This is a genomic window from Rhizobium hidalgonense (assembly GCF_005862185.2).
In the GTDB taxonomy this organism is placed as follows: domain Bacteria; phylum Pseudomonadota; class Alphaproteobacteria; order Rhizobiales; family Rhizobiaceae; genus Rhizobium; species Rhizobium hidalgonense.
This window is the reverse complement of record NZ_CP054027.1, coordinates 2471529-2528699: the sequence shown is the minus strand read 5'-3', so window position 1 is coordinate 2528699 and position 57171 is coordinate 2471529. Positions and strand designations below refer to the sequence as shown.

Genomic DNA, 57171 nt, shown 5'->3' with positions numbered 1-57171 from the left:
GCGGATCTGAGATCGCTGCTGCTGAAGGCCTTGCCGGCGCCTGACGGAGCCCTGGTCGTGCCATTCCCGCGTTTTGCACGCGCCTTGCACGTCTATGCCGACTACGAGGCTTCGTTGCCGGAGCGCGACCTGTCTTCGGAAACCATCGACGGCATCGGGCTCGCCGGTCCGACGAAGTGGATCCGCTCGCTGACGGGCTCGCTGAAGCTGCTTCGCTGACGCATGTCGCCAAGGTCTGCCGCGGCGTTAGACCGGCCCGTCCCTGCCAAAGCTTGCAAAAGGCCTCGATTTGCCGTTTCATCGGGCGATAACGATAACCATCCGATGCTCTTCCTTAAAGGATCCGCCTTTGTCCCTGCCGATGCCCCGCGGCTTCGAGAAGCCTTATGCCGCCTTCCTGTTCGATATGGATGGCACCATCCTCAATTCGATCCGTGCTGCCGAGCGTGTATGGAGCGACTGGGCAAAGCGTCAGGGGCTCGATGTCGCCGCCTTTTTGCCGAAGATGCATGGATCGCGCGGCGTCGACACGATCGCCCGCCTGAACCTGCCAGGCGTTGACCCCGAACATGAGGCCAGGCTGGTGACCGAGGCCGAAATCGCCGATGTTGGCGATGTCGTGGCCATTCCGGGTGCCGCGGCATTCCTGAGTGCGCTGCCGCCGGATCGCTGGGCGATCGTCACATCTTCGCCACTGCGCCTTGCCCATCGGCGGCTGGACGCGGCAGGTCTGCCGCTGCCGAAATTCATGGTGACGGCGGAGGATGTGAAGGTCGGAAAACCCGATCCGCAATGTTATATCCTGGGCGCCGAACGCCTCGGCGTCAGCACACGGGATTGCCTGGTGTTCGAGGATGTCGCAGCCGGTATCATCGCCGGCGAGGCGGCGGGCGCCGATGTCATGGTCGTGACCGCAACCCATCACCAGAAGATGGACACGCCGCATCCGACCCTCTCGTCCTATGACGAGATCTCGGTCCGCATCTCAGCCGACCATAAGATGTTTATCGTCCCCAAAGCGGCCTGACACCGCCCGATCCCCGCTGAGTGCTCACTCCGCGGCTGCAGCGAGACAGCGATCGATGATCCTGCCGATTTCGCCGCGGCAGGAGCCGCAATTGGTTCCGGCGCTCAGTTCCTTGCCGACCGCCTCGACGCTGTGGCATCCGCCGAGTACCGCGGCAGCGATCTGATTGACCCCGACGCTGAAGCAGGAGCAGACGGTGGCGCCCGGATCCGGTCTGCCGGCGCCGGGACGGCCAGCGACCAGCGCAAAGCGTTTTCTCAAATCGCCGTGGGCGGTGGCGAGCTGCGAAATTGCCCAGTTGCGCGCGACGGCGACCGGTTCGCGGGCGAGGAACAGTGCGGCCAGCAGGGTCTCGCCGTCGAAGAAGGCGAGCCTGAGGTCGCCGGATTGCCGGTCGGCATAACCCAGCGGCTCGATGCCATCAGGAATGGCGAAAACAGCGCGGCACCAGGCCGTCCAGTCTTCGACCGCCTCGGTGAAGGCGAGCTCCAGCCGCCAGCCGCCATCGGCTTTCGCCAGCGCCCAATAGGCCGCGTCAGGTGTGGCCGGTTTTGTCGCCGAGACGGCGAAGCCGTAATGCGTGGCGCGGAAGGGGCGAATGGCGACGGCAACGTTCTTCGAGGCGGGCTGACCGGAAAAGGGGTCGGTGATCGGCGCGACCACGGCATCGATCCGCGCTTTGGCCGCGAACTGGTCGTTCCAGTGCATCGGCGCGAAGATGCCGCCACGCGCCTGGCGATCGGTCACCAGCGCCCGGACGATCGCCTTGCCGTAGGGGCTGTCGATCTCGACGAGACCAGCGCTCGATATGCCGGTCTCGATCGCATCGCGCGGATGGATCTCCGCAAAGGGTTCGGCGATATGGGCGGAAAGCCGGGCGCTCTTTCCCGTCCTCGTCATCGTGTGCCACTGGTCGCGGATGCGCCCGGTATTCAGCGTGAAGGGGAAGTCGGCATTGGTGCGGTCCGTTTCGGGCGGTGCCACTGCGACGAAGCGCGCCTTGCCATCGCCATGGTAGAAACCGCCATCGGCGAAGAAGCGGGTGACGCCGGGTTCGGTCCCTGCCGCCTGCGGCCACTGAAAGGGCGACAGCGCGTCATAGGTGTCACCGGTCAAGCCGGCGCGGGCGCCGATGTCGAAATCGCGGCTGCCGTTATTTTCGAAGGCGGAAAGGGCGGCATGTTCGGAGAAGATCTCCGCCGGCGTGTCGAAATCGAAAGCGGCGGCAAAGCCCATGCGGCGTCCGACCTCCGCAAGCTGCCACCAGTCGGCCCTCGCGTCGCCGGGGAGCCCGAGAAACGGCCGCTGTCTGGAAATGCGCCGTTCGGAATTGGTGACGGTGCCGTCCTTTTCGCCCCAGCCGAGCGAGGGCAGAAGCACCTCGGCGTGCCGGGCCGTATCCGTTTCTCTCAGGATGTCGGAGACGACGACGAAAGGACAGGCGGCGATCGCACTTTCGACGCTGTCGGCATCCGGCATCGAGACGACGGGATTGGTGGCCATGATCCAGAGCGCCTTGATGCGGCCGTCGGCCACGGCGCGGAACATGTCCACCGCCTTCAGACCAGGTTTTGCGGCGATGACGGGCGATTCCCAGAAACGCTGCACGCGATCCCGGTCTTGCGGGTTCTCGATCGCCATATGGGCGGCGAGCATATTGGCAAGACCACCGACCTCGCGCCCGCCCATGGCGTTCGGCTGGCCGGTCAGCGAGAACGGCCCCATGCCCGGGCGGCCAATACGGCCGGTCGCCAGATGACAGTTGAGGATGGCATTGACCTTGTCGGTGCCGGAGGAGGACTGGTTGACGCCCTGGCTGTAGCAGGTCACGACTTTCTCAGTCGTCTCGAACAGCCGGAAGAATTCCCGGATCTGCATGGCCGGCAGGCCGGTCCGTTCCAGCAGATCGTTGATGTCAAGCGCTGCGGCGGCCGCAAAGGCGCCGGCGAAACCTTCGGTGTGGGAGGCGATATAATTCTGGTCGATCGCCGGGCTGGTCGCCAGATGGGCAAGCAGTCCCATGAACAGCGCCACGTCGCCGTCCGGGCGGATTGCCAGATGCAGGTCGGCGATGTCGCATGTCACCGTCCGGCGCGGATCGATGACCACGATCCGCATGTTCGGCCGCGCCGCCTTTGCGGTGGCCAGCCGCTGGTAGATGACGGGATGACACCAAGCGAGGTTGGAGCCTGTCAGCACCACGAGGTCGGCGAGTTCGATATCCTCATAGGTCCCCGGCACAGTATCGGCGCCGAAGGCGCGGCGATGCCCGGCGACCGACGAAGACATGCAGAGCCTTGAATTGGTGTCGATATTGGCCGAGCCGATGAAGCCCTTCATCAGCTTGTTGGCGACATAATAATCCTCGGTCAGCAACTGGCCGGAGACGTAGAAGGCAACGGAATCAGGCCCGTGTTCGGCGATCGTTTCGGAAAAACGCCGGGCGACCAGGTCGAGCGCCTCGTCCCAGCCGCTGCGTTGACCGGCGATCTCGGGGTAAAGCAGCCGGCCATCGAGATCGATGGTTTCGGCAAGCGCCGACCCCTTCGAGCAGAGCCGGCCGAAATTCGACGGATGCTCGGGGTCGCCCTTGACGCTGACGGCGCCTGCCTCGTCGACGGTCGCGATGACGCCGCAGCCGACGCCGCAATAGGGGCAGGTGGTCTTGACCTCAGCCGCCATTATTCAGCCGCCATCAAGAGGCTTTCCAGGGCGATGAACAGGGCGCCGTTCTCGTTGCGGACCGGTATGGTCCGCACCTCGCCCTGGTCGGCACCGAGCGCCTTGCCGGTTTCGAGAGAGATCACCCAATTGTGCAGCGGGCAGGTGACGGCCTTGGCATGCACGATGCCCTGTGAGAGCGGGCCGCCCTTGTGCGGGCAGTGATCCTCGATGGCGAAAACTTCGTTTTCGGCCGTGCGGAAGACGGCGATCTTGCCCTGCGGCGTCTTCACGCAACGTGCACCGCGCAAGGGGATTTCGGAGATGTCACCGATTGAGATCCAGTTCATGTCCATCTCCTTATTCGGCTGCCTGCGGATAGCCGATCGTCGCCATCGGCTTGAACTCATGCTTGTCCTTGCCGGAGACACGCTCCGACCAGGGATCGACCTGGGCAAATTTCTGGCTGAAGACGAAACGCTCGTAATAGGCTGTGCGCTTTTCGGCATCACCCATGATCTGGCGGCGGATTTCGTCCAGACCGACGCGCTTGGCCCATTTGTAGATGCGCTCGAGGTAGCGGGCCTGCTCGCGGTACATTTGCGTCAGCGCCACGATATGCTCCAGCGCCTCGTCCTCGGTCTTAACGAGGCCGAGCACCTCGGTGCCCTTGATATCGAGACCGGCCGCACCGGCGAAATGGATCTCGAAACCGGAATCCACGCAGATCACGCCGATATCCTTGCAGGTTGCTTCCGCACAATTGCGCGGGCAGCCGGAAACGGCCAGTTTCAGCTTGGCCGGCGTCCAGGAGCCCCACATGAATTTCTCGATGCGGATGCCGAGACCGGTGGAATCCTGGGTGCCGAAGCGGCACCAGTCCGAACCGACGCAGGTCTTCACCGTGCGCAGGCCCTTGGCATAGGCCTGGCCGGAGACGAAGCCGGCCTTGCCGAGATCGGCCCAGACGGCGGGCAGGTCTTCCTTCTCGATGCCGAGCAGGTCGATGCGCTGGCCGCCGGTCACCTTGACCATCGGGATTTCGAACTTATCGACGACATCGGCGATGGCGCGCAGCTCGTTAGAATTGGTGACGCCGCCCCACATGCGCGGCACGACGGAATAGGTGCCGTCCTTCTGGATATTGGCGTGGACACGCTCATTGATGAAGCGCGACTGGTAGTCGTCGGCATATTCGTCCGGCCAGTCGCAGACCAGGTAATAGTTGAGCGCCGGCCGACACTTGGCGCAGCCGCAGGAGGTTTTCCACTCGAGCTCCTGCATGACGGCAGGAATGCTCTTCAGACCCTTGGCCTTGATCAGCCGGCGAACGTCGTCATGGCCGAGTTCGGTGCAGGTGCACATCGGCTGTACGGCAGCCGGATTGTAGCCGTCGCCGAGCGTCAATGCCATGAGTTGTTCGACGAGGCCGGTGCAGGAGCCGCACGAGGCGGATGCCTTGGTATGGGCACGCACGTCGTCGAGTGACGTCAGCCCTTTGCCAGTGATCGTCGAGGTGATTTTGCCCTTGCATACGCCGTTGCAGCCACAGATCTCCGCGTCATCCGGCAAGGCTGCAACGGCCGCCATAGGGTCCAGCGGCGACCCTCCTTGATAGGCCTGTCCGAAGATCAGCGTCTCGCGCATCTCCGAGATATCGGTCGCTTTTTTCTTCAGGTCATTGAACCAGGCGCCATCGGCAGTCTCGCCGTAAAGCACGGTGCCGATGATCTTGTTGTCCTTCAGGACGAGACGCTTGTAGACGCCGGCACTGGCATCGCGCAGCACGATCTCCTCGCGATCGTCGCCATCGGCGAAATCGCCGAGCGAATAGAGTTCGATACCGGTGACCTTGAGCTTGGTCGGCGTGTCGGCGTGCACGAAAGCCGGTGAGCGATCATCGCTAAGATGTGCCGCGGCGATCCGGGCCATTTCATAGAGCGGGGCGACGAGGCCGTAGACCATGCCGCCCACCTCGGCGCATTCGCCGAGCGCAAAGATGTCGCCGTCCGAGGTCTGCATACCGGCATCGACGACGATGCCACGATTGACCGCCAAGCCGGCATCCTTGGCCAGGCCGACACTCGGACGAATCCCGACGGCCATGACGACCAGCGTGGCCGGGATGATCCGGCCGTCGTCGAGCTCAATGCCCTCAACCTTGCCGTTGCCGATAATCGCCTTGGTATTGGCCTTGCAGATGACCTTGATGCCGCGTTCCTCGACCGCCTTCTGCAGCAGATAGCCGGCGGCGGGATCGAGCTGGCGCTCCATCAGCGTCGGCATGACGTGCAGGACGGTGACGTCCATCCCGCGCTGGGCAAGACCGGCCGCCGCTTCAAGGCCTAGCAGGCCGCCCCCGATGACGACGGCCTTTTCGCGCGACTGGGCGGCGAGCAGCATCGCCTGCACGTCGTCGAGATCGCGATAGGTGATGACGCCAGGCAGATCCTTGCCGGGAACCGGGATGATGAAGGGCACCGAACCGGTGGCGATCACCAGCTTGTCGTAGCTTTCGGTGACGCCGTGGTCTGACGTGACGGTCTTGGCTACGCGATCGATGTTGACGATCTTGTGGCCCTTGTAGAGCATGATGCCATGCTTGATATACCAGCCGTCACCGTGAATGATGATCTGCTCGTAGTCCTTTTCTCCGGAGAGAACCGGCGACAGCATGATGCGGTCGTAATTGACGCGCGGCTCGGCATTGAAGATCGTGACTTCGTAGCGTCCGGGAGCCCGTTCGAGGAGGTGCTCCAGCATGCGCCCGGGCGCCATGCCATTGCCGATGATGACGAGTTTTTCTGTCATGTTTCCAGGTCCTTAGATCAGGTGGCAGCCACGGGCGCGGAGTGCCCACGGCGCGACAATTGCTTGACGGACAGGTGCATCCAGACGAGCGAGATCGCGACGATTGCGAAGAGCAGCAGGAAGCAGCTGGACCAAAGGCCCGTCATGTCCTTGAGGAGGCCGAAGGCGATCGGCAGGATGAAGCCGCCAAGACCGCCCATCATGCCGACGATGCCGCCGACGGCCCCGACGTTTTCGGGGTAATAGGCCGGAATGTGCTTGTAGACGGCGGCCTTGCCGAGGCTCATGAAGAAGCCGAGCACAAAGATGACGGCGATGAAGATCACGGGTGTGATGGTCGCAGACGGCATCGAAAGGATCAGGGTGGCGACGGCCGACACGGCAAACATCGCATACATGACGCTGCGTGCACCCTTCTTGTCCGACAGAACGCCGCCAAAGGCCCGGAAGATGCTGCCCGGGATGGAGTAGGCGGCTGCGACCATGCCGGCTGTTTCCAGGTTGAAGCCGTAGACGCCGACCAGATAACGCGGCAGCCACAAGGACAGGGCGACGAAGCCGCCGAAGGCAAAGAAATAGTAGAGCGAGAAGCGCCAGACCTGAACGTTCTGCAGCGGCGCGAATTCCTGAGCCAAACTCTTGGAGGCGGTGCCGCGCTCGCGGCGAAGGCGGAAGGCCGGATCATCAGTGGTGGTGAACCAGAAGACGATCGCCATCAGCGCGAGACAGACGGCCCAGATCTCGGCAACCGCCTGCCAGCCCCAGGCGAGCAACACGAAGGGAGCGGCAAATTTGGTCACCGCCGCGCCGACATTGCCGGCCCCGAAGATGCCGAGCGCCGTTCCCTGCTTTTCCGCCGGGAAGAAAGGCGAGACATAGGCGACGCCGACCGCGAAGGAGCCGCCGGCAAGCCCGACGCCGAGGCCGGCGACCAGCATCTGCGTATAAGTCTGGGCGTAGGAGAGCAGGAAGGTCGCTATCGCGGCGGCAAGCATGGTGAGCGTGTAGACGAGACGACCACCATAACGCCCCGTCCAGATGCCGAGGACGATGCGCACGAGCGAGCCAGTGAGGACCGGGGTGCCGATCAGCAGTCCGAACTCGGCCTCATTGAGGTTGAGCTCTTGCTTGATGCGGATGCCGATGATCGCAAAGATCGTCCAGACGGCGAAACAGAGGGTAAAGGCGACCGTAGAGATCCACAGTGCTTTGGCGGGTTCGCCGGCGGACATAGGCTGCGTTTTCTCGGTGACAGACATGGCTTCTCCGTGGCGCGACAAGGTCGTGCCGATCCATCGCTGGGGGTTAAAAACGAAAAGCCGCTGGTCAGGATGCGCATGCACGAGGCGCGCGAAATATCCTGATCAGCGGCTTTGCTGGTGGCGCCCGCCGTTGGACGCCGAATTCATGGTCTTCTGCGAGCGCTTATTGCGCCCTCATACTGCGCTGATCGCCATTGATCTGTGCGGTAATAGCCCTGCAAGCTGTGTGCCAGTTTTGCATCTTTGTTTTAAGTGATTGAGTATAAATGGAATTTTCAATATTTGACCATCTGCATGTTTTTGCGGCTGCCAGAAAACGTGCAAATCTTTTGTGCGTTGCGGCGATGGCGGGCATCGAACTTTGCTGGCCTTTTGTGCAGGCTGGCACGGATCAGGTCTCATCGCCATGGGAAGCGAAAGGCAGGGCGCTTTTGACGGCAAAGCTCGCGACATAGTCCGGCAGTTCCGTCGGATCAAAGACGTGGCCATCCATGAAGCGGTCGCCCTCGTCATGGCCTTCGATGCGGATATCGGCGTCATCGGGTGCGTTGATGTCGCCGAGAGCCGTGCGATAGAGATCCGGGCGGTACGCGGAGGCGGCCGCCCGCGCCTTGTTGAGGCTGGCCTCGGCCTGTGCCCAGCGGATCATCTGGCTGTAAATCCACAGGGCATGGCTCGGCCTCGGATAGTTTGCGAAGCCGGAATGAAACTGGAAATAATCGGCGATGATGCGCCGGTTTCCTTTGGCATCGAGGTTGAATTCGCCGGCGAGAACACGGCGAATAATGCCGACGGGGGCAGCGATGTAGCGCGGATCGGCGAGGGCCGCCGCCAGCGCGTCGTGATTATCCGGCCGGTCACACCAGCGGGCTGCTGCGTCGAGCGCCACGATCAGCCTGGAAACGGTCTCCGGATGGCTTTCGGCCCAGTCCGGCCGCATGCCGATCACCTTTTCTGGGGCCGAGGGCCAGATGTCCTGTTTGGTGGCGACGATGCGGCCAAGACCGCGCTCCGAGGCGACCATGTTCCACGGCGCGCCGACGCAGAAACCGTCGATGGCGCCGGCCGCCAGCGCGTCCGAGGTTAGCGGCGGCGGCACGACGACGAGTTTGACATCCTTGTCGGGGTTGATGCCGCCGGCCGCCAGCCAGTAGCGGAATTCGTAATTATGCGAAGAGAAGGGATAGGTGACCCCGAAGGTCGGCAGCGGCTCGCCGCGCGCCTTCATTGCCGCGATGGTTTTTGAAAGGGCATGGGCGTTATCCAACGCGCTTGCCGTTTCCGGCAATCCGGCCTCATCGCGCATCCGTTCGAAGAGCCGCGTCGACAGGGTGATCGCATTGCCGCCGCGCCCAAGGGAAAACGCCGTGATCGTCGGCGAAGGATTGGAGCCGAGACCGAGCATGGAGGCGACCGGCATCGGCGACAGCATATGGGCGATATCGAATTGGCGGAACGCCAGGCGGTCGCGCACATTCGCCCAGGAGACATCCCTGACGAGATCGAGCGTCAGGCCTTGCTTCTCAGCGAAGCCGAATTCGGCCGCCGCAATCAGCACCGATGCATCGACGAGCGGAATGAAACCGGCCCGCAACACTTTCGGCCCTTCATTGTTGACGCGTGCGGGCGAGGGCAGCCCGCCGCTGGAACTGGCGGTGTTCGTCATCATATCCACTCCGGTTTCCTCCGGAAATTCGCCAGGGCGGCCATTACATCAAAAGTCCCGCAGCGGTGACAACGCTCTGGGCGATTTCCGACATCTTCTTCTTTTCGTTCATCGCCGTCTGACGCAGCAAGGCAAAGGCCTCTTCCTCGGACAGACCGCGCATCTTCATCAATATGCCCTTGGCACGCTCGATGAGCTTGCGTTCTTCGAGCGCCGAGCGGGCATCCGCAAGCTCCCGCCGCAGTCGGTTGAAGGCATTGAAGCGGCTGACGGCCATGTCGAGGATCGGTTTGACGCGTTCCTTCTTCAATCCATCGACAATATAGGCGGAGACGCCGGCATCGACCGCGGCCTCGATCGAAGCAGTGTCGGAGCGGTCGACGAACATGGCGATCGGCCGGCTGACCGTACGCGTCAGCTGGAACAGATGCTCCATCATGTCGCGGTTGGGGTTTTCGATATCGATGATGATCACGTCGGGCATCAGTGTTTCGATGGTCCGCGCGATGCCGTTGACCTCATGCACCACGGTGACGCGCGCATGCCCTGCCTCGCGCAGCCCTTCTTCGATGATGGAGGCGCGAATGGCATTTTCGTCGATGACCAGAATCGTCAGATCGAGATGCGTCATTGCTATATTCATGACGCACTGCAGCAATTTTGGCAAGCACGTCCGCCTGAAAAGTGTGCACAAATAGATGTGCACAAAAATTGGTCGATCTGCCGCTTTCGAGCGCAGTGTGGCCGCACGCATTCTAAGTTCATCAAAGGCTGGCGTCGATACCGTTGTCTTTTCCGGCATGCGGCTGCTTGAGGAAGTCTTTCGTTTCGGCGAAAAGGTCTGCCGCGGCTTGAGGTCGGCAGGAAGTCGCCAAGGGCGTGGGACGATATCCGGCTGATGTTTTTCGACCGGGATCTTGTGACCGTCAAGAGCGGTGATCCTCTGAGCAGAAGGTAAATTAGTGGCGGCCAGTGAATTTCATCCGATCGACCAGGCTACTCCGGGGTTGGCAACGCGCGCACTGCGGGCGATCGAAACCATCCTCGGCGTTGCGGTGGCTGTCGTTCTCGCGGTGCTGCTCTTCACGGTGCTCGTCACTGTCTGCCTGCGCTATTTCTTCGGCACCGGCTTCATCGGCGCCGAGGATCTCGGCATCTGGCTGCATGTCGCCCTGATCGCGCTCGGTGCGCCGCTCAGTCTCAACAGTGCGCTTGCCATGCGCCTCGACGTTTTCGTCAGGATGCTGCCGGAAAAGCTGCAGAAGGTGACGCGGATCGGTGCCGATGTCTTCACCGTGCTTTCGGCGCTGATCCTCGCCTTCGGTGGCAGCGAGATCATGACGATGCTCGGCGGCATCTCGCCGACGCTCGGTCTGCCGGAATGGATCCGCTTCGGCTTTCTCGGCGCCGGCGGCGCACTGATCCTCGTGGTGCTGCTTCTGCAGCGCATCGCCGAAGGCAAGATCCTGGCGGTTGCTCTTTCCCTGACCCTCGGCGTCGCGCTCTATGCGGGCATCCCGCATATCTCGTTTGATCTCGACTGGCCGCCGAGCATTTTCCTTGGGCTGATTGCGGCGTTGGGCCTCTTGCTCGCCGCACCGTTGCCGCATGCCTTTCTTGCTGCTGCCTATGTTGCCATCGCCTTCGGCAGCAGTCTGCCGGAGCCGGCGATCGTCTCCTCCACAGTCACCGGCATATCGAAATTCCTGCTGCTCGCCATTCCGTTCTTTCTGCTTGCCGGCGGCCTGCTGACGGCTTCCGGCGTCGCCAATCAGCTCGTGCGCTTCGCCGCCGCCATGGTCGGCCATCGCCGGGCCGGGCTGGCGCAGACCACGCTTTTGACCAGCGTCCTCTTTTCCGGCGCCTCCGGCTCCTCGGTTGCCAATGCTGCCTTCGGCGCCTCGACCTTCCAGCCCGAACTGGTCAAACACGGCTATCCGCCGGCGCAGGCGGCGGCAATCATCGCCGCGACGTCGGTTCTCGACAACATCATCCCGCCATCGATCGCCTTTCTCATCCTTGCCTCGGCGACCAATCTTTCCGTCGGCGCGCTGCTGGTCGGCGGCTTCTTCGCCGGCGGGCTGATGGCCATATGTCTGGCGGTCGCCATCCATCTGACCGTACGAGAGCAGGTGCCCTTGGCGCGCGCAAGCGCAAAACAGCGTGGGCAATCGGCGGTGCAGGCGATCCCGGCTTTCGGGCTCGGTGTCATCGTCGTCGTCGGCATTCGCATCGGCATCGTCACGACGACGGAGGCGGCAGCACTCGCCGCTTTTTACACACTGCTGCTCGGCATCGGCGCGCGGCTGGGCATCCTCTCGCTCTATGCCACCTTCCGCCAGGCGGCGGTCGAGGCGGCGGCAATCGGCCTGCTTATCGGCACGGCCGGTCCCTTCGCCTTCCTGCTCGCCGTCGACGACGTGTCCAGTCTGATCGCGCATCTGACAACGACGCTTGGCGGCAGCGCGCTTGCCGTCATCCTTCTGTCGAACGTCATTCTGTTCGCCGTCGGTCTCGTTCTCGATATCGGCGCCGCGATCCTGCTTTTCGGCCCGATCCTGCTGCCGGCAGCGGTTGCCGCCGGCATCGATCCCATCCAGTTCGGCGTGATCATCGTCGTCAACCTGATGATCCACGGACTGACGCCGCCGCTCGGCATGCTGATCTTCGTCGTCAGCGGCGTCACGCGCATTCCTGCCTCGGAACTCTTTCGGGCCGTCGTTCCCTATCTTCTCGCTCTCCTGGTTTCGCTCGCAATTCTTTGCGCATGGGCCATCATCTTCTAACGAACAGGACAACCTCGTGGATTATTTCAGCCGCCGCAATTTCCTGAAGACCGCCGCCCTCGCCGGAACGGCGCTTGCAGCGCCCGCCTTCGTCCGCACGGCCGCCGCCCGTACGACGACGATCACGATCGCCTCGCTGCTTGGGGACAACAAGCCGGAGACGAAGATCTGGGTGAAGATCGGCGAACTGGTCGAAGCGAAGCTCCCCGGCCAGTTCAGGTTCAATATCGTCAGGAATGGTGCGCTCGGCGGCGAGAAGGAAGTAGCCGAGGGCGTACGCCTCGGCTCTATCCAGGCCAGCCTCTCCACAGTCTCGTCGCTCTCCGGCTGGGCGCCCGAGCTGCAGCTCCTCGACCTGCCCTTCCTCTTCCGCGATGCCGACCACGTGCGCAGGACTGTCAGCGGCGATGTCGGCGCCGATCTCAAGCAGAAGCTGCAGGCGCAGAATTTCGTCGTCGGCGATTACATCAATTACGGCGCCCGCCATCTGCTGACCAAGGAACCGGTGACGCGGCCGGAGCAGCTCAAGGGCAAGCGCATCCGTGTCATCCAGAGCCCGCTGCACACCAAGCTCTGGAGCGCATTCGGCACGACGCCGATCGGCATTCCGATCACCGAGACCTACAATGCGCTCGCAACCGGCGTTGCCGACGCGATGGACCTGACCAAATCGGCTTATGCCGGCTTCAAGCTTTATGAGGTCGTGCCCGATATGACCGAGACCGGCCACATCTGGGCATCCGGCGTCATCTATTATGCCTCGACCTTCTGGGCCGGCCTGAATGACGAGCAGAAGGCGGTGTTCCAGCAGGCCTCCAGTCAAGGGGCTGCCTACTTCAACCAGCTGATCGTCGACGACGAGGCGAAGTCCGTCGAGACGGCGCTTAGCCATGGCGGCAAGCTCCTGAAGCCGGAAGCCTTCGAGGAATGGCAGAAGGGCGCGCAAGCCGTCTGGGCTGATTTCGCGCCGGTTGTCGGCGGCATCGACAGGATCAAAACCGTTCAGGCGGCCTGAGCGAGGGGCGGGCCATTGCTCCTGCAGCTTTTGACGGGACGATGGAAAACCATCGGTCTATTCATCGCGAGCATTAGCCGGAAAAATAATGCGGCAGCAGGCCGGAAATCGAAAGAGCATGCCTTCGGTTATCGTGGTATATGACTTACTTAAAATCCTGGGATGGGACGTTTTTTTCCTTCGGCCGGCGCGATCCTGACGACCGCAATCCAGCGGCCGCATCGGCCGACGGATCCCATGGCCTCGATTTGAGACGAATAAGATTTAACACAAGGCTTTGGAGGGCCGACCATGAGCTTACGCATCAACGATATTGCCCCCGATTTTACCGCCGACACCACGCAGGGGCCGATCAGCTTCCATGATTGGATCGGCAACGGCTGGGCGGTGCTGTTCTCGCATCCGAAGAATTTCACGCCTGTCTGCACGACCGAACTCGGCGCCATGGCTGGCCTGGCCGGGGACTTTTCCAAGCGCGGCGCCAAGATCATCGGCATCTCTGTCGATCCGGTGGAAAGCCATGCCAAGTGGAAGAACGACATTAAGACCGCCACCGGCTTCGACGTCGAATACCCGCTGATCGGCGACAAGGACCTGAAGGTCGCCAAGCTCTATGACATGCTGCCGGCCGGCGCCGGCGAAAGCTCGGAAGGCCGCACGCCCGCCGACAACGCCACGGTGCGTTCGGTTTTCATCATCGGTCCCGACAAGAAGATCAAGCTGATCCTCACATATCCGATGACGACGGGCCGGAATTTCAACGAGATCCTGCGCGCCATCGATTCCATCCAGCTGACCGCCAAGCACCAGGTGGCGACACCGGCAAACTGGAACCAGGGCGAGGATGTCATCATCACCGCCGCGGTTTCCAACGAAGACGCGATCACACGTTTCGGCTCCTTCGATACGGTTCTGCCCTATCTCCGCAAGACCAAGCAGCCGACGGCCTGATTCTCTGCCTTCAACCCGCTCCTGAAGCCGCCGCGGCCCGTGGCCCGGCGGCTTTTTCACGCCGTCATTGCGGAATGGGCAAGCTTCGCGGCTTGATCGATGCTATCTAAGATCAGCGTCGCGATGGAAGTCGAACCTGCCGAGATCCGATGATAGGGCGAAAGCGTCAGTCCGACATGGGCAAGAGATCGGCGAAGGCCCTGCTTTCGCTGTGTTTTCTGTTTTCCGTCATAGAGACGCCGAAGGCCCAGCCGGAAGAAAGCGCTTCCGAGCCGGCCTGTCTCTATTCCGGGCCTTCAGCCTTGGGAACTGATGAGACGCTCTGCATCCGCAAGGACAGTTTCAATCGCGATCTCTGCGTCGCAATCGAGCATTTCGCCAGCGCCAATCAACTGCCGCCGGATTATTTCGCCCGTCTGATCTGGCGCGAGAGCACCTTTCGTCCCGATGCCGTCAGCTTCAAAGGCGCGCAAGGGATTGCGCAGTTCATGCCCGGAACGGCGAAACTGCGCGGCCTCGAAGACAGCTATCAGGTGCTGGAAGCGCTCAGGAAATCGGCGCAGTATCTCGACGAATTGCGCGATCGTTTCGGCAATCTCGGCCTTGCCGCCGCTGCCTATAATGCCGGCGAAAACGGCCTTGCCTCTTACCTAGCGTCAGGAAGATTACCTCACGAGACGCGCGGCTACGTCATGGCGATCACCGCTCATACGGTCGAGGAGTGGAAGGATAATCCGCCGGAAGATGCGGCAGCCCCGCTCGACAAGGACAAGCCCTTTCTCGATGGCTGTGTGGCGCTTGCCGAAAGGCGGACATTGAAGGAAGCTCCCTGGCGTCCGGAGGGTGACTGGGCGCCCTGGGGCGTCCAGCTTGCCGCCAACGCAAATGTCGCGGTGGCCCGGCGCATGTTTGTCGATGCGGTGCAGGATCTGCCAGCACCTCTGAATGCGGAGCAGCCGCTGATCCTGCGCCAGCGTGATCGCAGCTTCGGCTTTCGCCCGCGTTATGCCGCCCGCATCGGCCGGCAGACACGTGTGGAAGCCGACAACCTCTGCAGCCAGATCCGCAAACATGGCGGCACCTGCCTTGTCTTCAGGAACAGATAGGGCGCGGTCCGGCCCGCCTGGATCACGAAAAGTCACTTGCAGGATCGCGACACGGCGCAGCATAGTCGGCGCGATCACGCCAAAGGGAGGAACGACAATGCGGATTTTGGTCATCGGGGCGACGGGCCATGTCGGCACCTATCTCGTCCCTCGTCTGGTGGAGGCGGGTCACGACGTCGTCACCATCAGCCGCGGCACAGCAAAGCCTTATTCGGCCAATCACGCATGGGCTTCCGTTGACCAGCGGCAGATGGATCGGGCCGAAATGGAGCGGACCGGCGAATTCGGCCCGGTCGTGCGCGGAGTGAAAGCCGATATTGTCATCGACATGATCTGCTTCACGTTGGCGAGTGCCGAACACCTGGTGACGGCGCTGGCCGGGCATGTCGGTCATTTCCTGCACACCGGCACGATCTGGACCCATGGCTACTCCACGATTGTGCCGACCCTTGAAGAGGCGCCGAAGTCTCCCTTCGGTGACTACGGTATCCAGAAGGCGGCGATCGAAACCTATCTGCTGCAGCAGGCAAGGTTACGCGGCTTTCCGGCGACCATTATCCATCCCGGCCATATCGTCGGCCCCGGATGGGCGCCGCTCAATCCGGCCGGCAATTTCAACCCGCAGGTCTTTTCGACCCTTGCCCGCGGAGACGCCCTGGTCCTGCCCAATTTCGGCCTGGAGACGGTGCATCACGTCCATGCCGATGACGTGGCGGCGATGTTCATGGGGGCGATCGCCAGCTGGAATGCGTCGACCGGCGAAAGTTTCCACGCGGTTTCGGAGCAGGCGCTGACGCTTCGCGGTTTTGCCGAAGCCATGTCGCACTGGTTCGGGAAGGAGCCGAAGCTCAGCTTTGCCCCCTTCGACGCCTGGGCCGAAAGCCAGACGGCCGAAGACGCAGAGGCGACATGGGAGCATATCGCCCGCAGCCCGAATTGCTCGATCGCCAAAGCCCGACGCCTGCTCGGTTACACCCCGAGATACACCTCGCTGCAGGCAGTGCAGGAGGCTGTGGGCTGGCTGATCGGGCAGGGGCGGATCAAGATCTGAACCGCCAACACCTAACGGATCAGGATTGCCCTGAAATCATTGACGTTGGTGCCGGTCGGGCCGGTTTCGAAGAGATCGCCGACGGCTGCAAAGCCAGAATAGCTGTCATTGCCGTCGAGCAGCCGGCGCGGATCTAGCCCGGCGGCACGCAAGCGCTTGACTGTGCCGCCATCGGCAAAGGCGCCGGCATTATCCTCCGAGCCGTCGATCCCGTCCGTGTCGGCGGCAAGGAGATGGATGCCCTCCTGTCCGTCGATCGCAAGCGCCATGGCGAGCGCGAATTCGCCGTTGCGTCCGCCCTTGCCGCCCTTGGCTCGCAGTGTCACCGTCGTCTCGCCGCCGGAAAGGATGACCACCGGCTTGGAAAACGGCCTGTTCCGGCCGAGCACCTCGCGGGCGATCGCCGCATGCACCTGCGCCACGTCGCGCGATTCTCCCTCGATCGCATCCGAAAGGATAGCGGGCTCGATCCCCTGCGATTTCGCCAGGACGGCCGCTGCTTCCAGCGACACGCCGGCGGAGGCGATGACGTGATGCGCGTGGCGTAAAAAGACCGCATCGTCCGGCTGCGGCGCATCGGCCTTCGGCGAGTGCAGATGGTCGAGGGCTGCCTGCGGCAGCTGCAATCCATATTGCTTGACGATGTCAAGCGCATCGTGCCGCGTTGAACTATCCGGCACTGTCGGCCCCGAGGCGACATGGGCGGGATTGTCGCCGGGAATGTCGGAGACGATCAGGCTGACGACTCTTGCTCTGGTGGCTGCCGCAAGTCTCCCGCCTTTGATGGTCGAGAGATGCTTGCGCACGACGTTCATCGCCGAGATCGGCGCGCCCGAAGCCAGCAGCATTTCGTTGAGGGCAATCTCGTCTTCGAGGGTCAGCCCCTCCGGCGGCGCGGGCAGCAGCGCCGAGCCGCCGCCGCAGATCAGGGCGATCACCAGATCGTCTTCCGTCAGTCCATTCACCGTCTCCATCAGCCGTCTTGCCGCGGCAAGTCCTGCCGCATCCGGGACCGGATGGGCGGCCTCGATGATCTCGATGTCGCGCGTCTCGCAGCCATAGCCGTAGCGTGTGACCACCAGACCCTCGAGCGGTCCGTCCCAGACGCTTTCGAGCGTTCGCGCCATCTGCGCAGCACCCTTGCCGGCGCCGATCACCACGGTCCTTCCCTTCGGCCTGTCAGGCAGGTTCGCCCTGATGCCGGTCAGCGGATCGGCGGCGCGAACCGCCGCGTCGAACAGGCTTTTCAGGAAATCGCGGGGAGTTGATATCGTCATCGGTGTCTCTGCCTGGAGTGTCGATCGTGATGTGAACTGTCGGCGTATCGGCGGGCCGGCGTCAAGGTCGAAGGCGACACGGCGTGACGGCTTCGGTTGCAAATTCTGATTCGTGGAAAGAACGGGTACGACGGATAGAAAGCATTAACCATAGTCCCGTAGACAACGAACAGGATCAAAGGAACCTCCGTTCGATGGCTACTGAAATGACCTGCCGCCCCGCCGCCCTGAGTGAAGGCGTGGTGATTGCTTTTCCTTCCGGAACCGGAACCGCCAATATCGAGCGCTGCGCCCGTGAACTCGGCCGGCGACATGGCGCTGATGCGATAGAATTCTGGAGAGCGGAATGCCGCAGGATTGCCGATCAGCTTCTGGCAGCCGGGATGCCGGAGAGCGACGTCGGCGAGCGGGTGCTGCAGTTTCAGCAGGATGTCCAGATCGAACTCGTCCTCAGCCATCAAAACGGGCCGCTGCCCAAGTCTCGGAACCGATAACGGCAATTTTCGACAATTACCGCAGCAGCCCGGCCGACCGGAGGGCGTCTTCAATGACCTGCTGAATGCCGCCGCGGTCGCTGCCGGTAGTGGATGTAGCCGCGGTGTTTTGCGCAGCAGAGAGGTCTGCCTTGCGTCGTTTTTCAAACGAGGGAACCAGACCCCAGGACCTGGCAATTTCGACGGTCGAGGAAATTCCGACGTCGAGCATGAAGGGGCCGCTTGCCCCGTAGCCGGTGCCGACATCGAGCGGCGTGCCGTGGTCCATGCCGGCAATCGTATAGAGCTCGATCACCTCGACCCCATGGGCATCTGTCCAGACCCTCCGCTGGTGTCGTCCGATATTTTCCACGCGCGACGGTAGTGCGTCGATGCCGTGGACGTTTCTCCATTGCTCGACGATTGCATTCGCATTGGATGGCACGACGGTTCTGTCCGCGCTTCCCTGCCAGAGCGATAATGTCGGCCACGGGCCTCGGTGGCCTGAGGCGTTTCTCAAGCGCAGTTCCAGTTCTCGAGCGGTCGGGCCGCCATGACCGCGCATTCGGTCGAAGGCCTCGGGAATGGTCGCAGCACTTGCATAGGGCAGGCCGGCAATGATGGCGCCGCCCGCAAAAACCTCCGGGTAGGTGGCAAGCATCGCGGCGGTCATCGCGCCACCGGCCGAAAGCCCGGTCACGAAAACGCGCCTGCTGTCGATACTGTGTTCCGCAACGACCTTTGCGATCATCTGCCGAATGGAAAAGACCTCGCCGTGATCCCGGCGTATATCCTCCGGGTTAAACCAGTTGAAGCAGAGATTTTGATTGTTTGACCTCCGCTGCTCGGGAAACAGCAGCGCGAAACCATAATCTTCGGCCAAGCCAGACCAACCCGCCCCGATATCATAGCCGGCGGCAGTCTGCGTGCAGCCGTGCAGGACGACGACTAGGGCCATGTTTCTTGCGCGCTTCGACGGCAGGTAGATATAACCTCCCAAAGCACCCGGGTTCGTACCAAATGCGGCCAGAGCGACCAGATCGGGATTGTCCTGCATGGGGCGGGGGCGAAACGTTCCTCGCAGCGCAGCAAGGCGTGCGAGTGTGTCTGACATAGATCTCATGAAAGTCTCCGCCAATCAGCTGCCGGGATGGCGGTGATGCATGACTAAACGCGTCAGTCGGCGGAAAGTTGCTGCGCTGCACAATATTTTCTGAGTAGCCGGATTTTCCGAGTGCGTGGGCAGCTCGGCAGCCCGAGGAACTTCGGCCCGGAAATGACGTTGAAGTTGGCGATCGACAGCATGATGCTGCGATCCAGCGAGGCTTTTCAGATGTCGAACAAACCCAACTTCTTCTCTTCTTTTGCAACCGCCGTCGCCGATTTTTCGGGAAAGCCGTTCACCTTTGTCGCGGCTTTGACGCTCGTGCTTGGCTGGGCGGTTTCCGGCCCTTTTTTCGGCTATTCTGAAACCTGGCAACTGGTGATCAACACAACCACGACCATCATTACCTTCCTGATGGTATTTGTGTTGCAGAATAGCCAGAACCGTGACGGCAAAGCAGTCCAGGCCAAGCTTGACGAACTCATCCTGACGAGCCAGGCCGCCAACAAGTTCGTCGGCATCGAAAAGCTGGAGGAGGGTGAACTCAGAGAAATGAGCAAGACACTTGCCGCGCAGGCCGAATGCGTCGAGGAAAAAGCGGATGAGAAATCTGCGGCACAGGCAACCTCCACCTGATGCATATCGCCTCGATGCGACGCGCTTCAGTTCATCGTCTCTGAGATCTGGTCTTGGTGTTGCTGGCGCATTTCCTCAATGGCCTCAGCCTCTTTCTTCTCGGCCGCAATCCAGTGATTTCCGGCCTTGCTTGATCGGATCAGTTCATCGAGCTTGGTTTGGAGCGCCATCATGTCCCGATTTTGGGAGTGCTGCACCAGCAATAAAATGAAAAATACGATGAGTGTCCCGACCATATTGGTCAGCAGAAACCATTGCCGTGGGTAAGAAAGGTGCAGGCCGACTGCCGCCCACAAGACCGCGAATATGATGAGCGTTACAGGTACCGCGCGATGCCCTGCCCACAAGACGGCCAAGTCGGAAATCTGTCGAAAACGCCAGCGCATACGGCTCTCCCCAGCGCACAACACTGAAGATGGAGCAGATCGAAGCCGTTTCCATCACCCTCATCCAATAAAATGCGTGCCGCGAACAGGATAAAACCCGCGTTTCCGCGGGTTTTATATGACGACGGCCGTATCTCATGGCGACAAGAGATCAATTCAGTTTGACCGACGGTTCCCGGCCCCAGACACGCAGTTTGCCGAGCGCCTTGATGAAGGCGGCGACATCCCCAGCCGCGCCAAGCGCAATCACGCCCTCGTCCAGTGAATCTGCAATTCCGGCCCTCTGCATGAGTGGCAGCGCGGTTTTCACATAGCCGATGAACTTGCAGTGCACGAAGGCATCCGACACGAAATCATGGGCCGTTGCCTCCTTCAGCAGATCGCTGGCTCCCTCTGACGAGGGCAGCAACGCGACGGCGTCGTAGAGCACCGAGGGCCCGCCGTCGATCATCTGATGCGCCTCGATCCAATTGCCGTCCGAAAGTGTCACGCCGCCGATCTTCGGGGCGATCACTTCGAAGGTTGCCTTCTGTTCGGTGATCTCGGCAAGCAGCGCCTTGAAGACGGCGGCGTCGCTGCCATCGGTGACAAGAATACCGAGCTTGCGTCCTTCGAACCGCTGCGGACCCCGCTCGATAATGCTGAGCGCCGGCGACGGCTCGAGATCCTGGCGCGTCGGCATGGCGGCATCGGCGGGCTTCGGCATCGATTTGAAGCCGAGTGCGTGGCCGACCTTGCTGGCCAAAGTCTCATCGATGTTCAGGAGATGCGAGACCATGCGCTCGCGAATGACCGGCGTCTCGACCTTGCTCAGTTCGAAGGTCAGCGCCGCGGTGATATGGCGTTGCTCCGGCGGAGTCTGGCTGATGAAGAACTGCCTGGCCTGGCTGTAATGATCGGCAAAGCTTTCCGGCCGCAACCGGACCTTGGCACCCTGCTCCTCGGCCGGGAAGTGACGATAGCCCTGAACCGGCGACTCTCGCGGTCCCTGATTCCACGAATTCGGTTGGTAATTGACCCGCCCGACGGGATTGCGCATCGCCATGTGGCCATCCTGCTGGAAATTGTGGAAGGGACATTTCGGCGCGTTGATCGGCAGGTGTGTGAAATTCGGGCCGCCCAGACGTTTCAGTTGCGTGTCGAGATAGGAGAAGTTCCGTCCCTGCAACAGCGGGTCGTTGCTGAAATCGATGCCGGGCGGGACATTCTGCGTCATGAAGGCGACCTGCTCGGTCTCGGCGAAAAAGTTTTCGGGCATGCGGTTGAGCACAAGCCGGCCGACCGGTTTGACCGGCAGAATCTCTTCCGGAATGATCTTCGTCGGATCGAGGACGTCGAAATCGAACGTGTCGGCGAAGTCCTGATCGAAAAGCTGAACACAAAGTTCCCATTCCGGAAAGTTGCCTGACTGGATCGATTGCCAGAGGTCGCGGCGATGGAAATCCGGATCCGCACCGTTGATCTTGACCGCCTCGTTCCAGGCGACGGATTGCAGGCCGAGCTTCGGTTTCCAGTGGAATTTGACGAAGGTCGATTCATCGGCCGCGTTCACGAAGCGGAAGGTGTGAACGCCAAACCCCTCCATGAAACGGAAGGAGCGTGGGATGGCACGGTCCGACATGACCCACATGATCATATGCATGCTTTCCGGCGTGAGGGAGATGAAGTCCCAGAAATTATCATGCGCCGACTGCGCCTGCGGAAATTGCCTGTCGGGCTCCGGCTTCACGGAATGGACGACGTCGGGAAACTTGATCGCGTCCTGAATGAAGAAAACGGGAATGTTATTGCCGACCAGATCCCAATTCCCCTGCTGCGTGTAGAGCTTCACCGCGAAGCCGCGGACATCGCGCGCCAGATCGAAGGACCCCTTGCTGCCGGCGACCGTCGAAAACCGCACGAAGGCCGGTGTCTTTTCGCCGGGCCGCTGGAAAAGATCGGCCCGGGTATAGGCGGCCAGCGATTCATATGTTTCGAAATAGCCATGGGCGCCGTAACCGCGCGCATGCACGACCCGCTCGGGGATGCGCTCGTGATCGAAATGAAAGATCTTTTCGCGAAAATGGAAGTCGTCGATGAGGGCGGGGCCGCGGGCGCCGAGACGGAGCGTATTCTGATCGTCGGAGACCGGGCCGCCTTGTGCTGTGGTCAGCACCGGCATGCCGTCTTCGGCAAACTGATGCAGCTCACCGCCTGCACCGCGGTGCATTTTCTGATCATGAATCGTTGCGTCGTCCGAGGGCGAGGTCTTCGTCGTCTTGGCCATTGATTTTCTCCGGAAAGCGTTTGACCTAACCGAAGCTCAAAAATGGCGACATGTTCCGCCCGCGGCAAAATAAACAGCGGCGTCGCGACGGGTTGCGCGTGATAACGACATCAAATCAGATGCATAAAAGAGGGCGCGGGGTCTTTCGACCCCGCGCCCGATGATTTCCGCCGGTTGTCAGAGCCGCGTAACGAGGAGATCTTCCTCTTCGTCGCGTTGCGATCCGCCAAACGCTGCAGCGGCAGAGGCGATGAAAGCCCCGATCAGAAGTGACAAGGAGCCGAGCAAGGCCGTGGTCGACGCCGCCTTGCGTGCCTCATCGGCAGCTTTCTGGGTGGCAACCTTGGCATCGTCGATGCGCTTCAGCACCGTGTCGACGCGAGTGCGCGCATCGGCTTCTGAAAGACCGGTTCGAGCAGAAACGATGGTGGCAAGATAGGCCTTGTCATCATCGGGAATCTGGCCTTGGGCGGCGCCGTTGAGGAGGATGCGTGATACCTCCGATGTTGCTGCGGCATCATTGGATGTCGCCGCCGCGCGAGCCTGATCAGGGCGCAATAATGCGTCGGTAAAGTAGGAAGTGGAGAGGTCCGCCGGCGAGGTTGCCGACGATGCTGCTGCCGTACCGGCGGCCGTGGCCGCCGACCCCACGGCTTGTGCACCTGCGCCGGCCAGCGAGGTCAGCGACGATGCAAGAAACCCGGCGACGAAGACGGTCGCCAGAGCCCAACTTAAGAAACCATGCGCCGTATCACGGAAGAAAACTTCATCCGTGTGAACGGCCGCCCATTTCGTCCGCAGCCGGCCGGTAATATAGCCGCCGAGCGCTGAGGAAAGCCATTGCACGAGAACCAGCCAGATTGCCGCCGTCACGCCGAGTGTGCCGAGCGAACTGCTTTGCCCCGACCAGGGGGAGACCATTGTCAGCCCGAGCCCGGATCCGAGAAGCAGAAGGATCAGGGTTACGCCGATGGCAGCGGCAGCACCGCCGAAGATCGGGCCCCACGTCATGGCCGATTTGGAGGATTCGACCGGAGTGGCAACCTCTCCGGAACCTATCATTGAAACCGACATGATCTGTTCCTATCGCATAAACAGAGCAAGAAGGATGATGATAGGCAGTGGAACACCGAGCAGCCAAAGTAGAATACCGCGACCCATGAGAGACCTCCTGTCAGGGTTGACCTTACGTTGTTGATGCCACTCAACTTTTTACTGCGCCGATTGTTCCCGGCCGGTTTGGAACTGGCAGGAAGAATTTCCCAACGCCCTCCGGTAGCGGTGTAAGTCAATCTCTCGGCAGCTTACCAAGCAACAAGAGATTGTCGGATCGGTTGCCGCATTCTCGTCATTTGAGGCGTCCGGCCAGTCTGGCGAGAGACAGGTCTAGGCCGCAGCGCCGGGCAATGCCCCGGCGCTCGAGAAGTGACTGGTAACCGCAGACGCCACAGCGGGCGTGGACGACGAACCATTGCGGCAAGGTTGCGAGCGTCTGCTTTTCCTCGACGGCAAAGCCCTCAGGGGGCGCGAGCTCGATACTGCGGCGATGTTTCATGTTCGTTGGGCAGTCGGCCGCGATCCCGCTGTCATGCTGCCGATTGTCTGCCCTTCTGCGAGGGCAAGCTGAAGTCGCAAATGACGGCAATCCAGCAGCAACGTCGTGATGGCGGCACGGACGTCGCCATCGTGGTAGGCGACAACTGCGTCGACGTCTTCCTTCAGCGCTTCTTCTGCCAGTTTCTCGGCGATTTGCGGACGCACGGCCTTGATCTCTTTCGGAGTTATCAGATGCAAGTTCTCAGATTGGCGGCAGTATTGCCGATGTTCTTATTATGTTCCGGTCAGATCCCGAGTCAAGAGCGGGGGATAGTCCGCGCAGCTCATTCCGGGCCCTGTGTGAACGGGCGATTGGACGACCCACCCAAAACGGGCGAAGTGCGGCGAGGAGGGGCGATGGCGCAGATATCGACGGAAATATTGCGCGTTCGCCGCTGACGCCAGCCGAGGAGAATACATATATGTTTCCACATGGGGTGCTCTGGACGGAGATGAATTGCCGGAAATTTCTCCTGCCATTTCTCTTTTGGCAGAAGGCACCGATCATTTTGCCTACGGCCTGAATTGGAGAAGTATCGATGAACGGATTACGGGCATTTCTAGCTGCCGGAGTGATCACGCTTGCCGCCATAGCCTCGGCCTGCTCGACCGCGCCGAATTCATACGGTTCGGCATCGGGATATCAGCCGGGAGATTCGATGAACCCAGCTTGTGCGGATGGATTTCGCCCTGGCGACGGCCGTTCGTGCAGCTACTAGGGCGGTCGGCTCAGCCCGCTACGGCTTCATCGGGCCAACCGCGGCGCCATACCGAGAGCCATCGCTGATGCTATCCGGTACGCGTGCTCCAATGATTAAGACAGAACGGCCACGTGATCTCGTGGCAGCGACGTGACGTCAATCTGCCGCCCGACCCCATTCTTAAGTTAATGGCGGTCGCGTTCTGCGGCAGTCTGTATACCATCAAACCGGCAACGCAAAGCTGGCCGCGCGAGACAAGAACATGCGGCTTGGCAACATCCGCCGCTATCTGTCGGGATCTGACCAATTCCGGTGCGAGGAGCGGTGGCCGCCTTCGATGAGGTTTTCTTGGAGTTGAAGCAATGAGGTCGGCGCGATTGTGTTCACGCCGACCCTCCCCAACCATCATCTGCATGGCCCAGTTTACCCGTGGTCGCCAGCGGCGCTTTCGTGCAGGAAGTTTATGCCGCTTGCGGCACCCGGCACCCCTCGCAGATAGCCGGTGGCGGCCGGCTGTGCCGCCGGTGGGTGCTTGCCTTGGCGCCTGCAGGCAGCATGAACACCGATGGCCGGCGCGGTCACCACCTGCGCCAACAGCAGCAGCGCGCCGGACGGTCTTCCTTCAATCGCGCAGCCGTTCATCGGAGGTTAATGCTTATTAACCCAGAATCGCGGCTTGAAAGGATGTGCCGATGAAGATGCTTTTTTCCTCGCTTGCAGCCATGGTCTTGTCTGCATCTTTCGCCCTGCCGCTAAACGCCACGCCAATCGTCGTGCCGAAAGCCATGGCGATGCACGCCGCCGACGTCGAGCAGGTCAAACACCGTCGCCACGGTAATGGACATGCGTATGGCCACTGGAAGAAAAGCCGATACGCTTACCGCGACTGCCGGTACTACGGCTCGTGCTACCGTCCTCGGCAGTATGGCTATCGCGACTATTACGGCTATCGCGACGATTACCCCTATCGTCGTCGGTCAGGTGTGACCGTGTACTTCGATTTTTAGTCGGCAGTTCACTTGAAGCAGTCGGCTTGACCTCACCACGCCACCACAGCAGCCCGTCGATCGACCAACCCGGCGGACGTTTTGTTTCCGGCGCCTGAACAAAGAAAAAGGTCGGGGCGAATGCTCGCGCCGACCCTTCTTTGATTGCATCCGCACGGTGCCAGTACATCCGTGGTCACCAGCAAAAGCTATCCGGTAGATTGAATTTATGCGCCTCGTGAATTTTCGCAAGGATTAGGGAGTGCTGATTTAGGGCTAGGCGAGGGGGGCGCCAACCTCTTTGTCGCCTGCCCGGCCGGCGGCGTTTCCGTTTCTCGCCATCGTAGTAAAGAGGGCACTCACCATAAATTGCCAATTCGAGAGGAGGCTGCGGCGGTTCCTGATCGCCGGGTTCATGTCTGTAGAGGTGCGCGCCGTCAATCCAGTCTTGACCGATGCGACAAGCTTCTGAGCAAGATTGATCGCAGGCTTCTGGATTTCGCCGGAGCTCAGCTGATGAGCTGACGGGAAGATCGACCGGAATAAACCCTCCACAGCAAAGAACGCGGATCTCATGGGCATCCAAAAGGGGGAGAAAAGCGGGGAAGTAAGTGCCTGCTCCGGACGTCTCAACGAAACAGGCAATTAACTTGAAAAATGGCTCCCCGGGCCGGATTCGAACCGGCGACCTGTCGATTAACAGTCGAATGCTCTACCGCTGAGCTACCAGGGATCACTGCTTGGCGCGGTGTGAGTGGGCTAATACAAATGCTTTCCCGATTTGCCAAGCGGTTTTTTCAAAAAAATGAAATGAACTTGTATTTGGGATGCCTGCGCCCATCTCTGGGGAATGACGAACGGGAATGATTACGGCGAGGCGAGGGGCGGCGACAAGCCCGGGAAGCGGGCAAAGCGCTTCGGCATCGATCATGCGAGCGGCAGGCTATTGCTCGGCTCCTTCAGCATCGGCTTGCCGCGCTCGCGCATCGCGCGGATGGGAATCGGCGTCGCCCTCATTCTTTGTGGGTTTCTGGGGTTCCTGCCGATCCTGGGCTTCTGGATGCTGCCGCTCGGCTTCCTCGTGCTTTCGCACGATCTGCCGGTCGCACGCCGGCTTCGGCGGCGGCTGGCAGTCTGGTGGCACAGGCGGCGGAAACCGGCCGACTGACGACCACCCCGGGGGGCATGGAACGGCGGAGCGCTTTTCGCATTCGTGGTTTATGGAATGTAAAACGCCGAAAACGCGTCCAATGGGCCAGGTGAGGAAATGAAGGCATTTTTTGTAATCGCCCTGTCCACGGCGACGATCTTCTCCGGCGTTTTCCCCGCTGAGGCTCAGGTCGATAGCCGGGGATTTGACGCGCGCGGCATTTGCCGTCGTTCGGAAGGCTGCGTGGTCGATCACGGCCAGGGTGGCAGCTATAAAGGTCCTCGCAACTATCGCAATTTCAACGGCCGGAACGAGCGCGATGGCGACAACGACCGCGGCCGGGACGATCGCCGCTTTCGCAACCAGAACAGAAGCGACAATTTCGAGGCTGCATCCAGCCGCATTGCCGCGCTGCAATTCAGCCGGCATCGGCCTAATTCGATCTGAGTTCGCTTTCCTCGAAAGTGCCGCCATGATCCGGATCAAGGCTGGTGGCCAACAACAGGCTGCAGGCGGCCAGGATGAGGACGAGCTTCATCGCGTAGGACACGGAAACCGCATATCTGCGGCCCGGTGATACGCGGGAGGGCGCAATATAATAGTTGTAGTAGAAGTGCGGATCGGTCGTTTCCAGCAGGTTCTGGTAGACGTGCGGTGGAATGTCCGCATGTTTGACGGTTGGAGAACCCGGGAATTTTACATGAAGATCCCGGCTCTCGGCATCATATGCGGCACGCGCGTGCTTCGATTTGAGGGCAGCCCAATCCATTGCAGCTCCTATCACCCTCCCGGAGCAATATGAGGCCCGCGGGGCGATCGTCAAGCTAACGATTTGTTTCAAATGCGATCAGGGCGGGCAGCGGGGCATCGCTACGGTCATGGAATTTCCAGCCTGTGACGTGCGCTAGAAAACGGTCCTTTCGGCAACTGCGGAATAGCGTTTTTCGGAAATGCCCTCTTGCGATTTCCTTACGATCATTCTAAACGCTCGCCACGGCTCAGATAACGAGCCCGTGAGGCCTCGTGGCGGAGTGGTGACGCAGAGGACTGCAAATCCTTGTACCCCGGTTCAATTCCGGGCGAGGCCTCCAACATCTTCCCACATGACATAACTCGGCTGAAATGCACCCAGGCGGCGACGCCCGCATTGGCGCCTGAGGCGCAGTGCCACCCGCGCCGCGTACCGTCGCATGTCGTGACGTCCGTCGGCATGGGATTGCCACAGACTCTATGCGGAGACGATGTTTGAGCGCGTTCGCGCGCCCTTATCACTTCAAGGTCGTTTCGCCGTCCAGCAGCCCGCAGCAGAAGATGCCGATGAGCGCTGCAAGGATGAAGAAGTCGAACAGCGTCAAATACTCCAAAATCGCAGACATGGCCTGCTCCTCCTATTTCCTCCGTTGAAAACAATAACATGAAGGGGCAGGGGATTCCACGTTGCGTTGCAGCGCCTCATTGCCTCTGTGGCGCGGAAGAAGCGTTTGTCGGATTCTTTTCGCCGGCGGCTGCCAAGCCTTGAAAGCATCGGTGGCGGGGATTAAGAGACGAGGGACAGGAACCGCTTTCAAGAGCGAGAGGACATGATGGATTTCGAAGCAGCGCGCGCAAAGATGGTCGACACCCAGGTTCGCACGACGGACGTTACGTCGCATTCCGTGCTGACGGCGTTTCTCACGGTGCCGCGTGAGGCATTCGTGCCGGAGAAGGCGAAGCTGCTGGCCTATATCGACAACGACGTCGAGATATCGGCTGCCGCACCCGGAAAGCCGGCACGCTTCCTGATGGAGGCATCGCCGCTCGCCAAGCTGCTGCAGCTGGCCGCGATCACCAAGGATGATTTCGTTCTCGAAGTCGGCTGCGGCACCGGTTACACATCGGCGCTGCTGTCGATCATTGCCGGCTCGGTCATCGCCCTCGAATGCGACGAGGCGCTGGCCGCCGAGGCGAAGACGCAGCTCGCCGGCTACGCCAAGGTCGAGGTGGTCACCGGGCCGCTCGAAAAGGGCTACGCTGCCGGCGCTCCCTATGATCTGATTTTCGTCAATGGCGCAGTCGAGGAGGTTCCGACAGCTCTTCTCGGTCAATTGCGTGATGGCGGCCGTCTTGTGACGGTCGAAGGTTACGGCAATGCCGCCCGCGCCAAAGTGTTCGCCGCCGAGCGCGGCGCCGTTTCGGAAAACGTCTTCTTCAACGCTTCGGTCAAGCCGCTGCCGGGTTTCGCCAAGGTGCGCGAGTTCGTTTTCTGATCTGATTTTGTCGATGCGTTTAGCAATGGGCGCCATCGGCGCCCATTTTTTTATCGGGGCCGCGTGAGCGCCTTCACAAACATGATTTATCCTGACGCCGCCATGTCGAAAACACCAGGTAACAAAACTGTGCATGGCCGCACTCAATTGATTCGCGATGATTTTTTTCATGGCTGGGGTATTCTAAGGTCGTGGTGATTCGGATGAACGCTCCACATCGTCCGGTCGTTGTTTTTGGATAACGGGGATAGAAATGGCTCAGCCAAGTGTAGCGCGTGAACCGTCCATGGAAGAAATTCTGGCCTCCATCCGCCAGATCATCGAAAGCAATGAGCCCGGCGCCGGCAAGGCGATTTCCGCATCCCTGCCGCCGGTCTACGGCGCCGACGAGGATGACAACGGCTCCGAAATCCATCTGACGGTGGATGACACCTATGCCGGCGTGGAGTTCCCCGAGCCGGCCCTGCGCTCCTCCGATCCGCGTTTCGTTGCCGCCAATTCGGCCGGCACCGCCCCCGAAGCTGAAGTGCCGGCCCGCGCCCTGTCGCTTGCCGATGTCGCCGCCCGCGTGCGCGCCGCCTCCGAGCGCAGCGCCGTGCAGGCCGGTCAGGCACTGCGCGAAATTCCGAGCGGCTTCCGTCAGCCCGAGCCGCAGCCGGCCCCGATGCCGGAAGCGCCGCGCGCCGCGGCACCGCAGCCGCAGTCGGCTCAGCCTGTTTTCGAGGCTACCCCGTCCGTTCAGCAGGTCGCAATTCAGCAGCCGGTCGAGGCGCCGGTGTTTGCAGAAACCCCGGCGGTCGCAGTCGCCGAGCCGGCGCCTGCCGTGGAGACGGCGTTGCCGCCTTTGGAACCGGTCCAGTCCTCGGCCGAGCGTTTTCTGCCGAGCCTCGCCGACGAGGTTCAGCCGAACCTGCTTTCCGAGAATGCCGGCCTGCAGATCAGCCGCTCCTTCGAAGAGCTCGCCGCCGCCATCGACGGTGCGGAGCGCCGCTCGCTGGACGAGATCGCAGAGGATATGCTGCGCCCGATGCTGCGCGAATGGCTCGATGATAATCTGCCGACGCTGGTCGAGCGGCTGGTGCGCGAGGAAATCGAGCGCGTGGCGCGCGGCCCGCGCCGCTGATCGGATTGCTTTTTCCTGAAAAGCCGCTCCGGTCTCCGGGGCGGCTTTTTTATTGACTTGCCGGTGCCCATCCTATTTACAAACGCCACCCTCGAACCTCGAAAATTGGTCAGAAAATGCTCGACAAGACCTATGATTCTGCTGCCGTCGAACCCAAAATCGCCGCGAAATGGGATGATGAAGACGCTTTCCGCGCCGGCGCGAACGCCAAACCCGGGGCCGAGACCTTCACCATCGTCATCCCGCCGCCGAATGTCACCGGTTCGCTGCACATGGGCCATGCGCTCAACAACACGCTGCAGGACATCATGGTGCGCTTCGAGCGCATGCGCGGCAAGGACGTGCTCTGGCAGCCCGGCATGGACCATGCCGGCATCGCCACGCAGATGGTCGTCGAGCGCAAGCTGATGGAACAGCAGCTGCCTGGCCGCCGCGAAATGGGCCGCGAGGCCTTCATCGACAAGATCTGGGAGTGGAAGGCTGAATCGGGCGGGCTGATCTTCAACCAGTTGAAGCGGTTGGGCGCGTCCTGCGACTGGTCGCGCGAACGCTTCACCATGGACGAAGGCCTGTCGAAGGCCGTGCTCGAAGTTTTCGTCACGCTCTACAAGGAAGGCCTGATCTACAAGGACAAGCGCCTCGTCAATTGGGACCCCAAACTCCTGACGGCTATTTCCGACATGGAGGTCGAGCAGCACGAGGTGAAGGGCCATCTGTGGCATCTGCGCTATCCGCTCGAGCCCGGCGTCACCTATCAATATCCGATTGCCTTCGATGAGGAAGGAAAGCCGACCGAATTCGAGACGCGCGACTATATCGTCGTTGCGACGACGCGGCCGGAGACGATGCTCGGGGATACCGGCATTGCCGTGAACCCCGAAGATGAGCGCTATAAATCGATCGTCGGCAAGCATGTCATCCTGCCGATCGTCGGCCGCAAGGTTCCGATCGTCGCCGATTCCTATGCCGACCCGACGGCCGGCACGGGTGCGGTGAAGATCACGCCTGCGCACGACTTCAACGACTTCGAAGTCGGCAAGCGCGCGAAGCTGCGCGCCATCAACGTCATGAACGTCGATGCCACGATTGCCATCAAGGACAACGAGGATTTCCTCGAAGGCCTCGACAACCCGGCCGCACTGCATGGCGCCTGGGACCGTCTGGAAGGGCAGGACCGTTTCTACGCGCGCAAGATCATCGTCGAGATTTTCGAGGAGGCCGGCCTCGTCGACAAGATCGAACCGCACAAGCATATGGTTCCGCACGGAGACCGCGGCGGCGTGCCGATCGAGCCGCGGCTGACCGAACAATGGTTTGTCGACAATAAGACATTGGGACAGCCCGCGCTTGAATCCGTTCGCGAGGGAAAAACCAGGTTCATTCCGAGGAACTGGGAAAACACCTATTTCAACTGGCTGGAGAACATCGAGCCGTGGTGCATTTCGCGCCAACTCTGGTGGGGGCATCAGATTCCCGCCTGGTATGGCCCGGATGGTCAGGTCTTCGTCGAGCAGACCGAGGAGGAGGCGCTGCAGGCGGCGATCCAGCATTACCTCTCGCATGAGGGGCCGATGAAGGCCTATGTCGAGGACCTGCTCGAAAACTTCAAACCGGGCGAAATCCTGACGCGCGATGAAGACGTGCTCGATACGTGGTTCTCCTCCGCGCTCTGGCCCTTCTCGACTCTCGGTTGGCCCGACCAGACGCCGGAACTTGCGCGCTACTATCCGACGAGTGTTCTGGTCACAGGTTTCGATATCATTCCGTTCTGGGTCGTTCGCATGATGCAGATGGGCCTGCATTTCATGAAGGACGAGAATGGCGATCCCGTCGAACCCTTCCATACGATCTACATTCACGCGCTGGTGCGCGACAAGAATGGGCAGAAGATGTCGAAGTCCAAGGGCAACGTCATCGATCCCCTGGAATTGATCGACGAATACGGCGCCGATGCGCTGCGTTTCACCCTGGCAATCATGGCGGCGCAGGGCCGCGACGTGAAGCTCGATCCGGCCCGCATCGCAGGCTATCGCAATTTCGGCACCAAGCTCTGGAACGCCACGCGCTTTGCCGAGATGAACGGTGCCAAGAGTGATCCGTATTTCGTGCCCGAGGCTGCCGAACTCACCATCAACCGATGGATCCTGACGGAACTTGCCCGCACGGAACGTGACGTTACGGAAGCGCTCGAAGCCTTCCGTTTCAACGATGCCGCCGGCGCGCTCTACCGTTTCGTCTGGAACGAGGTCTGCGACTGGTATCTCGAACTGCTAAAGCCGGTCTTCAACGGCGAGGACGAGGGCGCCAAGGCCGAGGCTCAGGCCTGCAGCGCCTATATCCTCGAAGAGATCTACAAGCTGCTGCATCCCTTCATGCCCTTCATGACCGAAGAGCTCTGGGCGCATACTGCAGGCGAGGGCAAGGAGCGCGACACCTTGGTCTGCCATGCCGAATGGCCCTCGCCCTCCTATGCCGATAACGGGGCCGCCGACGAGATCAACTGGCTGATCGACCTCGTCTCCGGCATCCGCTCGGTGCGCGCCGAAATGAACGTGCCGCCGTCGGCGACAGCGCCGCTCGTCGTCGTCAAGGCCAACAACCTGACGCGCGAAAGGCTGTTCCGCCACGACGCCGCCATCAAGCGGCTTGCGCGCGTCGAGGCGATATCGCTGGCCGACGATGCGCCGAAGGGGGCTGCTCAGATCGTCGTCGACGAGGCGACCATCTGCCTGCCGCTCGGCAATCTGATCGACCTTTCCGCTGAAAAAGCTCGGCTGGAAAAGGCGATCGGCAAAATGGAAGGGGAGATCTCGCGCATCGACGGCAAGCTCTCCAACGAGAAGTTTGTCGCCAATGCCAATCCCGACGTGGTCGACGCCGAGCGTGAGCGCCTCGAGGAGCTGAAGGGGCAGATCGCCAGCTTGAAGACCGCGCTCTCCAGGGTGAGCGAAGCCGGATAAGTTTCAGCCCTCGTTTTGGCAAGCTATTTCAAAGACGCGCTCCCCAGGGGCGCGTCTTTTGTCGTTTGGGCGCGCGTTGATTCGGTCCTGAAAACGCTGATTTCAGGCGCTAAGGCTGTGGATTGTGGCCTCCCTGACCTCCTGCGGGCGAAAACTGTCACTGTTGTCGGATTGATACAGCTTCCGCAATGTGTGGAATGAAAACCCAAAACCCCATCTGAAAATCGGCCGCTCTGGAATAAAATTTTATTAACCAGATTTTTTGACGTGTCCGTCAATTTCTTTACGTAACTTGGCCGATCTAAGGCCTGGGAGCACCGCCGTGGGGCGCGTTGCCAGGTCGAGCGAACACTTACTAGAGTGGCGTCACATCAATTGCTGGAGTGGGGGAGACACAATGGCATCGCGTAGGTTTTCCAAGGGCGTTACGTCGCTCGTTCTTTTCTCATCGCTTGCATCGCCGTCCTTCGCCGGCGGTCTGGAGCGCGGTGGATACAATATCGATCAGCTGTTCGATACGTCGCCTTTCTCATTTCAGTCGGGCGTGACCTACGTCACGCCCCAGCGCAAGCTGAAGGACGTCCGCGATACCGAGACGTCGCTATCTTCAGGCGGCAATCTGAACAGCCGTCCAAACTCCGCCGACGAGACCTCAAATTACACCATCCCCTATATCGGCTTTAAGGCTGGTTTCGGCGATGCGGTCGACTGCCTTGTCGACTATTCGGAGCCCTTCGGCGCGCATACCGACCCCGGCTCGAACTGGGCCGGCGCCAACAATAACATTGAGACAGAGATCAAGACCCGCAACTATGGCGGCACCTGCTCCTATCGTTTTGATGTCGGCCCTGGACAGCTTCGCTTCATCGGCGGCGCTTTCTATCAGGAAGTCGAAGGCTTCAAAGAACGTCTGGTTTCAACGGTTCCGCTTCTGTTCGGCACTGGAACGGGCGTCGGCCGCCTGGATCTCGACGATAGCGGCTGGGGCTGGCGCGCCGGCATCGCTTACGAGATTCCGGAATATGCGATGCGCGCGAGCCTCGTTTATAACAGCCGCGTCAAGTACGATAACTTGACCGGAACTGTTGATCTCCGTCAGGTTCCGGTTGTCCCGATATTTGGCGGTCAAGTCACACCTGTTTTTGGTTCTGCCGAAGCGCCGGATTCGCTGGAGCTTAAACTGCAAAGCGGTATCGCTCCGGATTGGCTGGCCTTCGGGTCGGTCAAGTGGACGAACTGGAGTGTCCTGCAATCCGTGCCTTTCTGCCCGACGTCGACCAAGGGCGTGGTTGCCTGCAAATCCGGCGGCTCGACGGAGCTAACCTCGCTCGACCTGCTTTATCAGGATGGCTGGACGATCAGCGGTGGCGTGGGCCACAAGTTCAACGATCAGTGGTCCGGTGCAGTCAGCCTGACATGGGACCGCGGCACCAGCCAGGGCTATGGCGCGCAGACCGACAGCTGGACGGTGGGGCTCGGTGCAGCCTACACACCGACCGAACATATTGAATGGCGTGTCGCCGGTGCCGTGGGCGTGTTGACGAGCGGTTCGTCCGGGGTCATGACCCGGAACGGCGTCACCTTCGGAGATGATGTCTCCTATTCCTTTGGCAACGATCTGGTCGCTGCACTGTCGACCAGCCTAAAGGTCAAGTTCTAATCCTCCCATTTGAAGAATTGACGAGCCCGGCACTACCGGGCTCTTCTTTATTCACCCCCGTTAATCATGCCATTTTCTCATCCCGTTTTGTGACGATTCCGCAACACTTTTTTACGACGATTGGCGTAAGGTGGCGGCGGGGTGAAATTGTCCATTTCCCGCCACAAAGAGAGCGCAGCGATATTTGCAGGCGAGGATGTGGGCAGGCTTGCGGTGCGTGTAAATAGTAGCATGGGTCGATTTTTTTCCGGTAATACCAGATTGCGCGATACGATTGGCGGCAATCGTTTGGTTGTGGGCGTTTCGCTTTCCGCACAAGGGTGTTCCGGCCGCCAACCCGGCCTCGCGGCGGCGCCGTCGAGCCGTTCGTTGTTGTCGTTTTCGGCCCGCTCGGGTCAGCAGCCCGGCATTGCCGGAGACGCCGATACCGGTTTCGTCACATTTGCCGTTTACGAATATGGTGAAGGCGGGAAGGCGGATGCCGCACCTGCCGAAAGAGTGCCACGGAGATTGCAGTCGGGCCATGCCGGGAGCCGGGTGGTTCTGAGTGATGGGGTGAGAATTCGGCCTTCGAGAGAAGGTCAATGGGCTGGATGCGACGCGGGCAAAGGAGCCATGGAGCTCGCCGCGGGATCGCTCGCCTCGACGAAATACATCCGCGGAACGCACGGCGCGAGCGCCGCTGCCTCCTGCCTGCGATGAGCGAAAGAAATCGGTTGAAATGGTGACGTCCGAGTTCAAACTGTTCCAATTCATGCTGATGGGCATGTCTTTGGCCGTAGCGCTGGCGCTGTCCGGCCCAGTCCGCGCATTCGACATCAAGGCCCCCGTCAGCAAGGAATCCGGACCCTTCGATCTCTTCAAGTTCGGCTTCAAAGCCTATAAGAACGGACAGAAGGAAGAGGCGGTCGAAGCCTATAAATACGCTGCCGAAAAGGGCCACACCGGCTCGCGCTGGGCGCTTGCCAACATGTATGCCGATGGCGACGGCGTGACGCAGGATGATTTCGAAGCCTTCAAGATCTACAGCGAGATCGCCCAGCAGGGTGTCGAGCCCGGCTCGGAAGATACCGGCTTCTTCGTCAACGCGCTGCTCTCGCTCGCCAACTATTACAAACATGGCATATCAGGCAGTCCGGTCCGGATCGACCTGACCCAGGCGCGCCAGCTTTATTTTCAGGTGGCCTCCACCTTTGGCGTCCCCGAGGCGCAGTTCCAGCTGGCGCAGATGATGCTGGCCGGCGAGGGTGGCAATGCCAGCCCGCAGCAGGCGAAGAAATGGCTGAACCAGGCCCGCAAGAGCGGTCATCCCGGCGCCATGGCGGTTTTCGGCAATATTCTTTTCGACGAAGGCCAGACGGCCCGCGGTCTCGCTTTGATGACCGCCGCTCTCGACCGCTGCAAGCCTAAGGACTGCAACTGGATGGAAGCGCTGCAGGAACAGGCCTTCTCGGTTGCCAACGAGGCCGACCGCCGCACGGCGGTATCCCTGTCGCATAGCATCGCCAGCGGCTCTGACGATTAAGTTCGGACGGAAGCCTCAGGCCGCGAAATCGAAATAGGCGATCACAGGCACGTGGTCGGACGGCTTTTCCCAGGCTCGTACATGTTTTTCGATCGCAGCCGAGGTCATCCGGTCGGCCGCCTCAGGCGATAGCAGCAGGTGATCGATGCGGATGCCGTTGTTCTTCGGCCAGGCGCCGGCCTGATAGTCCCAGAACGAATAGAACTGCGTCGCATCCGTCGTCGCGCGCACTGCATCCGTCAGCCCGAGATTTTCGAGCCGTCTGAACGCCTCCCGCGTCTGCGGCAGAAACAGCGCATCATTTTCCCAGACCCTGGGATCGAAGCAATCGTGCGGTTCCGGGATGACATTGTAGTCGCCGGCAAGCACCAGCATCTCCTCATAGGCCAGCCGTTCGGCGGCAAAGGTCCGCAGGCGCTCCATCCAGGCGAGCTTGTAGGGGTATTTCTCCGTGTCGACAGGGTTGCCGTTCGGCAGGTAGATGCAGCAGACGCGCAGGATGCGTGTGTCGGGCAGCGTGAACACGGCTTCGAGGAAGCGCGACTGTTCGTCGAGGGGATCGCCGGGCAGGCCGCGGTTCACTTCGGAAGGCGAACTCTTGGAGAGGATCGCCACGCCATTGAAGCCCTTTTGACCGTGTGTTTCGACGTGATAGCCGAGCGCTTCGATCTCCAGCCTGGGAAAACCTTCGTCGACCGTCTTGATCTCCTGCAGGCAGACGATATCCGGATCGGAATCCTTGAGCCATTGCGTGAGATTGTCGATGCGCGCCTTGACGCCGTTGATGTTCCAGGTCGCGATCTTCATGGCTCTGTCCCGTTCATGACGACATGCGTAAAAACAAAGAGCTAAAGCGTGCCGCATGAATCAGCGTCGATGCAGCTTTAGCGGGCTTCTTGTATCGCGGTATTTCGCCAGGGGACAAGACGATAAACCGGCCGGAAGCAGTTCTTCGGCCGGTTCGATGGGGACAATGCCTTAGGTTCAGATCTTCAGATCGAGAAGCTGGTGCCGCAGCCGCAGCTTGCCACCGCATTCGGGTTCTTGATCTGGAAGGATTGGCCAAGCAGATTGTCGACGAAGTCGATCTCCGAGCCCGCCATGTAGACGAGCGAAAGGCTGTCGATCAGCACTTTGGCGTCGTTCTTTTCGACGATGATGTCGTCGTCGCCGGCGCCGTCGGCAAGGTCGAACTTGTAGGAAAAGCCCGAACAGCCGCCGCCTTCGACGGAGACGCGCAACGCGCTCTTGCCGGCTTCGGCGCCGACGATCGCAGCGATACGCTTTGCTGCGGCATCTGAAAGGGTTACACTCGTATCCGTCATGTTTCCTCCTGCCGGGGTCAAGATCCGGAGAGAATGGGTTTTGGCACTTGAATGTTCAAATGCCTGATATCAAACAAACTTATCATGATCCTCGGAAAAAGGCCATGATGCGCCGAGGTGGATGAGAAAGTGCCTCTTTGCCGTTTCTTCGGGCTATAGGTATGAAGAGGGCAAAGCGGCGTCAATGGGCAGATGCGGCAACATGCAGGATGACGGTGAAGAATGACGATCGATAGGCGTGCTTTAGGTTTCGGCAGCGGTGAGAGGGCGGTCTATGCGGCAGACCCCTGGACGAGCCGCGGACGGCTCTATCACGAGGACGGAAGCCCGACGCGCTCCGATTTCCAGCGCGACCGCGACCGCATCGTCCATACTACCGCCTTCCGCCGGCTGAAGCACAAGACCCAGGTCTTCATTGCCCAGGACGGCGATCACTACCGCACCCGGCTGACGCATACGATCGAGGTGGCGCAGATTGCCCGCGCGCTCGCCCGCGCCCTGAAGCTCGACGAGGATCTGGCCGAGGGCGTGGCGCTGGTGCATGATTTCGGCCACACGCCGTTCGGTCATACCGGTGAGGACGCGCTGCACGAGGTGCTGCTGCCTTATGGCGGCTTCGATCACAATGCCCAATCGCTGCGCATCGTGACCAAGCTGGAGCGGCGGTATGCCGAATTCGACGGCATCAACCTGACATGGGAAAGCCTCGAAGGTCTGGTCAAGCACAATGGTCCGCTACTGACGCCGTATGGTGTCGGCACGCGCGGGCCCGTGCCGCAGCCGATCCTCGATTATTGCGAACTGCACGATCTCGAGCTTGCAACTTATGCCAGCCTCGAGGCCCAGGTGGCGGCGATCGCCGACGACATCGCCTACAACACCCACGATATCGACGACGGGCTGCGCTCCGGCTACCTGACTTTCGATATGCTGGAGGAAATCCCGTTCCTTGCCGGGCTGATGGCCGAGGTGAGGGACCGGTATCCGCATCTGGAACCGAGCCGCTTCACCCATGAAATCATGCGCCGGCAGATCACCCGCATGGTTGAAGACGTAATCGGCGTTGCGCAGGAGCGCCTTTTGCTGCTGCGCCCCGAGAGCGCCGCCGACATCCGCGCCGCCGACCGGGTCATCGCCACCTTCTCCGAGGCGATGGCCGAAACCGACCGGCAGATCAAGGCGATGCTTTTCAAGCGCATCTATCGCAATCCCGATATCATGCGCATCCGCGCCGGTGCCGCCCAGATCGTCACCGATCTCTTTGCCGCCTATATGGCCAATCCCAAGGAGATGCAGAGCCATTACTGGGTCGACCATATCGCCGGTCTCGCCGATGCACCGAAGGCCCGCCATGTCGGCGATTACCTCGCCGGCATGACCGACACCTATGCGATCAGCGCCCACAGGCGATTGTTTGACCACACTCCGGATTTGCGATAGGCAGCGGTCGCCCCGCCAAGGGCGGATTTGAGCCTTTGGCACAGCCTATGCATGGAAGAGTGCGATGAACCTTTTTACCGACTTCGAAGCCAGGATCAAAACCGCCCTTGAACAGATCGATCTGGTCAGGGACAAGCGATCCGAGCTCGATTTCGGCCGCATCGCCGTCGAGCCGCCGCGTGACGCGAGCCACGGCGACGTTGCGACCAACGCCGCGATGGTGCTGGCAAAGCCGCTCGGAACCAATCCCCGTGCGCTGGCCGACGTCATCATCGCCAAGCTCAGGGAAGACGCCGATGTTGCCGATGTTTCGGTCGCCGGTCCCGGTTTCATCAACATTCGTCTCGCCGTCGGTTACTGGCAGCAGTTGCTCGCGTCGATGATCGGCGCCGGTACCGATTATGGCCGCTCGACGCTCGGCGCGGGCCGGAAGGTCAACGTCGAATATGTCTCGGCCAATCCGACCGGGCCGATGCATGTCGGCCATTGCCGCGGCGCCGTCGTCGGCGACGCGCTCGCCAACCTGCTCGCCTTTGCCGGCTACGGCGTCGAGAAGGAATATTATATCAACGATGCCGGTTCGCAGATCGACGTGCTCGCCCGTTCCGTCTTCCTGCGCTATCGCGAAGCGCTCGGCGAAAGGATCGGCGAAATTCCCTCGGGTCTCTATCCGGGCGACTATCTCGTGCCGGTCGGTCAGTCGCTGGCTGCCGACTATGGCGTGCGGCTGCACAATATGCCGGAAGACCAATGGATGCCGATCGTCAAGGACCGCACCATCGATGCGATGATGGTGATGATCCGCGAAGATCTGGCGGCGCTGAACGTCCATCACGACATCTTCTTCTCCGAGCGGACTCTGCATGCCAATGGCGCGGCCGCCATCCGCACGGCGATCAACGACCTGACCTTCAAAGGCTTTGTCTACAAGGGCACCTTGCCGCCGCCGAAGGGCCAGCTGCCTGAGGATTGGGAAGATCGCGAACAGACGCTGTTCCGCTCGACCGAAGTGGGCGATGATATGGACCGGCCGCTGATCAAGTCGGACGGCTCCTACACCTATTTCGCCGCCGACGTCGCCTATTTCAAGAACAAGTTCGATCGCGGTTTCGACGAGATGATCTATGTGCTCGGCGCCGACCATGGCGGCTACGTCAAGCGCCTGGAGGCGGTTGCACGCGGCGTGTCGGATGGTAAGGCGAAGCTGACGGTGCTGCTCTGCCAGCTCGTCAAGCTCTATCGCAACGGCGAGCCGGTGAAGATGTCGAAACGCTCGGGCGATTTCGTCACGCTTCGGGAGGTCGTCGAGGAAGTCGGCCGTGATTCGGTCCGGTTCATGATGCTTTACCGCAAGAATTCCGAGCCGCTCGACTTCGATTTCGCCAAAGTGACGGAACAGTCGAAAGATAATCCGGTTTTTTACGTGCAGTATGCGCATGCCCGCTGCATGTCGGTCTTTCGGCAGGCGAGAGAGGCTTTCGGCGACCTCGATGTTTCTCCCGAGGAACTGGCGCAAACCGTTGCAGGCATTGGCGATCCGGCCGAATTGCAGCTCGTCGCCAAGCTCGCTGAATTCCCGCGGATGGTCGAGGCGGCGGCCCAGTCGCAGGAGCCGCATCGCGTCGCTTTTTACCTCTACGACCTCGCAAGTTCGTTCCATGCGCACTGGAACAAAGGTAAAGATCAGCCGGAATTACGATTTGTTAATGATAAAAACCGAGAATCAACTATTGCCAGACTTGGGCTGGTGTACGCCGTCGCGTCGGTATTGAAGTCGGGACTTGCCATTACAGGCACTGCCGCACCGGACGAAATGCGATAACGTCACCATTTACCCACAATGCGCTGGCATCTCAGAGTTGGCGTTTGCGAGTGGGATAGGCATGGCTGATAAACAACTTGCGTATGATACGCGCGGAAAAGACGATCTGTTTGCCGACGATGATCCGTTGGCCGAACTTGCCCGTATCGTCGGTTTCGAGCCGCGCGTAGCAGCAAATACGGTGACCGAAACACGGCACGAGCCCGCCCTCGATCTCGAGGACGAGCTTGGGCGTGAGTTCGACCGTTACGATTCTCCCCGTCCGCTCGCCGAGCTCGACCGCCCCGCCGAGCCGATCTCCGATGACGAGACGCCTGAAGATTACATCGAGCCCGTTCTCGATGCGTCTCCCGCCATCGAGAGGGCTGATGTGCCCGAACCGGTTTCCGTCGCCTCCGTTGAGGTCGAAGAAGATGCTGCGCCGGCCGCAGGCAACTGGGATGCGCCCGCCGACGATGAGGCGGCTTGGCCGCAGCAGCTTTCCGTCGAGCCGGCTTCCGGCGCGCCGGTGCAATCGGCCTTCGGCGGTGCGCGCGATCTGATCGAGGAGCTTGAGCTGTCGATCGGTTCTGCTCCTGTCTCTTCGCTACCGCAGCCCCCCAAGGCGCCGCAATGGTCGGCGGCCAGCATCAGGCTGCCGCTTGCCAATTTCCACGCTGCCAAACGCGAGGAAACGGTGGTTCCGCCGGAGCCTGTGGCCGAAGCGCTCGCCGCAGCACCGGTGGCTGAAGCGCCATCCGCCGATCTCGCCGCGGCAGAGCCGCAGCCGGTGGTCGAGCAGCCCGCCCCGGTCGTCGAGCAATTGGCTCCGGTCGTCGCTGTCGAGCCGTCCGAGGAATTCGAATCCGCGTCTCCGTCGCTTGGCTTCCCCGCCGAGCTCGATCGCCATGACGAAATCGCGTCGGAACAGATTGCCGAGGCCGAAGACTTCGTCGAAATCGAAGACGAACTCGAAGATTTCGGATCCGATGCCGGTTTCGATCTGATCGCCGCCGCCGTCGAGGGCGAGATCCAGGCGGATGCGGCGCTGACCGAGGTCGTGCCTGAAGTTCCGCGCACTGCCGGCACTTTCGATCTCGACGATCTGCTTGCCGACGTCTCGCGTTATCCGGTGCCGCAACGCTCTAATCCGGCGCCCGTTTCACAGCAGGCCGACTTGATCGAGGCTGATGCCGTTGCTGCCACTCCTATGGCCGCTGCATTTGCCCAGCCGCAGGTGATCGCTCCAGCACCGGCCACCGCGGCCCCCGTTCGGCCTGCTTCGGTCGAGCCGGCGCCGGTCTATACCGCCGAAGCCGCAAGGCCGGTCGCGCCGCAGCCTGCCGAGGTCATCGCACCCCAGCCGGCCGCAATGGCATATTCGCGGGCGCTGCAGCCTGTGCCGGAAGCCGACGACCCTTTCGCTGGCCATGATTTCGAGCTGGATCTTGCCGGCATCGAGCTGGAACTCGCCGATCTCGATTTCTCCGAAACCGAGCTGGCGCCGGCTGAGCCCGCGCCGCAACCGGAGCCGCCGGTCCGTGCCCCCCAGCCGGCCGCCGCCGTCTCCCCTCGGCCCGCCGCCGGTTTTTCGCCCGAGCCGCAAAATCCCACTTTCCAGCAGGCGCCATCCGCCGCTCCGCGGCCTGCTCCTGCCTTCGTTGAGCCCGAGGCTCCGGCTCCGACCGTCAACTGGGGAACTGCCGCCGAATCGACCGAAGATCTGCCGTTTGATCCAGCGATGATCTCCGATCCGGAGGATCGTCCCGAGGCGGTCGAGGACATGCACGTGCCGGCGCTGCCGCCGGTCGAGCAGCCCGCGCCGGTCGCGAAAACACAGGATTTCGATTTCGATCTCGACGCCGAGATCGCCAGCTTCTTCGAGCCGGCCAAGCCGCGGGAAACGCCGGCCCCGGTTCGCGATACCGCCGCAGCCGCGGCAAAGCCGGTCAAGCCGACCATCGCCGACGGCCTCGATGATTTCGAACGGGCGCTGGAGGAGGATTTCCGCCGCAGCGTGCGCGAGCCGGTCGAGCGTCGCGAGACCTCCGAGGTCCGCATCGAATCAGCAAGCCAGGCGGCCGATTTCAGCCGTGCCCGGTCGATGCGCCGGCTGCTGGCCGGAGCCGTCGTGCTCGTGGTCTTCGCCGGCGTCGGTTATGGTGTCTATTCCTCCGTCTGGAACGGCGAGGGGCTCGGCATCGTCGCATCCGGCGAGCCGCGCGTGATCACTGCCGACAAGGAGCCGGTGAAGGTCGTTCCGGAAAATCCCGGCGGCAAGACCGTGCCGAACCAGGACAAGGCCGTCTACGATCGTGTTGCCGGCTCTGCCGAGGAGCCGAAGCAAAAGGCGCTGGTTTCTTCCGACGAGGCGCCGGTCGATGTTGTCCAGCGCACGCTGACACCGGAATCGCTGCCTGAGGACGACGAGAACGCCAATGCCGGCGATCAGGTCACGCCGACCGCAGTCGGTGAGACGGAAGATCCGCGGTTGCTGCCGAACGAGAGCAGCGCCGACAACGCTGCCGCCAGCGATGCCGGCAAGACGCCATCGGTTTCGCCGCGCAAGGTACGCACGATGATCGTCAAGCCTGACGGCACGCTGGTCGCCCGCGAGGAACCGGCGCCCGTCGACCAGCCGGCTGCACCGACGACAGCGTCTGCCCCGGCAACGCAGTCTGCACAAGCCGCTCAGCCGGTGCCGGCCTTGACGCCCCCATCGGCGCAATCTGCTTCGCCCGTGCCGCCGGTCGGCGGAACGGCCGCAAGCTTCCCGACGAGCGCCGAGGTTGCCTCCGCCGATGCCCGCGCCGCAGCGCCGGCCGAAACCGCGCAGGCTGCAAATCCCGCTCCGGTCGATGCGCCGGTGCGTCCGGTCAAGACCACGGCGATCGGCGATACCGCTCCGGTTCCGACCGCGCGCCCGGCCGACCAGCCCGTCAACGTCGTCGGCACGGTGACCGAAAAGGGCAACGTTCGCGCTCCCGCACAGCAGCCGAAACCCGCCCAGCAGCCGAAGACGACGGAGGTCGCTGCTGCAGCACCCGCCGCCGCCCAGCCGCAGCAGGGCGCCTCCGCCGGCGGCTATGGCATCCAGATCGCCTCGCTGCCGTCGCAGGACGAGGCGAACAAATCCTATGCCAATCTGTCGAAGAAATTCGCCGGTGTGCTTGGTGGCCGCGCCCATGAGATCCGCAGGGCCGATATCGCCGGGAAGGGCACTTTCTACCGTGTCCGTATTCCGGCCGGTTCCAAGGACGAGGCGGCTGCGCTCTGCGAACAATATCGCGCGGCGGGCGGAAGCTGCCTGATCTCCAAGTAACATTAAGGTTTCAATGAAATAACAGGAGCGGCGGGCCGGATCGGTCCGCCGCTCTTTTTTGTGCATCGCCCCCGAGCTTGCTCGCATTTGGCCGGGCGCCGTCTATGATTCTGCTATGACCGAATCAAAAGCGATGATCCTTGGCTGCAGCGGCCTTGCCCTTACATCCGAAGAGAGAGCGTTATACCGGGGCGAACGGCCCTGGGGCTTCATCCTCTTCGGGCGCAACATCTCCGAAGCAGGGCAGATTGCCGATCTTGTCGCCGAATTGCGCGACAGTGTCGGCTGGCATGCGCCGGTGCTGATCGACCAGGAGGGCGGCCGCGTTCAGCGCATTCGTCCGCCGGTTTTCTCACGTTATCCCTCCGGCCAGGCGCTCGGTGATCTCTATCGCCGTGACCCGGCGCTTGGGCTGCGCGCCGCCTGGGTAATGTCGCGGCTGCACGCCTTCGACCTTTCGAGCCTCGGCATCGATGTCGATTGTCTGCCGGTGCTCGACGTGCCGGTGGAGGGCAGCAGCAACGTCATCGGCGACCGCGCCTATGGAGGCGATCCCCAAACCGTCATCGCCATGGGCCGGGCGGCTGCCGAAGGGCTGAAGGCCGGCGGCCTGTTGCCTGTCATGAAGCACATGCCGGGCCACGGCCGCGGCTTTGCGGACTCTCATCTGGAGCTGCCTGTCGTCACCGTTTCGCGCGACGAGCTGGAGGCTCAGGATTTCCCGCCCTTCGTCGCAATGAAGGAAGAGTTGATGGCCATGACTTGCCACGTTGTCTTCACCTCGATCGACCCGGACAATCCGGCGACGACCTCGCGCAAGGTGATTGACGGCGTCATCCGCGAGCATATCGGTTTTACCGGTCTGCTGCTCTCCGACGACAGCTCGATGAATGCTCTTTCCGGCACGATAGGCGAACGCGCGGCGAATATCATTGCAGGCGGATGCGATATCGTGCTGCATTGCAATGGCCATATGGACGAGATGCTGGGTGTCGTGGCAAATGTTCCCCCGCTGGCCGGCGCGTCGCTTGCCCGCGCGAAAGCAGTGGAAGCAGGCTTCACAGCGCCGGATGCCGCCGATGAGGCGGAATTGCGGGCGGAATTCGAGGCGATGTTTGCGATCGGGTGATCGCAGAGGATGTGATCGCAGGGGATGTGATCGTAGAGGAGCAGGGTGGTGAGCACGGTCAAGGGCACGGAACGTCCGCAGGCGGCAACGCCGATGGACAAGTTGTGGCAGGAGAACGGCGCCGAGCGCGCCAGCCACGAGCCGGCGTTGGTGATCGACGTCGCCGGCTTCGAAGGCCCGCTCGATCTGTTGCTCTATCTCGCCCGCAACCAGAAGGTCGATCTGTCGCGCATTTCGGTTCTGGCGCTCGCCGAGCAATATCTGCAGTTCGTCGAAAGCGCCCGGCGTATCCGCATCGAGCTTGCCGCCGATTATCTCGTCATGGCGGCTTGGCTCGCCTATCTCAAGTCGCGCCTGCTGATACCCCAGCAGATCAAGGATGACGGTCCTTCGGGCGAGGAGATGGCGGCAACGCTCGCCTTCCGGCTGAAACGCCTGGAAGCCATGCGCCAGGCCGCAGAAGGCCTCGTCAACCGCAACCGCCTCGGCCGCGACATCTTCGTACGCGGTGCGCCTGAGCATATTCCCGACCGGCAGCAATCCGCCTATGCGGCGAGCCTCTACGATCTTTTGACCGCCTATGCGGCGCTGCGCCAGCGCAATGCCGTTACTCAGGTGACGATCGAGAGGCGCAATGTCTGGTCGCTGACCGATGCCCGCGAGCTGCTGACCCAGATGATCGGCGAGGTCGGCGACTGGACGGCGATGGAGCATTATCTGCTGCGTTATCTCGCAGCGCCTGAGGAACGAGTCACGGCGATTGCCAGCGCCTTTGCCGCCTCGCTGGAGCTGGTGCGCGAAGGCAAGCTGGAAATCCGCCAGGACGGCGCCTTTCAGCCGATATACATGCGCCGTGGGCCCAAACACGCCACGCTGCAGGTGGTGGAGCAGGAGCAGCCGGCTTGATCGATCCGAAGAGCGAAGAGGATTTCAAGAACGATTTCGAAGACAGGAGCCGCGACCTGCAGGCGGAGATCGAGGCTGAGCGCATCGCCGAGGCGCTGGTCTTTGCCTCCTCGCAACCCGTCTCCGAAGGCTTCCTTGCCGAGCGCCTGCCCGAGATGACCGATGTGCGCGCCACCATGCTGCGCCTGAAGGCGCAATATGCGCCGCGGGGCGTCAACCTCGTGCAGATCGAGGGCGCCTGGGCCTTCCGCACCGCCGCCGATCTCTCCTTCGTCATCCGCCGCGACGACAATGAGGTGAAGAAGCTCTCGCGCGCCGCATTGGAAGTGCTGGCGATCATCGCCTATCACCAGCCGGTGACGCGCGCCGAGATCGAGGATATCCGCGGCGTCCAGACCTCGCGCGGCACGCTCGACGTGCTGATGGAAGCCGGCTGGGTGCGGTTCCGCGGCCGCCGGCGCACGCCGGGCCGGCCGGTGACATTGGGCACGACACGCGATTTCCTCGACCATTTCGGTCTCGAAGAGCTGCGTGATCTGCCCGGTCTCGAAGAATTGAAGGGCGCAGGCTTGCTGTCGGGCCGAATTCCGGCAAACTTCAATATTCCCTCGCCATTGATGAACGACGAGTTGACCGAGGACGAGGACCCGATCACCCAGATGGATCTGGAGGAACTTGGGTTGCTGGCACCGCGCGGCACCTCCGAAGATTGAAGAGCCGCGTCTTGCTTTTGCCATGCATGGCGAAAACAATGCCGGCCATCACTTTTCCACCGGGCGATGGCTTGTCACAAAGGGCGATACCGTGACATTAAGCGCAGTTCAATTGGCTTGAATGTTGGAAACGGTGTCGGAAATCCTTACATCGAGGGAACATCGAAACAGGGAGTTAGGGTAATGGGTTCTTTTAGCATGTGGCACTGGTTGATCGTTCTGGTCATCGTGCTGTTGTTGTTCGGTCGCGGCAAGATCCCGGAACTGATGGGCGATGTCGCCAAGGGCATCAAAAGCTTCAAGAAGGGCATGACGGACGAAGACGCGCCGGATACGGCGAAGACCGTCGATCACAAGGCCGACGAAACGAAGTAACCAAGTCCGGGAAAAGCGCCGCCCCCGCGCTACCCGTCCAGGAGCCTTGCATGTTCGATATTGGCTGGACCGAGCTTTTGGTCATCGCGGTCGTGCTGATCGTGGTCGTCGGTCCCAAGGATTTGCCGCCGATGCTGCGCGCTTTCGGCAAGATGACGCAGCGCGCCCGCAAGGTGGCGGGTGAATTCCGTGCGCAGTTCGACGAAGCGCTGCGTGAGGCCGAGCTTGACGATGTCCGCCAGACGCTTAGTGACGCGCAGAAGCTCAACCCGGTCAATAGCTTGCGCGAGGCGATGAACCCGCTTCGCCAGATGGGCAACGAGATCAAAGCAGACCTGCATAAGGCGTCCGCCGCTCCGGAAAACAAGACCGAAGTGCCGCCGGCTGCCGTTTCGGCGCCGACACCGTCGATGAGCCTGCCGGAGACTCCGCCGTTGGTGCCGGTACCTGCGCCGCCTGAACCCGTCGCAGCAGGGGTTGTCCAGGCCGATGAGGTTGCCGCCAAGCCGAAGGCCGTGCGCAAGCCGCGCGTCAAGGCTGCCGACGCGGTCGATGCCGCGGCCGCCATCGCCGTGCCTGTCGAAAAGCCCAAGCGCACGACGACAGCCAGGAAGCCCGCAGCGCTGAAGACACCGGTGCAGACGAAGAAGGACGAGGCATGAGCGGTGATATCGAAGACAAGCCGCAGCCGCTGATCGAGCACCTGATGGAGCTGCGCACGCGGCTGATCTGGTCGATCGGCGCGTTTTTCGTCGCCTTCATCGCATGCTTCTTTTTTGCCAAGCATCTCTTCAACTATCTGGTCATTCCCTACAAGACAGCCGTCGAATGGGCCCATCTCGATGTAGAGAAGGCTCAGCTCATCTACACCGCGCCGCAGGAATTCTTCTTCACCCAGGTCAAAGTGGCGATGTTCGGCGGCCTTGTGGTGGCCTTCCCGATCATTGCCGCCCAGGTCTACAAATTCGTGGCGCCCGGTCTCTACAAGAACGAGCGCCAGGCCTTCCTGCCGTTCCTGATCGCCTCGCCGGTCCTGTTCCTGATGGGCGCCGCGCTCGTCTATTTCTTCTTCACGCCGATGGTCATGTGGTTCTTCCTGTCGATGCAGCAGGCGCCGGGTCATGACGAGGTGGCGATCTCGCTGATGCCGAAGGTTTCGGAATATCTGAGCCTGATCATGACGCTGGTCTTCTCCTTCGGCCTCGTCTTCCAGCTGCCCGTCATCACCACGCTGCTTGCCCGTGTCGGCTTGCTGACGTCGCAATGGCTCGCCGAAAAGCGCAAATTCGCCATCGTGCTCGCCTTCATCGTCGCCGCCGTGTTGACGCCGCCCGATCCGATGTCCCAGATCGGCCTTGCGATACCGACGATCCTTCTCTACGAGATTTCCATCCATGCGGCGCGACTCGTGGAGCGCCAGCGTGCCCGGCAGGCGGTCGAAAAGGACACCGAATCCGCGGACGTTGCCAAGACGGACAGCGTCTGAGCGGCAATCCGGAAATCCTTCCATGAACGCCGTCTCATCCGGTCGAAGCCCGGTCAGGCTTTGGCCGGGTCATTTCTGTTGCAACGACCTGGAACGACGATGCTCGATATCAAATGGATCCGTGAGAATCCCGAAGCGCTCGATGCCGCCCTTGCCAAGCGCGGCGCGGAGCCTTTGGCCCAAAGTCTCGTTGCCCTCGATGAAAAGCGCCGTTCCGCCGTGCAGAAGGTGCAGGACCTGCTGTCTCGCCGCAATCTCGCTTCCAAGGAGATCGGCGCGGCGATGGCCCAGAAGAACGCCGAGCTTGCCGAGAAGCTGAAGGCCGAGGTCGCCGAACTGAAGACGCTGCTGCCGGCGATCGAGGAAGAGGACCGGCAACTGACGGCCGAACTCCACGACGCGATCTCGCGCATCCCCAACATCCCTTTCGACGACGTCCCGGTCGGCAAGGACGAGCATGACAATGTCGTCACCCGCACCGTCGGCGAAAAGCCGCGCTGGAACCATACGCCCAAGGAGCACTTCGAAATCGGCGAGGCGCTCGGCTATATGGATTTCGAGGGCGCGGCCAAACTCTCCGGTTCGCGCTTCACGGTTCTGACTGGGCCGCTCGCCAGGCTCGAGCGCGCGCTCGGCCAGTTCATGATCGATCTCCACACCCGCGAGCACGGCTATACCGAAGTTAGCTCGCCGCTGATGGTGCGTGCTGAAGCGCTGTTCGGCACCGGCAATCTGCCGAAGTTCGAAGAGGATCTCTTCAAGACGACGGATGGCCGCTATCTCATTCCGACGGCCGAGGTGACGCTCACCAATCTGGTGCGCGAGGAGATCCTCGACCAGGAAAAACTGCCGCTGCGCTTCACGGCTTTGACGCCGTCCTTCCGTTCGGAAGCCGGCTCGGCCGGCCGCGACACGCGCGGCATGCTGCGTCAGCATCAGTTCTGGAAATGCGAGCTCGTTTCGATCACCGATGCCGAGCGCGCCATCGCCGAGCATGAACGCATGACGGCCTGCGCCGAAGAAGTGCTGAAGCGCCTCGGCCTGCATTTCCGCACGATGACGCTTTGCACCGGCGACATGGGCTTCGGCTCGCGCAAGACCTACGATCTCGAAGTCTGGCTGCCGGGGCAGAACGCGTTCCGTGAAATTTCCTCCTGCTCGGTCTGCGGCGATTTTCAGGGCCGGCGGATGAATGCGCGCTACCGCGGCAAGGACGACAAGAGCAACAGGTTCGTGCACACGCTGAACGGCTCCGGCACGGCCGTCGGCCGCTGCCTGATCGCCGTGCTCGAAAATTATCTGAACGATGACGGCTCCGTCACGATTCCGGACGTTTTGCTGCCTTATATGGGCGGATTGACCAAGATCGAACGGGCGGCCTGAGGCGATGCGCATCCTGCTGACGAATGACGACGGCATTCACGCAGAGGGCTTGGCCGCGCTGGAGCGGATTGCGCGGACCCTGTCCGACGACGTCTGGATCGTGGCGCCGGAGACCGACCAGAGCGGCCTGGCCCATTCGCTGAGCCTGTCTGAACCTTTGCGGCTGCGCAAGATTTCCGACAAGCATTTCGCCTTGCGCGGCACGCCGACCGATTGCGTCATCATGGGCATCAAGCAGGTGATGGACATCAAGCCCGATCTCGTCCTGTCGGGCGTCAATTCAGGCTCGAACGTCGCGGATGACGTCACCTATTCCGGCACCATCGCCGGCGCCATCGAAGGCACCATGCAGGGCGTGCGTTCCTTCGCGCTCAGCCAAGCCTATCTCTATGAGGACGGCGCGCGCATTGTGCCATGGGAGGTCTGCGAGACGCATGCGCCGGCTCTTCTGGAAAAGCTGATGGTTCTGGACCTGCCGGAGGGCACGTTCCTCAATCTCAATTTCCCGAACTGCCGTCCGGGCGAGGTCGACGGCGCCGAGGTGACCATGCAGGGCAAACTCGCCTTCAATCTGCAGGTCGATGCCCGCTCCGATGGCCGGGGGTTTCCCTATTATTGGCTGAAGTTCGGCGAACGCGCCGGCGCCTTCATCGAAGGCACCGATATTCACGCCCTGAAGCATAACAAGATTTCGGTAACGCCTTTGAAACTGGATCTGACCGATTATTCCGTGACGGACCGCGTGGCGCGGGCCCTGGGATACGGAGCACAGGTTTGACGGCAAGACTGGCCGAGAAAGAGGGCTTTGCGGCGCTTGTCCTCAGATTGCGCGCTGAAGGCATCTCCGACCTCGATTTGCTGACGGCGGTCGAGCAGACGCAGCGCTCGCTCTTCGTGCCGCCGCAATTTTCCGATGACGCCTATTCGAGCCGGACGATCCCGATCGAATGCGGCTCCTTCCTGGAAGGCATCGATTTTGTCGTCCGCATTCTGCATCACCTGAAGCTCAAGCCGGGACAACGCGTCCTGGAAATCGGCACCGGCAGTGGCTTTACCGCCGCCGTCATGGGCCGCATGGCTGAGCGTGTCCTATCCATCGACCGCTACAAGACGCTGACATCGGCTGCACAGCGGCGCATGGAATCGCTAGGTCTGCGTAACGTTATCATCCGCCACGCCGATGGCAGTGCCGGCATGCAGGGAGAGGGCACCTTCGACCGCATCCTGGTGACGGCGGCCTTCAACGCGATGCCGCGCTTTTATACCGATCAGCTTGTTTCCGGCGGTTCGATGATCGCCCCGCTGATGATCTCCGAGAATGAATGCCGCATGGTTCGGCTGACGAAAACCGGCAGCCGGTTCGAGCGCGAGGAACTGTTCGAAGCCCCTTATTTGCCGATCGTTCCGCGGCTTGCCTCGCTGCTGTAGCGACTGCGATTTTTCACCCGTAAGCTATGGTTATCAACTTCTCAAAAATATCGCACTGATTCCAGCATCTTAACTGCGTGGTAATACTAACGCGTTTTAATAGACTCACAAATGGTTGCGTTCTCAGTGGGTCGAGTCAATGCGTTTCAGTCTTTCGCCGAAGTTCGGGAAGTCAGCCGGTAATCTTCTGGTTGTGGGTCTGCTGGCAAGTGCCGCAACAGGCTGCAGTTCCGATGTGACACGGTTCGGCGGCTTGTTTTCCTCCTCAGGGCAGGATCAGATCACCACCAGCTCCATTCCGCGCAGGGGCGGCGCCCAGGGTGATCCGGTGCCGCGCGCCGATCTCGGCGGCTCCGCCGTTGCAAGCCAGTCGGGATATGGTGGCGGCAATGGTGCACTGAACCAGCCTTATCCATCGAATCAGACTTATGATCCGGTCCGCACGTCGAGCGCCCGTATGGCCTCCGCGCCGGTCGCGGTGCAGCGTTCCGATCTTGCAGCTCCGACGGCCGTTGCGCCGCCCCGGCAGCGGGAAAGGGAAGTCGCGCTCGCCCAGCCTTTCCCTTCGGCGCCTCAGGCTGAAAAGCCTCGTTTGGTGGCCCCGGCCGCGCCGAAGCTGACGCCCGATCCTCTGGCGACGGGCACGACGCCGAAGGTCTCCGGCTGGTCCGCGACCAACGCGCCTTCCGTGACGCTGCGTCCGGGTGAAAGCATCGCCACGCTGTCCAGGCGCTTCGGCGTCCCGGAAAAGGAAATCCTGCGCGTCAACAGCCTGAAGACCGCATCTGCGGCCAAGCCCGGCCAGGCGATCCTGATCCCGACGTTCAACGGCGGCAATGCCGCCAAGTCGGCATCGCAGGCGGCCGACCTCTCCAAGCCCGGCAAGATGCCGGAACCGGTGAAGGCGCCTGAGCAGAACGTCGCTGTCGTTCCTGGCGCCAATTCCGCCCGCGACAAGACCATGGCGAGCGCCGATTCCACCGGCAAGCTTCCGGCCGGCGCCGGCAAGGACCCGAAGGCGCCTGCTGGCACCTATGTCGTCAAGCAAGGCGATTCGCTGGCAAAGATCGCCAAGGCGACCGGCACCAATATCGACGATCTCAAGGCCGCCAACAATCTGTCGGCCAGCTCGGTCAAGATCGGTCAGGCGCTGAAGATCCCGAACGGCACAGCCGACAACATCAAGACGGCCTCGATCCCGGCCGCGAAGGTCGATCCGAAGCCGGCTCAGGCAGCGCCCGCCCAGCAAACGGCCTCCGTCGAGCCCGCACCCTACAAGGCGCCGGCCGCCACCCAGACGGTCGACGATGTCGAGAAGAAGTCCGACGTCAGCTCCGCCGCACCGGAATCGACCGGCATCGGCAAGTATCGCTGGCCGGTCCGCGGTCAGGTCATTGCTTCATATGGCGCCAACGTCAACGGCAACCGCAATGACGGCATCGACATCTCGGTGCCGCAGGGAACCCCGATCAAGGCCGCCGAAAACGGCGTCGTCATCTATGCCGGCAACGGCCTGAAGGAACTCGGCAACACGGTTCTCGTCCGTCACGACGACGGCACCGTCACCGTCTACGGCAATGCCGATACGCTGAGCGTCGCCCGCGGTCAGAAGATCCAGCGTGGCCAGACGGTTGCCGTCTCCGGCATGAGCGGCGACGTTAAGCAGCCGCAGGTCCATTTCGAGGTGCGCAAGGATGCATCCCCGGTCAACCCGATGACTTTCCTGGAATAGGTATAGCGTCCCAGGAAGCGCAAAAGCCCGGCCACCCGCCGGGCTTTTGTATTTTTAGCCTCTGTCAATATGGACGCGCATGCGTCCGGCCAGATCCTGAATATACTGCCAGGCGACGCGGCCGGACCGCGCGCCACGCGTCGTTGCCCATTCCAGCGCCTCTGCATGCATCTTGTCGCGCTCGAGGGCGAGTTTGAAGTAATCGGCATAGCCGTCGATCATGCCGAGATAATCTTCCTGGCTGCATTTGTGGAAGCCGAGCCAGAGACCGAAGCGATCGGAAAGCGAAACCTTCTCCTCGACGGCTTCCGACGGATTGATCGCCGTCGACTGCTCGTTTTCCATCATGTGGCGCGGCAGCAGATGGCGCCGATTTGACGTCGCATAGAAGAGCACATTGTCCGGTCGCCCTTCGACGCCGCCGTCGAGTGCCGCCTTCAGCGACTTGTAGGCGGTGTCGTCGTGATCGAAGGAGAGATCGTCGCAGAAGACGATGACGCGGTAGGGTGTGTCCTTCAAGAGATCGAGCAGGGTGGGGAGGCTGGCGATATCCTCGCGATGGACTTCGACCAGCTTCAGCGCGACGCCGCTTTCGCGCCTGACATCCTCATGCACGGCCTTAACAAGCGAGGATTTGCCCATGCCGCGTGCGCCCCAGAGCAGCACGTTGTTGGCGGCATAACCCTCGGAGAACCGCACCGTATTCTCATGCAGGATATCGCGCACATGATCGACGCCGCGGATGAGCTTCAGCGCCACCCGGTTCGGCTTGTTCACAGGCTGCAGGTGCTGGCGAGACGGCGCCCAGACGAAACAGTCGGCCGCATCCCAATCGTTGACGGCCGGCGGCGGCCCGGCGAGGCGCTGGACGGCATCGGCGAGCCGTTTCAGTTCGGCAAGCAGGGCGGTGTTGATTTCCTCGGTCATCGCAAGCTCCTGATTTCTTGCTGCGGCAATCCACTTTATCTTTCGATGCGGGGTAGCATGGCGTTTTGCCGGCGGAAAGGTTATGAGGCAGCGGAATCGGTACTGTTTCGGGCTGTTTCTGTTGCATTCATCGAAGCGGTAATTATAGTCCGGCAACCTGAAAATAAGGCGGAGTTCCGCCGCCAAGCCTGAGGAGTTTAGCATGTTCATCACCCCGGCATTCGCCCAGAGCGCGACCGACACCGCAACCGGTTTCGGCGGTTCCGGTTTCGAAATGATCATCCTGTTCGTGCCGCTGATGGTCGTCTGGTACTTCCTGCTGATCCGCCCGCAGCGCGCACAGGCCAAGAAGCGTGAGGAAACCCTGAAGGCGATCCGTCGCGGCGACCAGGTCGTCACCGGCGGCGGCCTCGTCGGCAAGGTCACCAAAGTCATCGACGACAAGGAAGTCGAAGTCGAGATCGCCGATGGCGTTCGTGTGCGCATCGTCCGCAGCGGTATTTCGGATGTGCGCGTCAAGGGTGAACCCGTCAAGGCCGACGCAGCGTAACAAGCGATAACGGCAGCACCGCCGGATCGGAAGATCGTCGAGAGAATGTTGCATTTTTCCCGCTGGAAAACACTTCTGATCTGGTTGGCCGCGTTTGCGGCCATCATCATCGCTGCGCCCAATCTGCTGAGCGAAGCGCAGCGTTCCTCTCTGCCAGGCTGGCTGCGGCACGACCGCGTGACGCTCGGTCTCGATCTGCAGGGCGGTTCGCATATCGTTCTGAAGGTCGAGCGTTCCGATATCGTCAAGGACCGCTTGGAAGAAGTGGTCGCCAATGTGCGCAACGCGCTGCGCGGCGCCGGCATCCGCTATACCGGGCTGACCGGCAACGACCAGACCGTCACCGTCCGGATCACCGATCCGGCTGAGACGCAGAAGGCGGTCGATCTTCTGAAGCCTTTGACGACGGCCGGCGGACGTTCCGGGCCTGACATCGCGCTGCAGCAGGGCGAAGAGGGACAACTGTCGCTGCAGATTTCCGACGCCGGCATCACCTCCGACGTCGCCTCCGCCCGAACGCGGTCACTCGATATCGTCAGCCGCCGAATCGCTGGCTTCGGCTATGAAAATTTCCTCGTTCGCCCCGATGATGCCGATCGGATCGTCGTGCAGGTGCTGGGATCGGTTGATGCGGAGCGGCTGAAGAACCTCTTGAACCAGACGGCCAAGCTTTCCTTTCATCTGATCGACGCAAGCATGTCGGGGCAGGAGGCGCTGAACGGCCGCTGGCCGGCGACATCGCAGGTGCTCTATTCGCTTGACGATCCGCCGGTCCCCTATCTTGTCGACCGCACGGCTTTCGCCAACGCCAGCAACATGGTCGATATCGAGCCGGTCGTCGATCCGCAGACCCAGGATACATCGATTGCCTACCGCCTCGATGCCGAAGGCACGCGGCGGCTGGCTGAGGTGACGGGGCAGAATATCGGCAAGCACCTTGCCATCGTCTTCGACGACCAGGTGATGTCGGCGCCAAGCATCGATGCGGCGATCACCGGCGGCGAGGGCGCGATTTCGGCGAATTTCTCCGAGGATGGCGTCCGCGACCTCGCGATCATGCTGCGCGCCGGCGCCTTGCCGGCGACGCTGACGAGCGTCGAGGAGCGCAGCGTCAGTCCGAGATTCGGCGCCGACTCCATCTTCTCCGGCCTCGTTGCCGGCCTCGTCGCCGTCGTGCTGGTCGCAGCACTGATGATCGTGCTCTACCGCATTCTCGGCGTTATCGCCGTCGTCTCGCTCGTCTTCAACCTGATCTTCATTATCGCAGTGCTCAGCCTTGCCGGCGCGACCCTCACCTTGCCCGGCATTGCCGGCATCGTGCTCATCGTCGGCATGGCGGTCGATTCCAACGTTCTGATCTACGAGCGTATCCGTGAAGAGGAGAGAACCGCCCACTCCTTTGCAGACGCCGTCAGCCGCGGTTTTCAGCGCGCCTTTGCAACCATCGTCGATGCCAATGTCACGATTTTCATCGCCGCCATCATCCTCTTTTTCCTCGGCAGCGAATCCATCCGCGGTTTCGCGGTGACGCTGGCGGTCGGCATTCTGGCGACCGTCTTCACGGCTTTCACGCTGACGCGTTCGATCGTTGCCATCTGGCTGAAAGGGCGCCATCCCCGGCATCTGCCGAAGAGCGTTCTGACCCATCTTTTCGAACACGCCAATATCCGTTTCATGGGGATCCGGCGTTACGTTTTTACCGCCTCGGCGATCATCTCGTTGATCGCCATGGCCGCCTTTGCCACCGCCGGCCTGCGTCTCGGCATTGATTTCACCGGCGGCTCGCTCATCGAGGTGACGGCGAAGCAAGGCAATGCCGACCTCGCCGATCTTGAATCACGCCTCAACGATCTCAATCTCGGTGAGATCAGCGTCCAGCGTACCGGCGGCCCGTCGAATGCGCGGATCCGCATCGCCTCCCAGGGCGGCGGCGAGAATGCCGAGCAGTCGGCGGCGACGCTGGTGCGCGGCGAACTCCAGGAGGATTATGATTTTCGCCGCGTCGAGGTCGTCGGCCCCGCGATCTCCGGCGAATTGACGATGATGGCGACGCTCGGCGTGCTGGCAGCGTTGGCGGCGATCCTGATCTACATCTGGATCCGCTTCGAATGGCAGTTTGCGGTCGGCGCCATCATTGCCACGCTGCACGACGTCATCATCATGCTCGGTCTCTTCGTGCTGACCGGCATGGAATTCAACCTGACGAGCGTCGCCGCCTTGCTGACCGT

At 61.5% G+C, this 57171-nt stretch carries 52 protein-coding genes and 2 tRNA genes (2 of these 54 running past the window's edge); 35 read left to right on the top strand and 19 right to left on the bottom strand.

Annotation, left to right across the window (positions count from 1 at the left end; all coding sequences use genetic code 11):
- Both FFM81_RS12140 and FFM81_RS12135 read left to right on the top strand, forming a co-directional pair.
- A protein-coding gene (locus FFM81_RS12140) for a DUF2000 domain-containing protein (RefSeq protein ID WP_003573628.1) crosses the window boundary here: on the top strand, positions 1-219 show its 3' portion. Its footprint begins 201 nt before the window's first position; only the last 219 of its 420 coding nucleotides appear in the window; the start codon falls outside the window, past its left edge; its stop codon occupies positions 217-219.
- 130 nt (positions 220-349) lie between these two features.
- Entirely contained in the window at positions 350-1027 is a 678-nt protein-coding gene (locus FFM81_RS12135) for an HAD-IA family hydrolase (RefSeq protein WP_003573626.1), read from the top strand.
- A 24-nt stretch (positions 1028-1051) separates the two neighbouring features.
- Here FFM81_RS12135 and FFM81_RS12130 read toward each other — a convergent pair whose 3' ends face one another.
- The 6 genes from FFM81_RS12130 to FFM81_RS12105 form a co-directional block, all read right to left on the bottom strand.
- On the bottom strand, positions 1052-3709 hold the full coding sequence (locus FFM81_RS12130) for a nitrate reductase (RefSeq protein ID WP_138384358.1): 2658 nt from the start codon (positions 3707-3709) through the stop codon (positions 1052-1054).
- Positions 3709-4044 (bottom strand): nitrite reductase small subunit NirD, encoded by a 336-nt coding sequence (gene nirD / locus FFM81_RS12125; protein WP_025415980.1) that lies wholly within the window; start codon positions 4042-4044, stop codon positions 3709-3711. The genes FFM81_RS12130 and nirD overlap by 1 nt, the downstream gene beginning before the upstream one ends.
- Before the next feature lie 4 nt (positions 4045-4048).
- Positions 4049-6499 (bottom strand): nitrite reductase large subunit NirB, encoded by a 2451-nt coding sequence (nirB, locus tag FFM81_RS12120; protein WP_003573621.1) that lies wholly within the window; start codon positions 6497-6499, stop codon positions 4049-4051.
- Positions 6500-6516: 17 nt separating this feature from the next.
- Positions 6517-7758 carry an MFS transporter gene (locus FFM81_RS12115; RefSeq protein ID WP_138384357.1) on the bottom strand — a complete coding sequence of 414 codons (1242 nt, stop codon included), beginning with the start codon at positions 7756-7758 and terminating at the stop codon, positions 6517-6519.
- 394 nt (positions 7759-8152) lie between these two features.
- Entirely contained in the window at positions 8153-9436 is a 1284-nt protein-coding gene (locus FFM81_RS12110) for a CmpA/NrtA family ABC transporter substrate-binding protein (protein ID WP_172643060.1), read from the bottom strand.
- Positions 9437-9470: 34 nt separating this feature from the next.
- Complete coding sequence (locus FFM81_RS12105) at positions 9471-10058, bottom strand: ANTAR domain-containing response regulator (RefSeq protein WP_037092785.1); 588 nt, start codon at positions 10056-10058, stop codon at positions 9471-9473.
- 331 nt (positions 10059-10389) lie between these two features.
- Between FFM81_RS12105 and FFM81_RS12100 the strand changes: the two genes are divergently transcribed.
- From FFM81_RS12100 to FFM81_RS12080, 5 genes are all read left to right on the top strand, one after another.
- Positions 10390-12213, top strand: a complete 1824-nt coding sequence (locus tag FFM81_RS12100; protein ID WP_097535142.1) for a TRAP transporter large permease — start codon at positions 10390-10392, stop codon at positions 12211-12213.
- A 16-nt stretch (positions 12214-12229) separates the two neighbouring features.
- Complete coding sequence (locus FFM81_RS12095; RefSeq protein WP_025415985.1) at positions 12230-13228, top strand: TRAP transporter substrate-binding protein; 999 nt, start codon at positions 12230-12232, stop codon at positions 13226-13228.
- Positions 13229-13519: 291 nt separating this feature from the next.
- Entirely contained in the window at positions 13520-14179 is a 660-nt protein-coding gene (locus tag FFM81_RS12090) for a peroxiredoxin (RefSeq protein ID WP_003573610.1), read from the top strand.
- Between the two features lie 149 nt (positions 14180-14328).
- Positions 14329-15285, top strand: a complete 957-nt coding sequence (locus FFM81_RS12085; RefSeq protein WP_003573608.1) for a lytic transglycosylase domain-containing protein — start codon at positions 14329-14331, stop codon at positions 15283-15285.
- A 97-nt stretch (positions 15286-15382) separates the two neighbouring features.
- Positions 15383-16336, top strand: a complete 954-nt coding sequence (locus tag FFM81_RS12080) for an NAD-dependent epimerase/dehydratase family protein (protein WP_138384356.1) — start codon at positions 15383-15385, stop codon at positions 16334-16336.
- Positions 16337-16347: 11 nt separating this feature from the next.
- Here the strand turns inward: FFM81_RS12080 and FFM81_RS12075 are convergent, their stop codons facing one another.
- Positions 16348-17613 (bottom strand): glycerate kinase type-2 family protein, encoded by a 1266-nt coding sequence (locus tag FFM81_RS12075; RefSeq protein ID WP_025415987.1) that lies wholly within the window; start codon positions 17611-17613, stop codon positions 16348-16350.
- 194 nt (positions 17614-17807) lie between these two features.
- Here FFM81_RS12075 and FFM81_RS12070 point away from each other — a divergent pair, with 194 nt between their 5' ends.
- On the top strand, positions 17808-18107 hold the full coding sequence (locus FFM81_RS12070; protein WP_003573603.1) for a DUF6074 family protein: 300 nt from the start codon (positions 17808-17810) through the stop codon (positions 18105-18107).
- Positions 18108-18123: 16 nt separating this feature from the next.
- Here the strand turns inward: FFM81_RS12070 and FFM81_RS12065 are convergent, their stop codons facing one another.
- Positions 18124-19209, bottom strand: coding sequence for an extracellular catalytic domain type 1 short-chain-length polyhydroxyalkanoate depolymerase (locus FFM81_RS12065; protein ID WP_097535151.1), 1086 nt, complete (start codon positions 19207-19209; stop codon positions 18124-18126).
- 210 nt (positions 19210-19419) lie between these two features.
- Here FFM81_RS12065 and FFM81_RS12060 point away from each other — a divergent pair, with 210 nt between their 5' ends.
- Positions 19420-19827: a low affinity iron permease family protein gene (locus FFM81_RS12060; protein WP_037092934.1), complete on the top strand. Its 408-nt coding sequence runs from the start codon at positions 19420-19422 to the stop codon at positions 19825-19827.
- Positions 19828-19853: 26 nt separating this feature from the next.
- Here the strand turns inward: FFM81_RS12060 and FFM81_RS12055 are convergent, their stop codons facing one another.
- The 5 genes from FFM81_RS12055 to FFM81_RS12035 all read right to left on the bottom strand — a co-directional run bounded on the left by FFM81_RS12055 (position 19854) and on the right by FFM81_RS12035 (position 24240).
- Positions 19854-20213, bottom strand: a complete 360-nt coding sequence (locus FFM81_RS12055; RefSeq protein ID WP_138384355.1) for a low affinity iron permease family protein — start codon at positions 20211-20213, stop codon at positions 19854-19856.
- A gap of 151 nt (positions 20214-20364) precedes the next feature.
- A complete protein-coding gene (gene katE, locus FFM81_RS12050) occupies positions 20365-22479 on the bottom strand; it encodes a catalase (protein ID WP_138384354.1) in 2115 nt (704 codons plus the stop codon).
- Between the two features lie 177 nt (positions 22480-22656).
- Positions 22657-23553, bottom strand: a complete 897-nt coding sequence (locus tag FFM81_RS12045; RefSeq protein WP_097535155.1) for a hypothetical protein — start codon at positions 23551-23553, stop codon at positions 22657-22659.
- 274 nt (positions 23554-23827) lie between these two features.
- Positions 23828-24034, bottom strand: coding sequence for a hypothetical protein (locus FFM81_RS12040; RefSeq protein ID WP_097535157.1), 207 nt, complete (start codon positions 24032-24034; stop codon positions 23828-23830).
- Positions 24031-24240 carry a hypothetical protein gene (locus FFM81_RS12035; protein ID WP_244597339.1) on the bottom strand — a complete coding sequence of 70 codons (210 nt, stop codon included), beginning with the start codon at positions 24238-24240 and terminating at the stop codon, positions 24031-24033. Before FFM81_RS12035 ends, FFM81_RS12040 begins: the two co-directional genes overlap by 4 nt.
- A gap of 374 nt (positions 24241-24614) precedes the next feature.
- On the opposite strand from FFM81_RS12035, the gene FFM81_RS32715 reads away from it, so the two are divergent.
- Positions 24615-24794, top strand: a complete 180-nt coding sequence (locus FFM81_RS32715) for a hypothetical protein (RefSeq protein ID WP_003573590.1) — start codon at positions 24615-24617, stop codon at positions 24792-24794.
- Between the two features lie 674 nt (positions 24795-25468).
- Positions 25469-25783, top strand: a complete 315-nt coding sequence (locus tag FFM81_RS12030; protein ID WP_025415995.1) for a hypothetical protein — start codon at positions 25469-25471, stop codon at positions 25781-25783.
- A gap of 255 nt (positions 25784-26038) precedes the next feature.
- On the opposite strand, the gene FFM81_RS32555 is transcribed toward FFM81_RS12030, so the two are convergent.
- Together FFM81_RS32555 and FFM81_RS12025 are read right to left on the bottom strand one after the other, a co-directional pair.
- Complete coding sequence (locus tag FFM81_RS32555) at positions 26039-26338, bottom strand: hypothetical protein (RefSeq protein ID WP_155256625.1); 300 nt, start codon at positions 26336-26338, stop codon at positions 26039-26041.
- Positions 26339-26420: 82 nt separating this feature from the next.
- A tRNA-Asn gene (locus tag FFM81_RS12025) sits at positions 26421-26495 on the bottom strand.
- 117 nt (positions 26496-26612) lie between these two features.
- Between FFM81_RS12025 and FFM81_RS12020 the strand changes: the two genes are divergently transcribed.
- Both FFM81_RS12020 and FFM81_RS12015 read left to right on the top strand, forming a co-directional pair.
- Positions 26613-26930, top strand: a complete 318-nt coding sequence (locus FFM81_RS12020) for a hypothetical protein (protein WP_138384352.1) — start codon at positions 26613-26615, stop codon at positions 26928-26930.
- 99 nt (positions 26931-27029) lie between these two features.
- A complete protein-coding gene (locus tag FFM81_RS12015; protein WP_097535161.1) occupies positions 27030-27359 on the top strand; it encodes a hypothetical protein in 330 nt (109 codons plus the stop codon).
- On the opposite strand, the gene FFM81_RS12010 is transcribed toward FFM81_RS12015, so the two are convergent.
- Positions 27346-27681, bottom strand: a complete 336-nt coding sequence (locus FFM81_RS12010) for a KTSC domain-containing protein (protein ID WP_097535163.1) — start codon at positions 27679-27681, stop codon at positions 27346-27348. The genes FFM81_RS12015 and FFM81_RS12010 overlap by 14 nt on opposite strands.
- Positions 27682-27929: 248 nt before the next feature.
- On the opposite strand from FFM81_RS12010, the gene FFM81_RS12005 reads away from it, so the two are divergent.
- The 7 genes from FFM81_RS12005 (at position 27930) to exoR (ending at position 36426) form a co-directional block, all read left to right on the top strand.
- A tRNA-Cys gene (locus FFM81_RS12005) sits at positions 27930-28003 on the top strand.
- 489 nt (positions 28004-28492) lie between these two features.
- Positions 28493-29158 carry a protein-L-isoaspartate O-methyltransferase family protein gene (locus FFM81_RS12000; RefSeq protein WP_173883779.1) on the top strand — a complete coding sequence of 222 codons (666 nt, stop codon included), beginning with the start codon at positions 28493-28495 and terminating at the stop codon, positions 29156-29158.
- Positions 29159-29411: 253 nt separating this feature from the next.
- Positions 29412-30281 (top strand): DUF2497 domain-containing protein, encoded by an 870-nt coding sequence (locus tag FFM81_RS11995; protein WP_097535165.1) that lies wholly within the window; start codon positions 29412-29414, stop codon positions 30279-30281.
- Positions 30282-30397: 116 nt separating this feature from the next.
- Entirely contained in the window at positions 30398-33241 is a 2844-nt protein-coding gene (locus FFM81_RS11990) for a valine--tRNA ligase (protein WP_138384351.1), read from the top strand.
- A 397-nt stretch (positions 33242-33638) separates the two neighbouring features.
- The gene (locus FFM81_RS11985; RefSeq protein WP_138384395.1) at positions 33639-34901 is read left to right on the top strand and encodes an OmpP1/FadL family transporter; all 1263 of its coding nucleotides are present in this window, start codon (positions 33639-33641) and stop codon (positions 34899-34901) included.
- Between the two features lie 141 nt (positions 34902-35042).
- Positions 35043-35603, top strand: coding sequence for a hypothetical protein (locus FFM81_RS11980; RefSeq protein ID WP_246401085.1), 561 nt, complete (start codon positions 35043-35045; stop codon positions 35601-35603).
- A 19-nt stretch (positions 35604-35622) separates the two neighbouring features.
- Positions 35623-36426, top strand: a complete 804-nt coding sequence (gene exoR, locus FFM81_RS11975) for an exopolysaccharide production regulator ExoR (RefSeq protein WP_003573569.1) — start codon at positions 35623-35625, stop codon at positions 36424-36426.
- A 15-nt stretch (positions 36427-36441) separates the two neighbouring features.
- Here the strand turns inward: exoR and xth are convergent, their stop codons facing one another.
- A complete protein-coding gene (xth, locus tag FFM81_RS11970; protein ID WP_003573567.1) occupies positions 36442-37233 on the bottom strand; it encodes an exodeoxyribonuclease III in 792 nt (263 codons plus the stop codon).
- A 185-nt stretch (positions 37234-37418) separates the two neighbouring features.
- Positions 37419-37751: an iron-sulfur cluster insertion protein ErpA gene (gene erpA, locus FFM81_RS11965; RefSeq protein ID WP_003573565.1), complete on the bottom strand. Its 333-nt coding sequence runs from the start codon at positions 37749-37751 to the stop codon at positions 37419-37421.
- Between the two features lie 222 nt (positions 37752-37973).
- Between erpA and FFM81_RS11960 the strand changes: the two genes are divergently transcribed.
- The 13 genes from FFM81_RS11960 (at position 37974) to FFM81_RS11900 (ending at position 53466) form a co-directional block, all read left to right on the top strand.
- Entirely contained in the window at positions 37974-39191 is a 1218-nt protein-coding gene (locus FFM81_RS11960) for a deoxyguanosinetriphosphate triphosphohydrolase (RefSeq protein ID WP_138384350.1), read from the top strand.
- 64 nt (positions 39192-39255) lie between these two features.
- Positions 39256-41013: an arginine--tRNA ligase gene (gene argS, locus FFM81_RS11955; protein WP_025416057.1), complete on the top strand. Its 1758-nt coding sequence runs from the start codon at positions 39256-39258 to the stop codon at positions 41011-41013.
- Positions 41014-41074: 61 nt separating this feature from the next.
- Entirely contained in the window at positions 41075-44314 is a 3240-nt protein-coding gene (locus FFM81_RS11950) for an SPOR domain-containing protein (RefSeq protein ID WP_138384349.1), read from the top strand.
- A gap of 115 nt (positions 44315-44429) precedes the next feature.
- Positions 44430-45443 (top strand): beta-N-acetylhexosaminidase, encoded by a 1014-nt coding sequence (nagZ, locus tag FFM81_RS11945; RefSeq protein WP_003573557.1) that lies wholly within the window; start codon positions 44430-44432, stop codon positions 45441-45443.
- Positions 45444-45491: 48 nt separating this feature from the next.
- Positions 45492-46349, top strand: coding sequence for a segregation and condensation protein A (locus tag FFM81_RS11940; protein ID WP_003573554.1), 858 nt, complete (start codon positions 45492-45494; stop codon positions 46347-46349).
- Positions 46346-47062 (top strand): SMC-Scp complex subunit ScpB, encoded by a 717-nt coding sequence (gene scpB / locus FFM81_RS11935; protein WP_003573552.1) that lies wholly within the window; start codon positions 46346-46348, stop codon positions 47060-47062. The genes FFM81_RS11940 and scpB overlap by 4 nt, the downstream gene beginning before the upstream one ends.
- A gap of 183 nt (positions 47063-47245) precedes the next feature.
- Positions 47246-47437: a twin-arginine translocase TatA/TatE family subunit gene (locus tag FFM81_RS11930; RefSeq protein WP_003538990.1), complete on the top strand. Its 192-nt coding sequence runs from the start codon at positions 47246-47248 to the stop codon at positions 47435-47437.
- A gap of 50 nt (positions 47438-47487) precedes the next feature.
- The gene (tatB, locus tag FFM81_RS11925; RefSeq protein WP_138384348.1) at positions 47488-48099 is read left to right on the top strand and encodes a Sec-independent protein translocase protein TatB; all 612 of its coding nucleotides are present in this window, start codon (positions 47488-47490) and stop codon (positions 48097-48099) included.
- Positions 48096-48923: a twin-arginine translocase subunit TatC gene (gene tatC, locus FFM81_RS11920; protein WP_003573547.1), complete on the top strand. Its 828-nt coding sequence runs from the start codon at positions 48096-48098 to the stop codon at positions 48921-48923. Before tatB ends, tatC begins: the two co-directional genes overlap by 4 nt.
- Before the next feature lie 99 nt (positions 48924-49022).
- Positions 49023-50306, top strand: coding sequence for a serine--tRNA ligase (serS, locus tag FFM81_RS11915; RefSeq protein ID WP_003573546.1), 1284 nt, complete (start codon positions 49023-49025; stop codon positions 50304-50306).
- 4 nt (positions 50307-50310) lie between these two features.
- The gene (gene surE, locus FFM81_RS11910) at positions 50311-51084 is read left to right on the top strand and encodes a 5'/3'-nucleotidase SurE (protein ID WP_003573544.1); all 774 of its coding nucleotides are present in this window, start codon (positions 50311-50313) and stop codon (positions 51082-51084) included.
- The gene (locus tag FFM81_RS11905; protein ID WP_003573541.1) at positions 51081-51734 is read left to right on the top strand and encodes a protein-L-isoaspartate(D-aspartate) O-methyltransferase; all 654 of its coding nucleotides are present in this window, start codon (positions 51081-51083) and stop codon (positions 51732-51734) included. Before surE ends, FFM81_RS11905 begins: the two co-directional genes overlap by 4 nt.
- Before the next feature lie 139 nt (positions 51735-51873).
- Positions 51874-53466 (top strand): peptidoglycan DD-metalloendopeptidase family protein, encoded by a 1593-nt coding sequence (locus tag FFM81_RS11900; RefSeq protein WP_003573538.1) that lies wholly within the window; start codon positions 51874-51876, stop codon positions 53464-53466.
- Between the two features lie 54 nt (positions 53467-53520).
- Here FFM81_RS11900 and FFM81_RS11895 read toward each other — a convergent pair whose 3' ends face one another.
- Positions 53521-54393: an ATP-binding protein gene (locus FFM81_RS11895; protein WP_003573536.1), complete on the bottom strand. Its 873-nt coding sequence runs from the start codon at positions 54391-54393 to the stop codon at positions 53521-53523.
- A gap of 202 nt (positions 54394-54595) precedes the next feature.
- Between FFM81_RS11895 and yajC the strand changes: the two genes are divergently transcribed.
- Together yajC and secDF are read left to right on the top strand one after the other, a co-directional pair.
- Positions 54596-54943 (top strand): preprotein translocase subunit YajC, encoded by a 348-nt coding sequence (gene yajC, locus FFM81_RS11890; RefSeq protein ID WP_003573534.1) that lies wholly within the window; start codon positions 54596-54598, stop codon positions 54941-54943.
- Between the two features lie 45 nt (positions 54944-54988).
- A protein-coding gene (gene secDF, locus FFM81_RS11885) for a protein translocase subunit SecDF (protein WP_138384347.1) crosses the window boundary here: on the top strand, positions 54989-57171 show its 5' portion. Its footprint extends 358 nt past the window's final position; the window shows 2183 of its 2541 coding nt (coding positions 1-2183); its start codon is at positions 54989-54991; its stop codon lies off the right edge, out of view.

Bases quoted from the DNA above. Each gene is read 5' to 3' on its own strand.
- FFM81_RS12130 (WP_138384358.1), bottom strand. From the start codon at position 3,709: ATGGCGGCTGAGGTCAAGACCACCTGCCCCTATTGCGGCGTCGGCTGC.
- nirD (WP_025415980.1), bottom strand. From the start codon at position 4,044: ATGGACATGAACTGGATCTCAATCGGTGACATCTCCGAAATCCCCTTG.
- nirB (WP_003573621.1), bottom strand. From the start codon at position 6,499: ATGACAGAAAAACTCGTCATCATCGGCAATGGCATGGCGCCCGGGCGC.
- FFM81_RS12115 (WP_138384357.1), bottom strand. From the start codon at position 7,758: ATGTCTGTCACCGAGAAAACGCAGCCTATGTCCGCCGGCGAACCCGCC.
- FFM81_RS12105 (WP_037092785.1), bottom strand. From the start codon at position 10,058: ATGACGCATCTCGATCTGACGATTCTGGTCATCGACGAAAATGCCATT.
- FFM81_RS12090 (WP_003573610.1), top strand. From the start codon at position 13,520: ATGAGCTTACGCATCAACGATATTGCCCCCGATTTTACCGCCGACACC.
- FFM81_RS12085 (WP_003573608.1), top strand. From the start codon at position 14,329: ATGATAGGGCGAAAGCGTCAGTCCGACATGGGCAAGAGATCGGCGAAG.
- FFM81_RS12080 (WP_138384356.1), top strand. From the start codon at position 15,383: ATGCGGATTTTGGTCATCGGGGCGACGGGCCATGTCGGCACCTATCTC.
- FFM81_RS12075 (WP_025415987.1), bottom strand. From the start codon at position 17,613: ATGACGATATCAACTCCCCGCGATTTCCTGAAAAGCCTGTTCGACGCG.
- FFM81_RS12070 (WP_003573603.1), top strand. From the start codon at position 17,808: ATGGCTACTGAAATGACCTGCCGCCCCGCCGCCCTGAGTGAAGGCGTG.
- FFM81_RS12065 (WP_097535151.1), bottom strand. From the start codon at position 19,209: ATGAGATCTATGTCAGACACACTCGCACGCCTTGCTGCGCTGCGAGGA.
- FFM81_RS12060 (WP_037092934.1), top strand. From the start codon at position 19,420: ATGTCGAACAAACCCAACTTCTTCTCTTCTTTTGCAACCGCCGTCGCC.
- FFM81_RS12055 (WP_138384355.1), bottom strand. From the start codon at position 20,213: ATGCGCTGGCGTTTTCGACAGATTTCCGACTTGGCCGTCTTGTGGGCA.
- katE (WP_138384354.1), bottom strand. From the start codon at position 22,479: ATGGCCAAGACGACGAAGACCTCGCCCTCGGACGACGCAACGATTCAT.
- FFM81_RS12045 (WP_097535155.1), bottom strand. From the start codon at position 23,553: ATGTCGGTTTCAATGATAGGTTCCGGAGAGGTTGCCACTCCGGTCGAA.
- FFM81_RS12040 (WP_097535157.1), bottom strand. From the start codon at position 24,034: ATGAAACATCGCCGCAGTATCGAGCTCGCGCCCCCTGAGGGCTTTGCC.
- FFM81_RS32715 (WP_003573590.1), top strand. From the start codon at position 24,615: ATGAACGGATTACGGGCATTTCTAGCTGCCGGAGTGATCACGCTTGCC.
- FFM81_RS12030 (WP_025415995.1), top strand. From the start codon at position 25,469: ATGAAGATGCTTTTTTCCTCGCTTGCAGCCATGGTCTTGTCTGCATCT.
- FFM81_RS32555 (WP_155256625.1), bottom strand. From the start codon at position 26,338: ATGAGATCCGCGTTCTTTGCTGTGGAGGGTTTATTCCGGTCGATCTTC.
- FFM81_RS12020 (WP_138384352.1), top strand. From the start codon at position 26,613: ATGACGAACGGGAATGATTACGGCGAGGCGAGGGGCGGCGACAAGCCC.
- FFM81_RS12015 (WP_097535161.1), top strand. From the start codon at position 27,030: ATGAAGGCATTTTTTGTAATCGCCCTGTCCACGGCGACGATCTTCTCC.
- FFM81_RS12010 (WP_097535163.1), bottom strand. From the start codon at position 27,681: ATGGATTGGGCTGCCCTCAAATCGAAGCACGCGCGTGCCGCATATGAT.
- FFM81_RS12000 (WP_173883779.1), top strand. From the start codon at position 28,493: ATGATGGATTTCGAAGCAGCGCGCGCAAAGATGGTCGACACCCAGGTT.
- FFM81_RS11995 (WP_097535165.1), top strand. From the start codon at position 29,412: ATGGCTCAGCCAAGTGTAGCGCGTGAACCGTCCATGGAAGAAATTCTG.
- FFM81_RS11990 (WP_138384351.1), top strand. From the start codon at position 30,398: ATGCTCGACAAGACCTATGATTCTGCTGCCGTCGAACCCAAAATCGCC.
- FFM81_RS11985 (WP_138384395.1), top strand. From the start codon at position 33,639: ATGGCATCGCGTAGGTTTTCCAAGGGCGTTACGTCGCTCGTTCTTTTC.
- exoR (WP_003573569.1), top strand. From the start codon at position 35,623: ATGGTGACGTCCGAGTTCAAACTGTTCCAATTCATGCTGATGGGCATG.
- xth (WP_003573567.1), bottom strand. From the start codon at position 37,233: ATGAAGATCGCGACCTGGAACATCAACGGCGTCAAGGCGCGCATCGAC.
- erpA (WP_003573565.1), bottom strand. From the start codon at position 37,751: ATGACGGATACGAGTGTAACCCTTTCAGATGCCGCAGCAAAGCGTATC.
- FFM81_RS11960 (WP_138384350.1), top strand. From the start codon at position 37,974: ATGACGATCGATAGGCGTGCTTTAGGTTTCGGCAGCGGTGAGAGGGCG.
- argS (WP_025416057.1), top strand. From the start codon at position 39,256: ATGAACCTTTTTACCGACTTCGAAGCCAGGATCAAAACCGCCCTTGAA.
- FFM81_RS11950 (WP_138384349.1), top strand. From the start codon at position 41,075: ATGGCTGATAAACAACTTGCGTATGATACGCGCGGAAAAGACGATCTG.
- nagZ (WP_003573557.1), top strand. From the start codon at position 44,430: ATGACCGAATCAAAAGCGATGATCCTTGGCTGCAGCGGCCTTGCCCTT.
- FFM81_RS11930 (WP_003538990.1), top strand. From the start codon at position 47,246: ATGGGTTCTTTTAGCATGTGGCACTGGTTGATCGTTCTGGTCATCGTG.
- tatB (WP_138384348.1), top strand. From the start codon at position 47,488: ATGTTCGATATTGGCTGGACCGAGCTTTTGGTCATCGCGGTCGTGCTG.
- tatC (WP_003573547.1), top strand. From the start codon at position 48,096: ATGAGCGGTGATATCGAAGACAAGCCGCAGCCGCTGATCGAGCACCTG.
- serS (WP_003573546.1), top strand. From the start codon at position 49,023: ATGCTCGATATCAAATGGATCCGTGAGAATCCCGAAGCGCTCGATGCC.
- surE (WP_003573544.1), top strand. From the start codon at position 50,311: ATGCGCATCCTGCTGACGAATGACGACGGCATTCACGCAGAGGGCTTG.
- FFM81_RS11900 (WP_003573538.1), top strand. From the start codon at position 51,874: ATGCGTTTCAGTCTTTCGCCGAAGTTCGGGAAGTCAGCCGGTAATCTT.
- FFM81_RS11895 (WP_003573536.1), bottom strand. From the start codon at position 54,393: ATGACCGAGGAAATCAACACCGCCCTGCTTGCCGAACTGAAACGGCTC.
- yajC (WP_003573534.1), top strand. From the start codon at position 54,596: ATGTTCATCACCCCGGCATTCGCCCAGAGCGCGACCGACACCGCAACC.